This is a genomic window from Bacillus sp. NP247, assembly GCF_018966865.1.
In the GTDB taxonomy this organism is placed as follows: Bacteria; Bacillota; Bacilli; order Bacillales; family Bacillaceae_G; genus Bacillus_A.
The window spans coordinates 114,814-172,161 of sequence record NZ_CP076653.1 but is presented as its reverse complement, the minus strand read 5'-3'; the positions used below and the strand labels follow the sequence as shown (position 1 = coordinate 172,161).

Sequence of the window (57,348 nt, the reverse complement as noted above, 5' to 3'; positions counted from 1 at the left end):
TAATAAAATCGGCTTCGTTGTTGCCGGTTTATTGCTAGGTATCTTAATGGCATCAATGGATAATACCATTGTCGTAACAGCGATGGGAACGATTGTTGGTGACTTAGGAGGTCTTGAAAACTTTGTATGGGTCGTTTCTGCCTATATGGTCGCAGAAATGGCAGGCATGCCGATTTTCGGTAAACTATCAGATATGTATGGTAGAAAGAGATTCTTTATTTTCGGTTTAATCGTCTTTATGATTGGTTCGGCTCTTTGTGGAACTGCTGAAAATATTACACAGTTAGGTATTTATCGTGCCATTCAAGGTATTGGCGGCGGGGCACTAGTGCCGATCGCATTTACTATCGTTTTTGATATTTTCCCTCCAGAAAAACGCGGGAAAATGGGTGGATTATTCGGAGCAGTATTTGGTTTATCAAGTATTTTCGGGCCATTACTTGGCGCATATATTACGGATTATATTAGCTGGCACTGGGTGTTTTATATTAACTTACCACTTGGAATTTTAGCACTTATTTTTATTACATTATTTTATAAAGAGTCACGAGTTCATAGAGAACAAAAGATTGATTGGTTTGGTGCAATTACTTTAGTTGGTGCAGTAGTTTGTTTAATGTTCGCCTTAGAATTAGGCGGACAAAAGTATGATTGGGATTCTAGCTTTATTTTAAGTTTATTTGCTGGATTCGCTATTTTAGTAATTGCTTTTATTGTTATTGAACGAAAAGTAGCAGAACCAATCATTTCATTTGAGATGTTTAAGCAACGTCTGTTTGGAATGAGTACAATTATTGCCTTATGTTATGGGGCGGCATTTATGTCAGCAACTGTGTATATTCCGTTATTTATTCAAGGTGTATACGGTGGTACGGCAACAAACTCAGGATTATTGTTATTACCAATGATGTTAGGATCAGTAGTTACAGCGCAGTTAGGTGGATTTTTAACATCGAAACTTAGCTACCGTAACATTATGATTATTTCTGCTGTTATTATGCTAATTGGATTATTCTTATTAAGCACGTTAACACCAGAAACAAGTCGTATATTATTAACAATTTATATGGTTATTATCGGTTTTGGAGTTGGTTTCTCATTCTCTGTACTAAGTATGGCTGCTATTCATAACTTCGGTATGGAGCAACGCGGGTCTGCGACTTCAACGAGTAACTTCATTCGTTCGTTAGGAATGACGCTTGGTATTACAATCTTCGGAATGATTCAACGAACTGGTTTCCAGGATCAATTAGAAGAGGCATTTAAAGGTATGAGCGGGGGAATGAATACAAACGCTTTAGGAGATTCAAGAGCCATTCTATCAGAATCGGCAAGATCTCAAATTCCACCGCAAATATTAGATAAAATTATTGAAGCTCTTTCAAGTTCAATCGTTCAGACATTTATGTGGGCGTTAGTCCCAGCAGGTTTAGCCTTCGTATTCATTTTCTTTATGGGAAATGAGCGCATGGTATATAAGAAAGAACAAAACAAGGTGAAAAGTGAAACATCAAAAGCGTAAAGAAAAAGCTCCTTTCAATTTTGAAAGGAGCTTTTGTCGTATGTACGGTGTTAGATTAGCCTTCGATAATTTCGTATTCTTCGTCTGCTAATAATAAAACTTGTGTTTTCTTACCTTTGTTTTGAACTTCGATTACATCGTATGTACCTAAGTCTCTTAGTTTGTTTTGAGAAGCATTAACCATAACTTCCATAGAATCAATTAAGATATCTTCTTCAATGTATGATTCAGGCAATGCCATATCTTCAGTTTCTAATACACATGCGTATAGATTTTGTAAGTTGTCAGCAGTTGGGTTTTGTTCCTCAACATCAATGATGTTTTTTACTGCGTCCATATTTTCTTCTTTTGCTTGATATACTTTAATTTTAGCCATTGTTTTAATCTCCTTTATAACGTAATCGTAGAGGCTACACCTTATTATAACGTTTTTTTCATGAAAGATGAAATTGTTATATGTATTTATAGTAAAAAATATGTGTTATTACTTATTATTGGTGTAATTCCCTTATTAATCTAATGAGTAGTGCACTAGGCTGGAAATCAGACTGGTTTGATGATCCACTAGAAGAACAGCAACATCACTTTTTGAAAGACGGGAATAGAAAACAGTCATTTTATAATCCCCCTTAAAAAGCTTATTTATAAATCAATCTTACAGTGATGCGACTTGATTGCGTATATGGTTAAAATTTTATCAACAAATAGGTTTTATTTGGATGATAAGATGTACGTTTCAAAATTGAAAAAGTGAATCTTTCATTTTTGATTAGATGTTATAATAAATTTATAATTGTTCGAAATTTAAGTTTAATGGACGGATATATATAACAGAAACATATGTTACCTCATGAAAATGTAGAATTATATTGATTTTGTAGAAAGCAGGAATGTAAATGATATATGAAGCGAATATACATACAAGAAAAAAATTAGTTTCCATGTTCGAAGATTTTAATAATGTTATTTTACTTTCTTATTTACAAGGACATATGGGTACTGCTTGGGTAAACGATCTTGAAAATCCGACAGTAGCACAAATTTCGGTAGGAATTTTTACATTTTACGCTGGAGACTCAAGTGCGATAGAAACGGAAGAGTTATTACGTAACATTCCTGACAGAATTTTAGTAATTGTAAATAGTGATGAATGGAAACAGCGTTTAGAAATATTCCATGAAAGAAAAATAGATAAATTCTTAAGATATAAATTTAAACGTAATCCAGAAGTGTTTGATCGTACAAAATTACAAGCATATATATCGCTACTTCCAAAAGGATATGAATTAAGAAAAATAGATGAGCACATTGTGAATAACCCAACATTACACAAGGTTTCTGAAGATTTTACAAGTCAATTCCGATCAATAGATGATTATGTAGATCGAGGCATAGGTTATAGTATTTTGTATCATGGAGAAGTCGTATGCGGCGCATCATCCTATAGTATTTATGATGATGGTATCGAAATCGAAGTTGCTACTGATTCAGAACATAGAAGAAAAGGTTTGGCGACTGTAGTTAGTGCAGCGTTAATATTGGATTGTTTAGAAAAGGGGAAATACCCAAACTGGGATGCAGCGAATACGAAATCTGCCAAACTAGCAGAAAAGTTAGGATATGTTTTTGATCAGGCATATGACACTTATTTTGTGAATAATAGGTAAATGAACGGAGAGTTGTACGAATTGTACAACGTAAAGGAATTAAAGTGAAAAATGATGACTAGAATGTTTCTATAGAATTGTTGCGAAAGCAGATGCGTTCGATGCAATCACTTCTTCGAGAGCATATCGTGCGGCTCTATCTCTTGAAGAAGCTTATAAACGTATCATTGAAGGTTCTGGATCTCAGTTTTCCTCTTTACTAGTAGAACTTTTCAAAAAGGTATTTCCCTTATGGAAAGAAATGATCCAATCATCTCTTAGTTAAAATTTTATGTTTCGAAAAACCATATAAAAGTAAATGCTTAATAGTAGCTTCAGAACAGAAGAAGTCATTTTGGAGTCGCTTGTTGGGTAAATAAATTAAAATTTCATAATAAAAAAGTTCACTCCTTCTATAAATGTAGATAAGGAGTGAACTTTTTTATTACGCATTATGATAATTAGAATTGTAAGAAACTTGATTTTAGTATATTTTTATGAGTTGGTGTATATATCTTGTTTTTTATGTTGCATTTATTCTTTTTGGATTTCAAATGAAATTTCTTTGGCTGCTTTTAAAGCTATTTTTTTAGCTTCTGTTTTAAAATAGGATGCTGCTAAAACGTAGCCACATCGATGTCCCATTGATGTAGGTGGTTTTAAGACAGTTCCTTTTTTAGGTTTTATATAAACTTTCTCCACGCCAGGATATTTAGAACTACGGTTCTTTCCTGTAACTCGAATTAGTTTTCCTTTAAATTTAACTGTTAGGTAATGAGTGTATACATATTTATGGTGTTTTTTATTTAGTGAAGGTTTATTTCCTAACATTAACTGAATAGTCTCTTGCACTAAGTTGATTCCATGTCCAATTTCAATTATATCATTCATTGCTCCACCTGATATTCTGGGGTTTATCTCAATTAATTTCCAATCATTATTTATTCTCCGGAGTTCTAGATGACAAGCTCCATTTTTCATATTAAAAGCCTGAATAACAGAATTAACTGCATTGAAAAGACTAGTATATAGACTTTTGTCTACCTGTCCTAGTAAAGAATAACCAGTAACAATAAAACGTTCAAAGAGTGTAATTTCTTGTTCAATTACTGCTATAATATGGACTTTTCCATTTTGAACTAAAATTTCGACTAAGTACTGAGGTCCATCTACATATTCTTCAAGTAGAATTTCTTCATTAGGTAGTTTTTCTAAAAGGCTTTGTATAGATAAAATTAATTGATTTTTATTTTTTACTAATAATACATCTTTTGATCCTGATGATTTAGGGGATTTCACAATAAGAGGGAAATTTATCTTTTTATTTTTTTTTAGAAAAGATGATAATGGTTCTGTTGGTTTGTAAATTAAATAGTTGAGTGAGATTGGTAAATCTTTAAGGACATTACGAGTTAATATTTTATTTTCCATACGATAGATAGCTTCAGTGGATACAATATTTGAGCAGAATTTTTCTGATAAACGTGCAGCCAGATAAACAAAGGGGTCAATAAAACTAAAGATTCCTTTTATGTTCTTTCCTGATTTATTTAATTTTTCAATTGTAGTAATTATATTATCATAATCATTTATATCAGTGAAAATCATCTGATGTACATCAGGGAATGTACTGCGTTCTTCAATAAATTTTGTTTTTTTCGTTAATAAAACAGTAAAGAAATTAAGTTTTTCAGCTGCTTTGATCGCTTCCCTACTGGATCCAGATTTATTTGTTTCAATAAAAACAATAGTATCCATCTTATGCCACCCTACCTTAATTATTTTATAAACCCTTAGATTTATTATTTCTATAGGTAGAATATTAAAATGAGGTTAAGCTTGTTCTAGACTTTTCAAAAAATGGTTGAATGAAGGAGAACATGAATATATATATAATGAAGTTGATATTTGTTTTGAAAAAGATCTTTAAAAAGAGGGGAAGAGGAACCGATATGACTATAATTGGTATGCTTCATCATCGGAAAGATCCGAATGTCGTAAAGAAAGCATATACTTATGCTGCTGTAGCCAAAGCTGAAGGTATAAACTTTTTTTATTTTACTTTAGGGAAAGTAAATATAGAGACTGAGAAGATTTTAGGTAAAACTTATGAAAATGGTGAATGGGTTGAACAAGAATTTTCTTTTCCTGATGTTATTTATAATGCAAGTGTTCATGTTAGTGATAAAAATCAGCAAATTTTTGATTATCTATATGATAAAGTTCCATTCACAAGTCATTCAATCGGAGATAAATTAAGTGTATATAACAGAATAAAAAAAGCAGAAAAATTTAAGCAATATCTTATTCCTTTTTATGAATTAAATGATGTTAATAAGTTTTTTGACATGATTGATCGTTATGGAAAAGTTATTATTAAACCAATTTCTGGACATCAAGGTAAGGGTATCGTTTTCATTGAAAAACATGGGATGAATTACAGTATGAATGAGTCAGAACAAATTTCATTAATAAATAAAAAACAATTGCTAAGTTTTTTATCTGATAAGATTCAAGAGAAAGGTTACATAGTTCAACAGTTTATTTCATGTCAAATGAAATCTGGTCATGTTTATGATTTTCGATTGCATGTTCAAAGAAATGGAGAAGGAAAGTGGGTTATTACTTCAATATTCCCGAGAATAGGTCCATTAGGAAGTGTTGTATCAAATATGGCTAGCGGTGGTTATAGTACTTATTTAGATATTTTTTTAAAAACGGAGTTTGATAACGATTGGTATAATATTCAAAGGTATTTAGAACGATTTGCGGTAAGTTTTTCTAACCATTTTAATTCTTTATATAAGGATGTATTATTTGATGAGTTAGGAATTGATGTTGGGATTGATGAAAACCAAAAATTGTGGTTGTTTGAGGTGAATTGGAGACCAGGTGTACCTAATATATTTAATCTTGAATTAGATGTAGCTAGAAATTTAGTTCACTATGCTAGATACTTAGCTGATAAACATAAATAAGAAAAGGAAAATAGAAAAATATATAAATAGAAAATTGTGAATTTAAAGTAAGCGTAAAGTAACTCCAAAATATACATTAAAAGTTGATTTTGGAGTTATTTTTTGTTTACTTCACTTTTTTCGGGACTCTGCATCTAGATGGAAAATCCGTTGACCACGGCAAGACTTTATCAATTGATAGATGATTATATAAATCGAGGTATTGGTTATAGTATTTTCTATAAAGGAGACGTTGTATGCGGTGCATCATCATATAGTATTTATGATGATGGGATTGAAATTGAAGTTGCTACTGATCCGAATCATAGAAGAAAAGGATTGGTGACTGCAGTAAGTACGGCTTTAATATTGGATTGTTTAGAAAAGACGAAATATCCAAACTGGGATGCAGCGAATAGCACTTCTGCTAAAATATTGGATATGTTTTTGGTAAGGTGTATGATACTTATTTTGTGAATAATAGGTAAATGAACGAGTTTGTACGAATTGAATTTTACAACATAAAAAGGCTAGGAAATCCTATTAACTTAACATTAATTAGTCCCTTTTTAAAATTAAAAATATAAAATATCCAAAGATAATTTTACCTAAACTAAAGGCATTAAGAGAGATGTTAATTAATAGTATTAGAGGGGAGAACAACGACAAGATTGTTTTCAATAGAAGTATTGATAAATTCTATTGGAAAAGGTGAGAGGAAAAAAACGATATGAATTAAAGATGAAGTGATTCCACAACAATTTGGGTATAAAAGCCGACTTTATTAAGTCGGTTTTTATTTTTTAATAATAAGGCGCTACCAATATTAAATTGCAGTTGCATAGATATTATGAAATGAAGAAATCAATAAAGTTAAATTTATCTGTTTTAATAAATTTGAGAATAGATTTTTTGAAAGTTTCTTTGAAAATATGGTTATCTTTTTTACTATGGAACTTAATTAACATATCATTTTATTCTCCCACGATGAGAGTTAATAAATTTTATTTTTTATCGGTAAATACTCATAAAAACTCAGTATATTAAGTTGTGTATATTTGACTATTAAAGGGAAATCACTCTTTTTTTTGTAAATGATAAAAGTGACTATGATACAAACCCACGCATTAATAGAAGACAAACATATACAGTATAGAGAGTTAAAAAGCTCTAAATTTTTCATATAAAGGAGATTATAAAATATGAGTGAACAATGCCCAATTAATGTACCATGTCAGGTAGCGGGACAAACCCAAACACCATTAAGTGATGCTGCAGCAACACCAATTACTACTCCAGGAGCACCAATCGTAAAAATACCAGTTGTATTAGCGGAAAGAACAATTCAAATTGTTGTAGAAGCCGATGTTCCATTAGATCCTCCAGCAACTGAGATTAAACGTGTCTTAAAAAATGTATTTTTAACACAAGGTAAGTTAGTTCCTGTAGCATTTACTCCGGTAGTTGGTACACCTTACAACCGAGTTACAAGAGGAAAATTATTTGTACAAGGGTATATTCGTAAAAATATTGAATATGCAAATGATGAGTGTAATGGAGTTCTATATGACCGCATTGCAAATGTTCCATTTTCTGGTTTTGCAGATTTAACAGAAGCTGATTTTCTATCACTAGCTTTAATAGCTGCTTCTTCAGACACTACATCTCATTTTATTAATCCTAACAACGGCGATTTACCACGTTTAGATAAATACTTCTTCCAAAATTCAGTTTTTTATAACGAACAACCATATGTCGAATTAGTAAGTGCTCAATTTTTCGAATTAGACTTTTCACCTTGTCCAACAGAATTAAACGAGCCATTTGGAACTCTTCGTGAAAAAATTGTACTAGACCTTACTTTAAAAGTTTTACAAGTACAACAAGTACAAGTATAAAACTAAAAAGGCATTGTCTTTATTAAAAGACAATGTCTTTTTTATTATTATAAAACATATATAATGATGAAATGGTCGCGTACAAAAAGCATATTTTTAGGAATTACATCAGATGGGGGGATGGTGATGAATAAGCCATGGGTTGGTAAAGAAATATGGAACAAAGTTTACAAATGGAAAATGCTGAATGTTCAAGATGATTCACGTGAAATAAGAGAAAAAAAGAAAAGTAAAGAAACAGAGTCAAAAAAAGAAGATAAAGTAATTGGAATAGAGAAAGAAAATGAAAAAACTGAATCAAAAAAAGAAGATAAAGCAATTAAATCAGAGAAAGAAAGTGAAGAAACTGAATCAAAAAAAGAAGATAAAGCAATTAAATCAGAGAAAGAAAGTGAAGAAACTGAATCAAAAAAAGAAGATAAAGCAATTAAATTAGAGAAAGAAAGTAAAGAAACAGAGTCAAAAAAAGAAGATAAAGCAATTAAATTAGAGAAAGAAAGTAAAGAAACAGAGTCAAAAAAAGAAGATAAAGTAATTGGATTGGAGAAAGAAAGTAAAGAAACAGAGTCAAAAAAAGAAGATAAAGTAATTGGATTAGTGAAAGAAGAAATAGCAATTGAATCAAAGAAAGAAAGTAAAGAGACTGAACCAGCAAAAGAAAATAGAGTGATTGGATTAGAGAAAGAAGAAGTAGCAAATGAATCAGAGAAAAAAAGTGTAGAAACTGAATCAAAGAGAGAAAGTATAGGTTTAGGATCAAAAATAGAGACTTCAGTGCATTCAATGGTAGTGAAAACGCCATTTTCTATTATTTCAGAAGTGTCTAGCTTTAAAGTATTTCCAAAAATAAATGTGAAAAATCAAGATGCATTTGTATTTCGAAATGAAAAAGATGCGGAGGGGCGTGAATTAGATTCTAAGTTATTAACTACAGTGCAACAGCATCATTCGGAGGCTTATTGTAAATTAGTTTCTTTAAATCTTCATGAAAAGAGAGTGCTTGTTGAATTATATAATCAAAAAGTCAAAGGGAATATTGAAGAGAATCGGGTAGAGACATCTACATGGATACCTATCCACAGTATAATATTAGAGAGTGAAAATGGGGGAGAAGTAAATAATTATGTAACAGCCAGACTACCAATAGAAATAGGAAGATATAAAGGTGAAATTAGTTTACGAGAAAAAGTGGTGTTTACAGAAAAAGTCATAGGAATAAAAGAGGTGGGACAGGAGATTGTTTTGACAAAAACCGAATTTTTAGTACCAAAAGTAAAAAAGAATGGACAAAATAAATTTACAGTTGAAAAAGGGAGCTTATTGGTAGAAGGATATATATATCAATGTATTGAATACATATCAGAACAAAGTACATTTCATGATAATGTATATCAGTTAGTACAAAATATTGTATTAGAATTAATCATTCAAGTGATACAAGAACAGGAAGTACAAGTGCGAATTACATAAAAATGATTATATTCCCTTGATTAGCTGATTATTTTTATTCGTAGCATATCGATGCTTATTCTTTTGTAAATCATTCAGTGCTATAGAATATCCTCCATACGGTTTATCCTCAATGAATTCATTTTCATATTTATGAAGGATGATATTGTTGCTAGCTAGGATAGTTACTTAATTGTATGAATTTCTTCAAGGGTATGTTTAAAAAAAGTGCTAACAAGTTTGTCAACGAACTTGCTAACACTTATTTAGAACGGACATAAGATTGGCGTATATGTTGCTTGAATAAATAAGTTAATTAAATAACATAGTTAATTCCTTGTTTTAACCTAAGCTGTAATATAGAATGTATTCACTCCTTTATTACAAAACTCACAACTTAAATAGTAAAACATGTTTATCGTAATTTTCCAAACACCAATTATATTTTTTTAGAATAATTGGGTGGACAACTTCTTTCGTAGTATTAACTTCAGTAAAGCCATATTTTTTATAAAAACTTTCTAGTTCTTCAAAAGGAAGACAAAACACATTTTGTATTTGTAATTTTTTCGCAGTTTGTACTAAAAATGAGACAAGTTCTCCAGCTAATTGTAGACCTCTAAATTTAGGGAGAATAAAAATCCCACCCATTTCAATAGTATCTTCATCTATTTGGACTAATCGTCCAACACCTGCATACTCGTTGTGATATGTAACGATCGCAACTGTGTCTCGTGTTAAATCACTTGGTACAAATCCTATCGATTCATAGTGATTATTAATCCATTCTAAATCATTAGATATAGCTAGTTGAATACTCATATGTATCCTCCCTCAGAAAAAATGTAATATTCTCATTATACACAGTGTAATAAGTCGTAAAAAGAGGCTAAAATGAAATCATTTTTATTTGCAGTTCAAGTTTTGAATAATAGTGCATACAATATAAAGTCTTTTCCTTTCTTCATTTTAGTTTTACGTATATAATTTAAAAGTAATATTTTTTATTTTATTTCTTATATATTTATAACAGAATAGAGGTTTAAAAATGGGTGTTAAAATCATTACGGATAGTGCGGCGGATTTACCGGTAGAATTGCTGCAGGCATATGATATTGATTTAATTCCACTCCGTGTATATGATGAAGCAGAAACAGAGTATTTAGATGGAGTTACATTAAATTCAGTTACATTATTGCAAAAAATGAGAGAAGGCGCTACTTATAGAACATCATTGCCTTCACTTGAAACATTCCAAGAAAAGTTTGTTTCCTATGCAAAAGAAGGAAATCCTTGTATATATTTAGCTTTTTCATCTGAACTGTCTGGTACATATCAATCATCAGTTGTTATTAAAGAAGAAGTGAAAGAAACATATGCTGATTTGGATTTAGAAATTATCGATACAAAATGTGCTTCGCTTGGTCAAGGTCTTGTTGTATTAGAAGCTGCTAAAATGGCAAAAGAAGGCGCAGCAAAAGAAGATATTTTAAAACGTGTTGATTTTCTAATGAACCATATGGAACATATTTTCACTGTAGCTGACTTGCAGTACCTTGTTAGAGGCGGGCGCTTAAGTAAAGTAGCAGGTTTTATCGGTGGTTTACTAAACATTAAGCCGATCTTAAACGTAGAAGAAGGAAAACTTGTACCACTTGAAAAGGTAAGAGGGAAAAAGAAAGTACTTGGCCGAATTGTAGATATTATGGAAGAGCGCGGAAAAGATCTTAAAGGTCAAACAATCGGTATGACTCACGGTGACGATTTAGAAACAGCTGAAGCATTAAAAGCATTAATTACAGAAAGATTTGGCTGTGAAGTATTTATTGTAAATACAATTGGTGCAGCAATCGGTGCACATACAGGTCCTGGCGTTATAACGTTATTTTTCTTAAATGAAGTAGAGTAAAGGATTGATCTTTTGATCAATCCTTTTTTATTTTTAATCTGTGATAATTGGTCGATATGGTATTGGTGAAGTGTTACTTATATCAGTCATCGTGTACACAGATAATAAAGTTGTTTAATTTACAATAAAGTCGTTTAAAACACAATAAAGTTGTTTAAAAAACGCCAGTCATGTTATTCAACAATCGAGCTATATAACGGAACAATTTCTTGTCAAAATTAAAAATATTTGAAATAATTGTTATTAAGTTAAAGGAGGCGATTGCAGAAAAAGGTGGTACGACTTTCTCTTACTTAAGAATTGTGGAATAGTTAAAAAATCCGATTAATTATATTCCGAAAGGGTGTGTGTAATATATTATCAACTAATGTTTTTACTTATAAATCTAAGGATGGAAAAACAGTAATAATTAGAGAAGCTAAAGAACAGGATGCAGAAAGAATGCTAAATGCTGCTTCAAAAGCTTTAATAAACGCTCCATACATGCTAAGTACGGTTGAGGGTGTAAAAAAGATGAGTGTTGATGCTATTCAAAAAACGTTAAAAGCTTATCATGAAAATCCAAATTATGTACAGTTTATTGCTGAAGTTGATGGTAAGTTAGTCGGTGCAATAGATTTTAAGAACGGAAACAAAGAAAAAATTAGTCATCAAGGAGCTTTTGCAATGACCATACTACCTGAATATCGAAATTATGGTATTGGAAGAGCTCTTCTAGAAACGTTAATCAATTGGGCTAAAAATAACAGTAAGATTGAAAAAGTTTGTCTTGAGGTAATGGAAGATAATCTAGGTGCAATCCAGTTATATAAGAATCTAGGCTTTTTTGAAGAGGGTAGAAAAGCAAAGGGTGTAAAATTGGATGACGGCTATCAAAATCTAATATTAATGGCTTTATTCGTTTAAAATTGAACATTATTCAAAAATAGGCGCTATTGTTGAATAATGTTCAATTTTAAACGACTTTATTGTTATATTTTTAAGCACAGTGAAGTATCTTATATCGAAAATTATACAACTATATTTTAACCCCGTCCTAAATTTAGAACGGGGTTATGCTTGTTTTAGGTTTAAAAGTAAATAACTTTATTGTCTTTTTTACACATCGTATCATTCATGTGTTTATGCTATTTGTGTTTGAGTGGTGAAAGAAACGAATATAAATCTAGTGCTGTTTATCAAAAAACGAAATATTTAAAGATATTAAAAAATTGCGGTTTCATATATAATTGGGTAGGGAGAAATATCTGTAACTATTTGTAAAAATAGGAGGCGGCTATAAAAATGCATGAAATTGCCAAGTGGGATTTAGATCGATTGTATTCGAATGAGGATATTCTAGTACCAATATTGGAGTTGAAAGAACAATATTTTGTAACAAGAGATATAGAGATTCTTTCAAAATTTATACAAGCTATTGAAAAAGCAGAATACTATTTGTATTGTCGATCGGCTGAAGAAAATGTTTCATCTGACAATACTATATTGACTGTGAAGGTAAAGGAACTGAAAAGTGAAGTACAGCAAGTAATACAACAAAGTGAGGTGGCGATTTCCGATAATATTAATACTAGGTTCATAAAAGATGAACTTAATGCGTGGGAAAATATGTACATACAATTAAGAAATAAGATAGAAATAGAGCACAATAATAAACAACTATCATTTGGTCAAGCAAATCATATTGCAATGAATAGTGATAATGAAAAGGAAAGATTAGAAGTCTTCGAGTTACTAACAAACGCATTAAATAAGGAAAAAGAAATCTTTGCTACTGTATTAAATCAAATAGGGAGATTACGTAATACAAAAAGTAACGAAATAGAAGATAGTGAGATTTTATCACAATCTCTTCAAGCGAATGGAATCTCTGAAACTGTTTTATTACAAATGTGGAATGCGACAGAAGAAAATCTAGGTAAATTAGTAAGCGCTGTAAACGTGTATAAGAACGGGAAAGCTTCCATTACATGGCATGAACTTATGACAGTAAAGGAAAATAATGAGGCTATTATTCCTTTTTCAGTAGCAGTACAAAACATATATGATGCATTAAAAGATATTGATGAAGAATTAGCAGAATTTGCACGTAATGCGATAGAAAGTGGATGGGTAGATACGGAACCGAGAGAGAATAAACCACCAGGTGGTTTTTGTGCTCCATTTTTCAGTGAGAAAGAATCGCGAATCTCCATGCGTTATGATGGGAGTATAGATAGTGTAAGAGTACTTGCTCATGAGCTAGGACATGCTTGGCATTTTTATAATATGAGTTTTGAACAATCTACTTCTTTTTTAGATGATTATTTGCCAATGAGTACAGCTGAATCAGCGTCTATTTTCTTTGAAACAGTACTCATAAACTATTTAATTGAAACAACAAAGTGTATAGAAATGAAAAAGTCATTACTTAGCTGGAAAATAAGAAATACTTTTAATTATGTTATGGCCATTCGAGCATCATTTCAGTTTGAGAAGAATTTTTATGAAAAATGTAAAGAAGGTCCTATAAGTGCTGACGAAATTGAGAGGTTATCTATATTGGCACAAGAAGAAGCATATGGACATGCTCTATGTGAATATCAGCCGTTCGTGTGGATGAAATATACTCAATTTTATATTGCGGATGTTCCTTTTTACAATTATCCGTACACATTTGGATATTTAGCAAGTTTTAGTTTATTAGAAATAGCGAAGCAAAACTCAAGTACATTCCATTTAAAGTATAAAGAATTTCTACGAGAAACCGGAAAAGCTCCAGTAGAAGAACTCAAGAAAAAACATTTTCAAATAGATATAACAAGCTATGAATTTTGGGATAAAGCTTTTATACAAATTTCTAAAGATATTGATGAATATTTGCAGCTTATGTAAGGGGAGAGTATAGTGGATCACCAACTTATAAAGGGAATACCTTTTTCAACTTTAGAATATGAAAAAGCTATAAGCTTATTAAAAGGTTGGCTACATGAAAAACAAGAGAAAGCAAGATTTGTAGTAACTGCAAATCCTGAAATTGTTATGTCAGCTAAGGAAAACACGGCTACATCAAAGCAGTTTAAAAAAATGTTATTATCTGCGGATTTAATAACAGCCGATGGGATTGGCGTCATAATTGGATCGAGAATATTAAAAGGAACGTTGAAAGAGCGTGTTACTGGGGCAGATTTAACTCGCGATTTAATAAAATGTTGTAATGAAAATGGATATCGTGTCTTTCTTTTTGGAGCTGCACCAGAAAGTAATGAAAAAGCATTAGAAAAATTAAAAGAGCAAAATCCATCTGCGTATTTTAAAGGACAGCATGGATTTGTAAACGGTGAAGAAATAGAAGAAGTAAAAGCTCAAATCAAGCAATTCAATCCGCATTTATTGTTAGTAGGGTTAGGTTCACCTAAACAAGAAGAATTCATCTATGATAACTTACAAACATTAAACGTGCCACTATCTATTGGTATAGGCGGCATGATTGATATAATATCAGGTACTGTAAAAAGAGCACCGAAAATAATGAGAGATACTGGAACGGAATGGTTGTATAGATTAATGTCGCAGCCAAAAAGAATAAAGAGACAACTTGTATTGCCGAAGTTTTTACTTTCGGTTATGGCGGAGAGGATTAAAGGGATTACAAATTAACAAAGGGGACTACATACATGAACAGAATCGGTATTATCGGAGCAATGCAAATTGAAATAGACTTACTTTTAGAAAAACTACATATAAAAGAGGAACATACAATTGCGGGAATGCCTTTTTATAAAGGAAACTACATGGATACAGAAATTATTATTACGCGATGTGGTGTAGGAAAAGTAAATGCTGCCGCATGTACACAAATATTAATTAATAAGTTTGATGTAGACACTATCATTAATACAGGAGTTGCGGGTGGATTGCATCCTGATGTGAAAGTTGGCGATTTAGTTATTTCTACAAATGTTACTCATCATGATGTTAGTAAAAATCAAATGAAGAATTTATTTCCGTTTCAAGAATCTTTTATTGCAAGTAAAGAGTTAAGAGAGTTAGCGCGAGAAGCTTGTAATAGTAGTAGTTTAAATGTTCCTGTACATGAAGGAAGAATCGTCAGCGGAGAATGCTTCGTCGAGGATTCAAAATTAAAGGAGCAATTAGTCACTGAATATGCACCACATTGTACTGAAATGGAAGGCGCGGCAATTGGGCATGTCGCTCATATAAATGACATACCATTTCTCGTTATAAGAAGTATTTCTGATAGTGCAGATGATGAGGCGCAAGTTTCATATGATGATTTCGCGAAAACTGCGGCGAATTATTGTTCAGAAATTATTGTTGAGATGCTTAAACATATTTCGAGTAAAACTGTATTGTAGTTAATACGTAAAGAATGGGAGAGTATAAAATGTTGCAAGCACTAATTTTTGATATGGATGGAACTTTATTTCAAACAGATAAAATCTTAGAATTATCACTAGATGATACATTTGATCATTTACGCTCACTACAATTATGGGATGCGGAAACACCTATTGATAAATACCGTGAAATTATGGGTGTTCCTTTACCTAAAGTTTGGGAAGCGCTATTACCTGATCATTCAAATGAAGTAAGAAAACAAACAGATGCTTATTTTTTAGAGCGATTAATTGAAAACATAAAGAGTGGGAAAGGTGCTTTATATCCGAATGTAAAAGAAGTTTTTAGTTTTATAAAAGAAAATAATTGTTCCATTTACATTGCTAGTAACGGCTTAACGGAATATTTACAAGCAATCGTATCTTATTATAATTTAGACCAATGGGTTACGGAAACATTCAGTATTGAACAAATACACTCGCTAAATAAAGGTGACTTAGTAAAAAATATTTTGAAAAAATATGATTTAAAAGGGGCAGCGGTAGTTGGAGATCGTTTATCTGATATTAACGCTGCAAAAGATAATGGTCTAATTGCGATTGGATGTAATTTTGATTTTGCACAAGAAGATGAACTTGCTCATGCAGATATAGTAATAGATGATTTAATGGAATTAAAGGGAATATTGCCTGCTGTGCAGAGATAATAAAGGTGTTTAATTTATAATAAAGTCATTTAAAAAATAATATAATTGTTTAAAAATCCTTCTTCTACTAACGGAGTAGATTAACTCAATAAGGAATCAAAATAAGAACTTGTAGCTTCTGAAGAAATGGAAAAAAAGAAAGATTTTAAATTCAAAATAGCCTCTGTTATATAGAGGTAGAGAGATTATAATTCATTTGTGATGAATTAGTAATAGTTTGATTTGTTTTAAAACTGAGTAGAGGATTATAAAGTGTGTGCAGTTTTTTGCCAATTCCTATATGTCTTATTCCACGGAGGGAATATGCTTAAAGATAATTTTAAAATTAGTAATATTCCCACGGTTTTATGGGGCAATAAGAGTGAAAAAATTTTTATTGCAGTACATGGAAATATGTCAAATAAGGAAGATGTAGTTATTCAAATATTAGCTGAAGAAGCCAATCAAAAAGGTTATCAAGTATTAAGCTTTGATTTACCTGAGCATGGAGAAAGAAAAAATGATAATACTCCTTGCAAAGTACAGTTTTGTGTTAGTGAATTATCTATAATTATGAATTACGCAAAACAACATTGGAAAGAAGTAAGCGTGTTTGCATGTAGTATGGGAGCTTATTTTAGCCTTTTAGCCTTTCAAAATGATGTGATAGAAAAGGCATTATTTTTATCACCAGTAGTTAATATGGAACGAATTATCGAAAATATGATGAAATGGTTTAATGTAACACCAGAGCTGTTGCAAAAAGAAATGACTATAGAGACACCTATTGGTCAAAAGTTATATTGGGATTATTTATGCTATGTAAAAGAACATCCTATTAATACATGGAATACAGATACATATATTATGTACGGAGCCAAGGATGAACTGTGCGAATTTGAAACTATTAACTATTTTACAAAAAAACATCGTTGTGAATTAGAGGTCATGGGGACAGGTGAACATTACTTTCATACTGAAAAACAGTTAAAGATATTTGGACAGTGGTTACACAAACATATCGATTAACAAATTACAATTTTTCTTGAACCTGTTAGAGAAGAATGGTGAATATATAAACTGATATTATACTTGAGAGACATTATAAATGTATTCACTTAAACAAACAAGTGCTTTAGTTCAATAAGAATTAAACAACTTTATTAATGATCTTTGAGTACAAATACCCTTAAATGTATAGAAATTAAACAATTATATTATCGATTTACATCTGAAGCGAAGAATACGCATACTACGAATTGAATAAAGTAACAATCATAAAAATGCTCAGAATAAATGATTCTTGAGCATTTTTATGTATTTTCATATTAAGGAGGAATTTACTTGAAAGATATACATATTCAACAAATTGAAGATTTAATGATATACGAACACGATTATCTTGTTCGAGAAAGCAAAGACGAAGGATTTAATTTCCTAATAAAACTAATAAGTGAATATGAAAATAAAATAAACACATTTAATAAAACTGGTGAATGTTTATATGGTATTTTTCAAGGGGAAAGGCTAATTGGGATTGGAGGTATAAATGAAAATCTGTATACAGAAGACAATAAGATTGGTAGGTTAAGGAGATTTTATATTGCAAAAGATTACAGGCGGAAAGGATTAGGGAGCTTACTGTTAGGGAGAATCTTAAGCGATGCAAAAACCTATTTTACTATTGTTGTCTTACATACAGATACAGAACAGGGGGATCACTTTTATACTTCGAGTGGATTTGTGAAAGGGACAATGTATGTAGGAACGAGCCATTATCTAAACTTAGATAAAAGGATGCAGGGAATTATTATTTATCCTCTGATAAGAACATTTGTTCCGATACGTGTAGATTAATGCTATAATTTATCTAAATCTACTATTAGAATGGGGATTAGATGATGGGAGATAATAAAATTATTAATGATTTCAATTTGGATAAACACATTGAAAGGTATGAAAGAAGAATTGTGGACAGCGCCAATATCAAAGGGGAAATGGACTATTGGTGAGATTGTATCTCATATTATGAATTTGGATGACTATCTTTTACGTGAGACATTATCATCAGTGAGAGATGGACAGGGAATGGAGTTCCCTGACTTTGATACATATAATAAATTAGCCTCTAATTATGCAAAATCAGGTATATCTAAGATAAAACTTCTTGAAGAAGCACAAGCTAAAAGAGATTTACTTGTTCAAGAGCTTAACCGACTGTCTATTGAAAAGCTAAAGGAACATTTAACTGCCAATGGAGTATCATATTGTCCTCATACTGGAATGCCGTACTCTCTAATATATATTATTAAAGAATTCGTAGATCACGATAACCATCACAAAAGGCAGATTATTAATTTTTTAAATGAAAATCATATAAAAAAATCAACTTGTTAACTGATTAAGAAAGATCCCACGAATGATAATTGTGGGATCTTTCTTAAATTAATTATAATTTAACATTCATTTGTTTCAATAATCCCTTCGGATCACCTTTTACATAATAAAAATGAGGATTATTCTCATCATCGTAAAGCATAATGTAAGGTTTTTCATTAAGTGGGAGAAGGATGAGTACTTCATCGATTGTTGTATGTAACCATTGATTTGTAATAGGAACGGGTTTCGATAAAGGGATTTTTATCATATGACCATCTTTCGGAACGACATTTAAGTTTTTAAATGGGCCAGTAATTGATTTTGCATATTGAACTGCTTCTTTTTGAATAGCCACATCTAAAGATTGCTTTTGGACTACCATTTCTTTTTTGCAATCAAATACTTCAATTTGTTTATTTGTATTTGCGAACGCATTTGTTGATAATAAAAAGAAGAGAAGAGTAATGACTCCTATTTTTTTGAACATGAAACAACACCTCACACTTACTATACCCTCAAACATTGTAAATATTTTTATGTCACATTGATGTAACAAAGAAGTTGTATGATAAAATTGATATTTGTTTATAGGTAATGGAGGAAATGTAATGAAAGTATTAATCGCAGATGATGAACAAGATATGTTGAAAATTTTAAAAGCTTATTTTGAAAAAGAAGGCTTCGAAGTTTTATTAGCAAAAGATGGAGAGGAAGCACTTCAAATATTTTATGATGAGAAAATTGACTTAGCTATTTTAGACTGGATGATGCCGAAAAGTAGTGGTATTACCGTCTGTCAGGAAATAAAAAAGAATTCGAGCGTGAAAGTATTAATGCTTACTGCGAAAAGTGAAAGTGAAGATGAATTAGCGGCTCTTCAAAGCGGGGCAGATGAGTACGTAAAAAAACCATTTCATCCAGGCGTGCTAATTACGCGAGCGAAAAAGCTTGTACAACATGATGATGTGATTCAAGTTCAAGATTTGAAAATAGATTTTACCAAAAATAAAGTATATAAAAATGAAAAAGAATTAGACATTACAAAGACGGAATTACAATTAATAAAATGCTTTTTAAATCATAAAGGTACGATTTTAACGAGGAAAAAGTTGTTAGATATCGTCTGGGGATTTGATTATTTTGGAGATGAGCGAACGGTTGATACACATGTAAGAAGATTACGTAAAAAAATAGGAGAAAATATTATAAAGACACATCGTGGTTTAGGGTATAGTTTGGAGGAAGAGTGTGAATAAGCTTGGTAAGAAGTTATTTTTCAGCATTTCCTTAACGGTCATTCTTATTTTTACGATTTCTTTATTATTGATTAACTATTTTTTACCAAAATATAATGTTCACAAAACACGTGAAAGTTTAGATGGGATTACAGCACAGATACAGTCAATACCGCGTAAAGAACTGGATGATGCTATAAATCGTATTGAAAATGAAGGTAATGTTACGATTGCTTATACATCAATAAATAGTTCAGAAGATGCAATTAATGAAGATTTACGCATGCAACTTACAAAAAAGAGAGTTGCACTTAATAAACTTTGGATTACAAAAGAAGAAATTACGAAAGTGAAGAACCTCGGACAATCGAATAAAATATATGATCAAGAAAAGATAAAATCTAGTTTTTTTGCGAAATACATTGCGAAAGATGATATGTTGATTTTAGTAGGAGTTTCTATCGCACATTCTAATGAAGTGATTAAAACGCTTAACACACTTTACTTATACATTTTAGGATTCTCAATAGTTCTTATTATTGTTCTTGTTTGGATTCTTTCAAAAACAATTACTACTCCGCTGAAAGAATTGAGTGATGTCGCAGAAGATATTTCACGTCTGAGATTTAAACGGACGAAAGTTAAAACGAATGATGAAATAGGTGATTTAGCAAATAGTATAAACATTATGAGTGATAAATTACATGAAGCACATCAAGATTTAACAGATCGAAATGACCACTTAAAACGATTTATGGGTGATGTAACTCATGAATTAAAAACACCAATTGCATTAGTAAAAGCATATTCTATGGGAATTAAAGATGGTTTAGATGATGGTACATATTTGGATACAATCATTAAACAAACAGATCAAATTTCAAATTTAATTGAAGAGTTATTGCGATTTTCTAAACTAGAAAGAGATATTTTACAGAAAGAAGAATTCCCTATTGAACCATTAGTTCAAAGTATTATAGATAAGCATAAAATCGAATTGGAATCGAAAGAAATCGATTTGCAGATAGATTATAGTGTTGGCGATGCGATTGTTTATGCTGATTTAAATAAAATGAGAATGGTCTTTCAAAATTTAATTTCTAATGCGATAAAATATACAACGAATCGAAATATAAAAATCGTATTAGAAGAGAAAAAGGATCTTCTATATTTTCAAATTAAAAATGGTATTGCTGCTGAGGGAATTAAAGAGATAGATAAAATTTGGGAGCCTTTTTACGTATTGGAGTCTTCACGTAGTAAAGAAAAATCAGGTACTGGATTAGGGTTAGCGATTGTAAAAAGTATATTAGAAAGACATGGTTTTGAATACGGAGTTTGGGTAGAAGATGGAGAAATACAATTTTATATGTATATAGAAAGGAACTAATTGTTATTAGTTCCTTTCTATTATCTTGAAAGATTCTAATGTTTTACAAAATTCTCAACTTTCTATAAAATATAAACTGAATTTTCTGTATTTTTGTTGTATAGTAAGAGAAGGAATATATGGGGAGGGAAGGGCATGAGGAAAAAGAAATTAGCAATAACACTTTCAGCTATATTATCTTTAACAATTACTTCAGGAGTTTCTAGTATGACTGCACATGCAGAAAATAAGGAAGGAAGCTCTGTAAAAAGGAGTGATGTTAAGTTAAATGGTCAAGTTTCAGAAGCTTTAACTCCAAACACAAAAATTCAATTGGAAAATGGGATGACGAAACCAATCTATTCTCTTGATGAGGCAATTATTGAAAATTTATTTGTAGAGACAGAAGTCGATAGTGATAGAGATGGTAAGAAAGATCGAGTATCAATTAAGGTTATGCGTCCAAAGACAGAATCAAATGTAAAAGTTCCTGTTATATATGAAATGAGTCCATATCGATCTGGATTAAAAGACGTTCCTGTTTATAATGTTGATGAAGAATTGTATGCGTATGAAGGAAAACCGTATGCAGCGGTTAATCTTGGTTCATACGGCAATTATTATGTTCCAAGAGGATATGCAGTTATTTTAGGTGAAAGTATCGGAACTGGAAAATCAGATGGATGCCCAACAACCGGAGATGAACAAGAAATACTAGGGACTAAGTCTGTTATTGATTGGGTGAATGGTCGTGCAAAAGCATATACAGAGGATGGCAAGGAAGTAAATGCAAATTGGTCTACAGGAAATGTAGGAATGACAGGAGCTTCTTATAATGGGACATTGCCAAATGCTGTCGCAACGACTGGAGTGGAAGGGTTAAAAACAATTATACCAATTGCAGCAATTAGTAGTTGGTACGATTATTATCGTGCAAATGGAGCAGTTATTGCGCCAGGAGGTTATCAAGGAGAAGATACAGATAATATGGCTGAAGCAGTACTGACAAGAAAGAACCCTGAAGTTTGTGGTCCGATTATTAAAGAACTTACTGCTGGACAAGATCGTAAAACAGGCGATTATAACGACTTTTGGGATAAGCGTAACTATGTAAAAGATGCTAAAAATGTGAAGGCTAGTGTGTTTGTTGTTCACGGGCTAAATGATTGGAATGTAAAAACGAAGCAGTTTGCACAGTGGTGGGAAGCTCTTGGTGAAAATAATGTTCCTCGTAAAATGTGGTTACACCAAGGGGGACATGGCGGGACAACAAGTAATAACTGGCAGCAAACGCAAAATAAATGGTTCGATTATTGGTTATATGGAATTGAAAATGGAATTATGGATGAACCGATGGTTGATGTGCAACGTGAAAATAAAACGTGGCAAAAAATAAAAAATTGGCCAGATCCAGCGGCTGTACCATCAAAAATTCGTATGTATTTAAGTAATAAAGCAGTCAATCTACCATTAAGTATGGGGTCAGTAAACAATGTTTTCTCATTTGTAGATGATGCAAAAATAAAATCGAATCAATTAGTAGAAAACCCAGAGCTAGAAGTAGCAAATCGATTAGTATATACAATGCCTGTACTGCAAAATGATATGCGAATAAGCGGTACGCCGAAGATTTCATTTAAAGGGAATATTGATCGGTCTGTATCAAATTTAACAGCATTACTCGTTGATTACGGTGGAGCAAAGCCTGAAATCGTAACGAGAGGTTGGATGGATCCACAAAACTTGAATAGTATAAATGATTCAACGGCGATTCAACCTGGTAAAGATTACACATTCACATGGGACATGCAGCCGGATGATTACGTATTTAAAGCAGGACATCAAATAGGAGTCGTTTTAATTGCAAGTGACTACGATTATACAATTAGACCGAAAGCAGGAACAAAGCTAACTGTGAAATTGAGTGAAGTGACATTGCCGATTGTAAAGTAAAGGTTTATTAATGAGATGGAAGAGCTTACTACTGTAAGCTCTTTTATATTTAGTGGATCTGTTTACTAATATTTCATAAATAAATGTTTCAGTTATTTTGCATTGTTTTTAGAGGGGAATTTGAATACTAAAGAAGTATCCGTAATGATTAAAGGGAAGTTTCGTAAAATACTTAAATATTGTTACACTTTCATTGTCCAAGCACTCTCCTAATAATCACATATACTATTTATATTAAAGACAGTCACTATTATAAAGAGGACTGTTATTTTAATATAAATGACACTTTAGGGAAGTGGGGGAATAAATTTGGAAAACGAAGAACAAGGAAGAATTGAAAATCAAGTGTATTCTAATCGGGTTGTAAGATCAGAATTTGATAAGCATTGGGAAACTTGTATTTCCAAAAGTGGTTATGTAATCTATGTAGCGACAAGTGACCATGCTGAAGTAATAGTACTACTTTCAGATGGTTCAAGTAAATTGTTAATCTTCGAAAAAGGCGGTAAAGTAGTAGTAGGTGGCGGTGGAACGAGTCATTACAGCAAACCACATATTGCAAGAAACATCTAGTGTAATAAATGTTAATCGAAAAGATGCTGGTAGCCTTATAACTTTTAATGTATATATGGAAATGAACATCCTAAAGTAAGTTTTTGTTTTAGATTCTGGCGTTTTTGTAACAAAAATAAGATGAAGAAGACCTTTAACGTATAAAGGTCTTTTTTGTTTTATTCACAAATAAAATTAATGGAGGTGAGCTAATAATGAAAAATATTGGAGCAACCTATGTTCTTTCGGGAGTTCTCCTATTCGGCCTTACATATATAACTTCCGCAATTTTCGCGGGTTCATTAGAAATTTGGGATAGAGCAAGCGGAAAATTTTTTACTGCATTTTATGAAATTCATGGCACAACTTTATCGATAATTTCAATTTGTTTTATAATAGTGGGGATATACTGTATACATAAAAAAGTGTAGTGAAAAACAGTCAGCCTTTCATGTACTATACATGAAAGGCTGACTGTTTTTATGTATTGAAGGAGTCTTTTTAGAAGAATTGCAGTTTTCCGATGGATAGTTAAAAATGTAACTACTTATGTATAATTAAAATCATTTCGTCAAATGAATGTCACATAAAAGTTTTATAGTAGATGTAGAAAGTGACACATACACAAAGCAGGGGATGGAATGATGAGAAAAGCGCTACAATATATATTCATATTACTTACGTTAGTTACTTTAAGTTATGTAATTTATACCAACTATGAAAAGCAGAAAGAAATTAAAAATAATAAACAAGTAATTAGTGAAGTTGCAAAGAGGTATGGTATTCCAGATTGGATACCATTATCTATTGCTGATCATGAAACGAAGTTTAATCGAAAAGCAATAGGGGATAACGGAACATCTTTCGGTTTATTCCAATTACATCGTGGTGGTTTAGCACCAGCGCAATTATCGGAAGAGAGCTTAATGGAATCACAAATAAATGCAACAATAGCGATTTCTAATATGGTTAAATCGTATGAACGCGGTGTGAGAAAAGGATTGGTTGATTGGGATTTACTTAAATACGTTGCCAATACATCAGGATGGCCAGGAAACTTAGGGGGAGAATGGACGGATAATAATACAAAATATAATAAAGGGCTAGAACAATCATATCAATTATATAAATAAGAGAGATACATATAAAAGGCATTTCCAATTTGGGGAAATGTCTTTTATATGTTATAGTATAATAGTGTTTAAAAGGTATTCTATATCGATATATCTTTAATTTTGTTATGTAGTATTTTTATATTAAATAATCGCTAAAATCATTTTTTTATATAAGGAGTAATAATTAGGAACATGAAAAATATAGATTTTATACTAGAAAGCGACGAAACATTAAAACCGTCAGAACGATTAGTACTATTATTATTAGAGAAGCATAGAATGTTATACACGAATGATCTATTAGCTCTTTCAAATTTATCATATAAAACATTAACGGATTCACTAACAGCACTCGTTTTAAAGTCTTATGTACTGAAAGATACAGGTAAGGGAAGAAGACAGAATTGTTATAGATTAGTATGATAAGAGTACTGTTTTGAGTCTTGCTACACACTTTTTTTGCAAACGTAAGGCGTAATTTTATTTTTGTTTTCAAATGATAAAAAGACTGCTATGTAAGTAAATAGTGGCTTTCGATATGTAAAGAATTCCTGATTGCTGAATTCATATTTTTCATTCATTTTTATTAATCTTAATTAATTTTAATAAAAATGAATGAAAAATCAAAGGAATTATAAAAATGAAATTTAAAAACAATCCATTCGTTAGAGGGATTGTTTTTTTATTGGTATAATAAAAAATGAAATAATATTGTTATGTAAACTGTTTGTTAGTAAAGGAATAGGCCATCATTAATAGAATTTATAAAGGGAGAAATACAAAACATCTTTATAAATGGAGGTTCACTATGGAACAAATCATATCAGTAACACAAGCGGTTATAAGCGGAGAAAAAGAAAAAATAGTAGAGATAATAAACGAGGATCGAAGTATTGTAAATTCATATAGCGAAGATGGATGGACACCGCTTCATTTAGCAGCTTATTTTGGGCAGAAAGAAATAGCAAGTTTCCTTTTAGAACATGGAGCAAATATACATATTAGAGCGAAAAACGAAAATGAAAATACACCACTTCAAGCGGCAATTGCGAACAAACAAAGCGAGCTTGTAGCATTCTTAATTGAAAAGGGATCAGATGTGAATGCAGTTCAAAGTGGTGGTTGGACAGGACTTCATGAAGCTGCTTTATTAGGAAATGAAGAAATAATTATATTATTACTTGAAAACCGGGCTAATAAAACGATTAAGAAAAATGATGGGAAAACAGCGTACGATATTGCATTAGAGAAAGGGCATGAGCACCTTTTACATCATTTACAGGGGGAAGTAAGTTTATGATTAATCGCTGGAATGTAGGGATTTTTCTATTTAATGAAGTGGAAGTGTTAGATTTCGCGGGCCCATTTGAAGTTTTTTCCGTTACTACAACGAATGGTGAACAACCATTTATTGTACATACCGTTAGCCAAGACGGGGAAATGATTATAGCGCGGAACGGATTAAAGGTACAACCGGATTATAGCATTGAAAACTTACCTCCAGTTGATATTTTAATTATTCCTGGTGGATTAGGTGTTAGAGAAAACGAAGTGGAAAATGAAATTATAATAAATTGGATTCGTCAGCAAATGAAAGAAGTGAAGTTAATGGCTTCTGTTTGTACTGGAGCGCTTTTGTTAGCGAAAGCAGGTTTACTTGAGGAAAAACAAGCGACAACACATTGGGCTAGTATTGAAAACTTTAGAAATGTTTTTCCGAATATTGAAGTATTAGAAAATATAAAGTTTGTAGATGAGGGGCATATTATTACGTCTGGTGGAATTTCAGCCGGAATTAACATGTCATTTCATATTGTGAAAAACTTGTTAGGTGCTCGGGTTGCTGAAGAAACAGCGAAGAGAATGGAATATGATATTGATTTAAAATATTGAAAGTAAAACAAGACCAGCAGTTGAAATATCCAACTGCTGGTCTTGTTTTATATTGACTGAATATAAGCTAATTCCTCATCCGTAAGTATCGGACGGGTAGTTGCATCTGCATTTTCTTTCGCTTGTTTTTCTGTTTTTGCGCCAGGAATTGCGACCGATACTGCTGGATGAGAGAGGACGTAGCGAAGTGCAAGTTGTCCTAATGTCTGATTTTCATTTGAGAGTAACCTTAATTTTTCTACTTTTTGTAAATCTTCTTGAAACCACTTTTCTTTTGGCCATTCTTTGCGTAAATCTCCGTCAGGAAAAGTTGTTTTATTTGTAAATTTTCCGGTTAATATCCCCATTTTTAAAGGGCCGCGTATAACAGCTCCTAAATTGTTCTCTTGTAGGTAGGGCAGTATGTCGTTTTCTGGTTTTCGGTTTAATATGTTGTAATCAAGTTGCACAACATCAATTTCAGCGTTTTTATTGAAGTGTTTTATATATTGTATGTCGTGAGTTGAAACTCCAACAGCTCTTACTTTTCCTTCCCGTTTTAATATTTCAAATGCACGTAAAAATGCTTCTGTTTCTTCTTGTTTATCCCACCAAATGTGACAGAAATAAACATCAATATAATCTGTTTCTAGGCGCAGTAAGCTAGTTTCAAATACTGCGATCACTTTTTCGGCAGTATTATAAACAGGCTCTCCACTTGGATCATAGTGATGCCCAATTAAACCGCCTTTCGTTGATAAAATGATATTATTACGGTGCTCTCTTATCGCTTGAGTTACTAACCTTTCACTATGTCCTAATCCGTATACATCAGCAGTATCAATAAAGTTTACGCCGTATTCAATAGCTTTCTGCATAGCGGTTATAGATTGTTTGTCGTTAACAGGACCCCATTCATCGCCGCCAATCGCCCACGCTCCAAAGCCAATTTCAGAAACAGTAATGCCAGTGTTACCTAATGTACGGTAGTGCATCGTTTTTCCTCCTTGTATGCATGTTATAACATCGGTATGCAAAACTGGAATTTATGTGTGTAAAAATGTTTTCTACAATTGGGGAAAAAGAATAACATAAACTACTATTTTATAGCAGCATAAATAAAAATTCTCATTTTAAATACAGAGATGTCGTCGAACGCTATCTCTAATTGGTTAATTTGTGAGATTTTTTTGTGAAGGAGCTTATTTTATAAGAATAGAATTTAAGTTAATAAGAGATCGTGCCTATGGTAGTGAAAAAATATGGGTTAGGGGGATTTGAAAATGAGGAAACTCAAAAGAGTAAATGTTCCTAATATACCAGAGCAACTATCACAGCCTAACGACAATCGAACTATAAATAAGAAGAAGTTAAGGCGTTTTATTTTCATGTTCATTTTTATTGCTGCGACTACTTTGTACGTTCAATATATTTTGACGAAACAACAAGAAGTAATTAATGGCAAAAAAAATACAATAACGAACCAAACGAAACAATTAGTTTCTTTAAAGAAAGATCAAGGTTCTTTAAAGACTAACATCGAGAATTTAACGGATAATGAAGAAGAAATTTTAAAGTTTGCGAGAAAAGAGTATCAATTTTCTAAGTCAAACGAAACAATATTCGTATTGCCAAAGTGAAGTGGTGGAACAGTTAGCAATAGCTAACTGTTTTTTGATGTATGAGTGAAAAGGTGTTTGTAGTGTGAATGTCATGGTACAAGGAGCAATGACATATTGTAAAAATGAGAAGTTTGAGCCATTTTTAATTGTTTTAAGAGACTTTCATAATTATGGAATATATGTCAAAATAAATATTGTTAAAATTCTGTCAATTGTTTATAATACAAGGTAAGCGGATACATTTCTTAATCAACGCTGAGTTAACAGCTCATACGTCTATTAAGAAAACCGTTATCCTCGTATAAGAAAGGAAGATAGCTGTGTACGCTTCAAATACAATTTACATCGTAGGAGATGCGAAAGCACCTCAAAATAATCCCATTACCGAAAAGTTTAAAAGCTATTTTGTAGCATTTGTACTTGAGAAGGATACAGGGGAAATTGTAGATGCAGATTGCTCAGCGACAATTGCATTAACATCTCAATTTGTTAAATATTTGTTTCTACATAAAAATATTAATGATCCAGCATTAGTAACAGAAATAAAAAATCGATATTTCGGTTCGTCTCAAAAGGCGCTACTTGTAGCGCTAAAGGATGCACAGAAAAAATATAATCAGATTGCTGCTTTGTCTACCCATTCATAGACAAAATCCAGCCGTAAGAATCTTCTTATGGCTGGATTTTTTTGTTTCGCATTAACGGACAGAATAAAACCTCCCGTGGATTAAAGTATCGCTCTATAAACAACGAAAGGATGAACAAAATGAAAATTACCGATGTGAAGGTAAACCGCCGACATGTAAAGCTTCATACACCGTTTAAAACAGCACTTCGTACTGTAACAGAAATCGAAAGTATAGATGTGTTTATTCATACAGATGAAGGAATTGTTGGAAAAGGAGCTGCTGCAGCAACGCCGGTTATTACAGGTGATTTTGCCAACGGGATGGAGGAAGCAATATTAGGACCAATTCGTTCTGTATTAGTTGAAAAAGATGTACTGCAATTTCAAACGTTATTGTTACACATTCAAATGAGTTGCATAGGAAATACAAGTGCGAAAGCGGCGGTAGATATGGCTTTATACGATGTATATTGTCAATTTCACAACATACCGTTATACGCATTACTAGGTGGAAAGAAAGAGATTTATACTGATATTACAGTAAGTGTGGATGAACCTTTATTAATGGCAAAAGAAGCGAAAAAGCATATTGAAAAAGGATTTCAAACATTAAAAATTAAGGTGGGTAAAGAGGCGCATTTAGATTTGGAACGCATAGAGGCAATTCGAAATGTGGTTCCAAAGAATACGACGTTACGTTTAGATGCAAATCAAGGATGGAAACCAAAAGAAGCGGTTTCTATTATTAGAGAAATGGAGAATAGAAATTTAAATATAGAATTTGTAGAACAACCAGTTCATGCGAAAGATTGGGATGGATTAAAATACGTGAAAGACAATGTACAAACGCCTATTATGGCAGATGAAAGTATGTTTTCGGCAAGCGACGCATTAAAGATTGTCCAAGGAGGATATGCAGACCTACTTAATATTAAATTAATGAAATGCGGTGGTATTCGAGAAGCCTGGAAAATTGCAGATATTGCGGAAGCAGCAGGTGTGAAATGTATGGTTGGAAGTATGATGGAATCTTCACTTTCAGTTAGCGCTGTTGCACATTTAGCTGCGGCTCATCCGAACATTCACTACTTTGATCTTGATGCACCGTTATGGTTAGTAGAAGAGCCAGAAGGAATGACTTACACGGGTCCGAAGGTAAACCTGCATTCTGTAGTGAATATAAAAACTTAGAAGTAGTACCTAGTAAACTATCTTTCAAGGGGGATATATATGAAAAAAGTAGGAACTGCATTTTTAACAACTTTATTTATATTTTCATCATTTACATCGGCAAATGCAGAAGAGAAGAAAGATAGCAAAGCATTTATAGATGTATCTGCCGCAACGTTATGGACTGCACCTGATTCATTACGGCCAATTGATGCACCGAGTGCAACAAATCCAGTTGATTTATGGAAATGGACGAAATCAATGACGCTCGATGAAAAACTATGGTTAACAAATGCAAATAAATTAGAAACGCAAGCACTACTTGGTCAAGAAGTAACGGTTGTTGATAAGAAAGGTGACTGGGTAAAAGTGTTAGTACACGGACAACCGACACCACGAAATGAAGAAGGTTACCCGGGATGGATGCCGGAAAAACAATTAACGTATAATCAGGAGTTTGCAGATAAAATAAACGAACCGTTCGTATTAGTAACGAAACCGACAGCAATTTTATATATAAATCCTTCTGAAAAACAAAAAGCACTTGAAATTAGCTATAATACGCGATTGCCGCTACTAAGTGAGGATACAATTTCATACCGCGTATTGTTGCCAAATGGACAGAAAGCATGGCTACGAAAAAATGATGGAACGGTTTACCGTTCTCAAAATGATATTCCAACACCGACAGCTGATGATTTAATCAACACAGGGAAAATGTTTTTAGGTTTACCATATATATGGGCTGGTACAAGTGGTTTTGGATTTGATTGCTCTGGATTCACACATACAATTTATAAATCGCACGGTATTACAATACCGCGAGATTCTGGACCGCAATCAAGAGCGGGGGTTGCTGTTGATAAAGAAAACTTACAAAAAGGAGACTTAATCTTCTTTGCACATGATCAAGGGAAAGGTAGTGTCCATCACGTTGCAATGTATATTGGTGATGGTAATATGATTCACTCACCAAGAGCTGAAAGATCAGTTGAAATAATCCCGTTAAATACACCAGGATATATAGAAGAATACGCTGGTGCTCGTCGTTACTTACCGTAAAAAATAGAGGGGGTTTGGAAATGAAAAAGGTAGTTCGCTATTCATTAGTTAGTACTCTATTAGTTTCTTCATTTTTAGTTGGATGTGCAAAAGAAAAAACAACTACAAAGCCGAAAGATGAGAAGAAAGTATTGCAGCTACTAGAAACGGGTGAAATTCCATCATTAAATTCAGGGAAAGTAACAGATGCGGTATCGTTTAACGTTTTGAATAACGTAATGGAAGGGCTATTCCGATTATCGAAAAATGATGAAGTAATTGAAGCCGGAGCGCAAAAATATGAGGTTAGTAAGGATGGAAAGACTTATACATTCCATTTACGTGATGCGAAATGGTCTAACGGAGATCCAGTAACGGCTCACGATTACGTATTTGCTTGGAAGCAGCTTATTAATCCAGATACAGCTTCTCAATATGCATACATTGCGTATGATGTGAAAAATGCGGAGAAAATAAATAAGAAACAATTAGGACTAGATGAATTAGGAGTAAAAGCAAAGGATGATAAAACATTTGTCGTAGAGCTAGAACATCCTGTACCTTACTTTACGAAACTATTAATATTGCCATCCTTCTATCCAATTAATGAAAAATATGCGAAGGAGCAAGGTGATAAATACGGATTAGAAGCAAATAAAGCGGTATATAATGGACCGTTTACATTATCAGAATGGAAACATGAAGCTAGCTTTACAATGAAGAAAAATGATAAGTATTGGGATAAAAAAGAAGTGAAATTAGATGAAGTAAACTATCAAATTGTTAAAGAAATTTCAACTGCGGTAAATTTATATGAAACAGATAAAGTTGATAGAGCGGTCATTTCTACAGAATTCGTAGATAAATATAAAACGAATAAGGAACTGAAACAATATACAGATCCAGTCATGTATTTCTTCCGTTTCAATGAAAATGTACCGATTCTTAAAAATAAAAATGCGCGTCTGGCGTTAAGTACAGTGTTTGATAAGAAGGGTCTTGCGACTTCATTTTTAAATGATGGTTCTGTTGCTGCGAACTACTATGTACCAAAAGGGTTTTTAAAAGGTCCAGATAAGAAAGACTTTAGAAGTACAGCGGGCGAGTTTAATAAGACAGACGTAAAGCTGGCGAAGGAATATTGGGAAAAGGCAAAGCAAGAGACGGGTACGAACGAAGTAACGCTTGAGTTATTAAATTATGACTTAGAAAACTTTAAAAAGGTAGGCGAATATATTAAAGAACAGCTTGAGAAAAACTTACCTGGATTAAAGGTAAATGTGAAATTACAACCACATACGCAAAAACTAGCGTTAGAGAAGAAAAAAGAATATGAAATGTCGTTATCACGCTGGTTACCCGATTATCCAGATCCGATGACTTATTTAGAAGTATTCCTTTCGGGAAGTACCGTAAATAATACAGGATATGCAAATCCAGAATATGATGCGTTAATTAAGAAAATTAAAACTGAATTAGGTAATGATGAAAAAGCCCGTTGGAAGGCATTGCAAGATGCGGAAAAAATGCTCCTTGATGACGCAGTAATCGCACCAGTATTCCAGCGCGGATTATCTTATTTACAAAAACCATACGTAAAAGATTTATATGTACATCAATTTGGCCCAGCAACAAGCTTGAAATGGTCGGACGTACAAAAGTAAAGAAAGAGAAAAAACAGACTTCACGTATGTGATAGTCTGTTTTTTCTTAGTTAAAGCCGATGATAGTTCATGGTATAATTTACTAGTCTATAAACAGTATTAGGAGGGGCACTATGTCTGTATTTGTAAAGGGGAAAGTAATACATACGAAAAGATTGGTGATGAGAAAACCGAATATAGAAGATGTTGATCAATTGTATAACATATTGAAAAAAGAAGCGGTTGGCCAATGGCTTGCTAAATCAAGAGGTATGTCAATAGATGAAACTAAAGATTATATGAGTCAACTTATATTGCATTGGGAACAGTATGATTTTGGTGTATGGCTGTTATTCAAAAATGAAACAGGCCAGTTATTAGGACATTGTGGTTTAAGAAAGGTAAATGAAACAGGGGAAACAGAAATTATGTATCTCCTTGATCCAGAGTATTGGAGGAATGGATATGCGTCAGAAGCAGCAGAGGCTTCCATTCAATATGCAACAGAGACGATGAATTTAAAAAGAATAATTGCTAGGGTTAAAGTAGCTAATGAGAATTCGAAAAAACTTTTACGAAAGCTAGGCTTTACATATACTCAAGATGTTGATCATAGTGGGCGTTTATTATCATATTTTGAACTCAATACATCATCTGATGAATTATAGACATTTTATGTGTTTTTTCACTGCTTAAAAATAAAATTATTACTAAAATTCCAGTGTGAAATTTATGTGGAATCTTGTATAATTAACATGTTTCTTTGGAAACACTTTCTTGCTCTATAAGTATTTAACTTAATAGTGCAAAGAAAGGGAATACATACATGTAAATAATAGATAAATAGAATAGAACATGTATAGAGAAAAAGGAGAGAAAAGATGACGTGTCAAAAACAAGGGTTACAATTTAATAGTAATGGAAAGAGGAATATTTGATGAAGATGAAGCATGCTTTCGGACCAATTATTTTAGCCTGTATACTTTTTTTCATTGTATTGCTCATTCCATCTAAAAGTTTAGTATCACTAATTAGTGATAAAAAGATAGAAGATGCGGCAGCATCCTTACAAAAAGAAAAACTACAAAGTGTTTTCTTACAGCAGAAAATGTTAGAGAATTCGCAGTATTTGCCGATGTACGGTTCATCTGAATTTTTACGAATGGATGCATACCATCCATCTAACTATTTCAAAGTAAATCCAGCAGGTTTTACACCATTTTTAATTGGAACTGGCGGTACGCAAAGTTTAGCTCATATTTTAAATATGACCTCAACAATGGATGAATTAGAAGGTAAAAAAGTAGTGTTTGTTCTTTCGCCACAATGGTTTACAAAAACGGGTGTATCACAAGGGGATTTTACTAATAATTTCTCCAAACAACAAGCATATCATTTTATTTTTAATGATGAAATTAAACCTGAAATGAAGAAGCAGATCGCGAAACGACTATTAGATTATGAAGTTGTTCAAAAAGATGATATATTAAAAAATTCATTAGAAGGTATTGTTTATAATGATACGAAACATAACATAAAAGCAGGTCTAGTCAAACCACTTGCTTATATGCATCGAAACATTTTAGATCATAGAGATTTATTTAACTCGCTATTTAAAATCGAACCGATGAAAGAGAAAACAAATATGGGATTACGTTCACTTTCTTGGGAAGATGCACGTAAACATGCGGAACAAGAAGGTAAAGTAGGATCCACAACAAATACATTCGGAATTGAAAATCCATATTACTATAAACATAATTTAAAGAAAAAATTAAAAGGTTTAAAAAACTTTAGAGCAAATGAATCATATGATGATTCACCAGAATATGATGACTTACAAATTGTTTTAGATCTTTTCAAAGAAAAAAATGTAAAACCACTCTTTATTTCTGTGCCTGTAAACGGACCGTGGTATGATTACGCTGGTTTCCCAAAAGAACGCCGTGATGTGTATTATAATAAGGTTCGCGATCAAGTCGAAAAAGCAGGATACCCAGTAGTCGATTTTTCTAGCCATGAATATGATAAATATTTCTTAAAAGATACAATTCATTTAGGCTGGAAAGGCTGGATCTATTTTGATGAAGCAGTGCAAAAGTTTTACTCTGAAAAATAATGTATAAACAATGGAAATAGGAATGGCGATAAAGCCGTTCCTATTTTTTAATATATAGGATTTTGGCGCGGGCAATTAGGAAAGGCATGTATATCTTGAATTTGTCTAAAGTTATAATGTTTCATTGCGAACTGAGCTTGGTAGAGATATTCATAAACAAATAATTGATTATTTTGTACGCCGCATAAAACGCCGGATGTCCCTTGCCCATTAATGAGAGAAACACCAACAGGGCGTCCAATTAAGTAGGGGACTTTTTGCTGCCAGTGCATAGGGGAATCACGCCTTTTGAGTTACTATACGAATTATATGACTGAATTGTTGCTTATCCACGTAAAACTTAAACTGGAGGGGTTTTTATGTAATGTCTAGAAGTTATATATGAATCAATTATTAGTGTGAAAGAGGAAGGAATGAATTATGGAGAAAGAAAGTATTCTAGAAGAAAAGTTAAGACTAATAGAATGGTGCCAAACATTGAATTGTGTAACTAATGATGTATGGTTTGAACCTTTTAGAAAAGGTTCATGGGGAATTGCGGATGTGATTTCACATTTAATCGTTTGGGATGAGTTTTTAATGAAGTATAGAATTCCATACTTTATAAGTGGACAATCTGTACCCAATGTTCCAACAAGTGTTGAGGAAATGAATGAGGGTGCAATAAAATATGCGAGATCCGGTATTTCAAAAGAAGAACTATTAGATCAATTCAGCTTTACTCGTAAACAGTTAGTTGATCAAATCAATCAAATTTTTGCCCGGAATTTTAAAGATGATTACCAAGTCGGCACAAAAAGAGTGAGATTAAACGATTATTTTTCATCACTCATTCAACATGATTTAAAACATAAAGAAGAAATTATACAATTTATAAAAGATAATCAAGTTAATAATAAAAACCGCTATAATTTCGATTGAATTAATAGCGGCTTTTATTTAGAAATTTAAGCGAGTTTTTTACGTTTTTTTGACCATTTTTTTATCATGAAATATAAAATAATAAGAACAACTCCGCCAATAGCGAAAGATTTCACATACGGTCCAGCAATTTCATTAATATTCTCCCAGTTTTCACCTAGTTTTTCACCTAGATAAATGAAAATGATAGACCAAGGGATTATCGCAAGTGCTGTTAATGTAGTGAAACGTGAAATTGGCATTTTAGTAATCCCAGCTGGAATTGAAATTGCATGACGAACGACAGGGATAAAACGTGCAGTGAAAATTACGCCAGTTCCGTATCGATTAAACCAATCTTCAGCAGCATCCATTTGTTTTTTATGTATGAAAATATACTTACCGTAACGTTCTAATACAGGGCGACCACCATATCGACCAATCCAGTAAACAAAGATTTGGGCAATAACGCCGCCAATGGTACCAAATACAACTGCACCAATAAATGAGATACTACCATTGAATACTAAGAATCCTGCATAAGCAAGGACAATTTCACTTGGAATAATCTCGATCATTAGTCCAAGCATAATGCCCCAATAACCTAATCCTTCAAAAAACGTTAAAACCGAGTGAATAAAACTACTTAACATTGTTGCACCTTCTAATTTATGAATTTTGAATATAAGCCCCTTTATTTAACAACATAAAAGGTTCACTATATGTAGATTATACCTTATTTACATAGGGGATTGCTATTTCAATTCTTTTATGTCTCGTATAAGTATTATAGTAAAGGATATAAGCCCAGTTTTCATGAAGAGATAATGAAAAGATCATTAAAAATTTCTCATATATTAATGAAAATAGACTGAAAATTTAGTATAATATTATAGGTTTTAATTTACAAAAATAGGAGGAGAATGTATGCGTGTTACAGATTCAATTTATGGCCCAATCTCTATTCATGATAGAGATATCCTTCAATTGATAGATACAAAAGCATTTCAAAGGTTGGCCTATATTAAACAACAAGGACATACATATTTTTTACATGAGAACGCAATACATACGAGGGAAGAACATTCGATAGGTGTATATGTACTAGTAAATAAAGTGATAGAACATCTTACTGAGATTGGTGATATACATTTATCGAAATATGAACGAAAGCTAGTATCTACTGTAGCTCTTCTACACGATGCTGGACATGGTCCGTATTCACATTGTTTTCAGAAAATATCAGGTGAAAATCATGGTGAGTGGACGGTACGAATCATTCAAGAGGATGAAGAAATACGCACGATTTTAAATCAGACTCCTGGATTATTATATGATGTAACGAAAGCTTTAACAGAAGAGGGTGCTTTTCCAATTATAGATGAGTTATTATTTCATTCGTTAGGAATGGATCAATTAGATTTTTGGAATAGAGATTTATATTATTCCTCGCTTGAATTCGAGGGCCTACGGATAGAAGAATTGATTGCTAATATGCGTTTTATTAACGGTAAACTTGTTATCGCAGAACAAGGAATCCCTTACATCGAACAACTAATGAAAATGAAAGAAGAGCTTTACAATAATGGCTTTGGCCATCCGTTTGTAATAGGGAAAGACTTATTATTGCAATCCATTTTTCAAAAGATAAAGGAAAAAAATCTTTCGTTCTATACTCCTGAGCTACACAATTTCTTTCATAAAAGAGAGAAGATAGAAATAGAGGACTTTCTTCCGTTACAAGATGAAATGATTTTAAATGAAATAAAGTGCTTTGCAAAATCAGATGACGTAGAAATAGCAGCATTAATCCATCTTTATTTCTCAGCAACTAAAAGTTTGTCATTTGAAAAAGGAATAGAGGGTGATTATAAAAAGGAAAATAGCACCGCAGTGGTAATAACTGAGAAAAAGGCTTACAGTTCATACGTAGGTGGTATTTATGTTTATAGTGAGGGGAAGCTAGAGAACATTTTAGAAAAATCAAATTTTATTCAAGAGATAGTAAAATTGCCTAAAAAAGAATACGCGTATTTTTTTTAATTAGGTGTAGTAATTTGAAATGTAGATGAGGTGAAAATATGGATTGGCATGAACGTTTATTACAAATAGATGATTTACCAATTATATTAGAATGGTATAACGACGAAGAATTACATAATATAGCAGATGTGAAATCATTTAAGCGATATACAATTGAAGAGCTTCGGCAGTATTGGACTGAAAAATTGTCGCGGTCTTATGCGAGTTATCATGTAATAGTAGTAGAAGATGAAGTAATAGGGAGAGTCGGATTAAAAAAGAAGAAATATGAAGATGCGTACATGATGGAATACTCTATCCTCATTGGTGTTTCGAATTTATTTTCAAAAGGGCTTGGAGCGGAGATTACAAAGTATTTTATTAGTAAATCATTTTTAGATCCTGATATAGAAGCCGTTGTATTACAAGTTAGGGAAGATAATAAGAGGGCCATTCGTTGTTATGAGAAAGCTGGATTTAAAAAAGAAAAATCGTATATAGAGAATCAAGTTAAGGTGTATGATATGCACAGAGTTAAGAAAGAAGAAACAATATAGAAAAATACACGCAGTTAATTCGGAATATAATGTTAATTCAGGGGGATGAAATACATGAAACATAAAATTGCTTTACTGGCAGATGTGCATGGTAATGCGACTGCTTTAACAGCAGTTATTGAAGATACTATGAAAGAAAGTGTTACTGATTTTTGGTTTTTAGGAGATTTAATTATGCCTGGGCCTGGATCGAATGATCTATTTGAGATGTTAGATAGTATTAATGTTGATACTTATGTTCAAGGAAACTGGGAAGACAGCTTCCTTGATGTGCTTAATAAAAACATTGATATTAATAACGCAACTGATATTTATGTTTCTAGATTAGTTAAGTATCAATGTGAAAATTTAGATGAAAACTATATTAATCGTATTAAAAATTTACCACTACATATAACCAAACGCGTTAATGATTTATCAATCAGTATTAGTCATAATCTACAAAATAAAAATTACGGAGGAGATTTATGGCCCACTAATAATCAGGGAAATTTTGATCAGTTATTTGATCATGATTATGATATTGCGATTTACGCTCATACCCATCATCAATTGTTACGTTATAGTAGTAATGATCAATTAATTATTAATCCAGGAACTATTGGACAACCTTTTTATAAATGGGACAATTTGAATTCTGACCTACGTGCTCAATATGCAATTCTTGAAATTGATGAGGCAGGGATTGCCGAGGTGAGATTTAAAAAAGTTACTTATGATGTAGAAAAGGAATTTAAAAACGCTATTAGTAAAAAGCTTCCTTATATTGATTTATATCGCGAACTGCTCGAGACAGGAAAAACTCATACTCATGATATTGAATTATTGCAAGAGATTAATGATAAATACGATTATAAAGATGAGGTAATTAATTTTATAGAGAAAATCTGATATGGATTTAATAGTATGAAATAAAAATTGTTGAATTCATGATAGGTTACTAATGATGTTTACATAATCAAGAGCTATTGCAAAATGAAACTTAGATGTAAAACGATTTTTATATTTTATGTTGATGTAAAATAAGCATCCCCCTGTTCTACATATATGACAGGGGGATGCTTATTTTTTTACGGTTTCACATCTAAATTTTGTAAAAATAATGTTGCTGTCACGTATCGTTTCGCTAGCATTTGTACATATGCGGTATGTACAGAGAGTGTAGCGATAATAATAGCGTTACGAATTGCTTCGCGTTGTTCGTTATTAATTTGATCGAACTTACTTGCGATGTTATCAGCCTTTTCTTTCACGATATTTTCAATCGTATGAATAGTGTCTGTTGCATTTAGTTGTATGCAATTCCCTTGATTTAGTTCTTCAAATAAAGAGGAATAAGCTACATATAAATGAACAGGGTTAATTAAATCATCACTTCGGTCGGCCGGGTCATTTACGATGAGTCGTAATAGTTTGCGAATAGATTCAAAATCAAGCGCTGTTTTTAAATCTTCGACAATGAATAGTAAGGCTGCTTGTTCGATTGAATATTTCTTCCCTTTTTGAGGGGAGCCAATCATTTCTTTTATATCTCGTTTCACCCAGTTTTGCATAGCAGTTACAGAGAAACTCGTGTTTTCAATCTGATTGCCAAGCGCAACTATTTCATTTAAAGAAAAACCGACATCCGTATCGTCAATCTTAATCAATTTTTCAAAAATAGGTGAAAGTGCGGTTGTAATAAAAGCAGTAACGCTTTGTCCGCTCTCAATATCTTTTTTATGTGACTTTGCCCAAGCTTCTTGTAAAATACCAAGAGGTTTTTTCGTATTCCATCCTCTTAATGATAGAAGGAGCGTTGCCATTTCGTTTCGTGTGAGATGAAATGTTTCCATCTTTTCACCTCCAAAATTATAAAAAGTTCTTATGAACTTATAATATGTTCTGTTTGATTTAAAGTCAATTCCGTTTTTCTTAATTTTTCCTTTGTTATGGAATTATTATCGTAAGTAAATAATACTTGCATATTTCGACAAAAGTTCATATAATAAGTTCATAAGAACCTTTAAAGTGGTTTTAAAACAAATCTATCATTCTGAATTTACTAGAAAGGTAGATTTCACATATATCTATATAAAAGGAGAATGGATATAATATGTTGAAAAAACTTGTAGCAGTAATGACAGCATTCATGGTTATTTTTGGGGCTAGTAGCTTTATGTTCGTAGATCATGCGGCAGCGAAAAGTTACAAATCTGGTAAAAAATCATATACACCAAGTTCTGGTCAAAAATCAAAAGTTGATTTAAACAAAAAAGATTCTAATGTGAATTCACAAAAAACAACACCAGACTCAAAAACAAAAGCAACAAACACAGCGCCAAAAAGTAATAAAGGAAGCTTTATGAAAGGTTTATTACTAGGTGGTCTTGGTGGTTTATTAATGGGTAGCTTATTTGCAAATATGGGAGCTCTTGGTTCTGTATTAGCATTTATGGTAAATATGTTAGTAATGGCTGGTATCGTAATGTTAGCAGTTCGTGCATTTAAATACTTCAAAGACCAACGTAAGAAAAAGGCGGATGAAGTAGCATGGAAACAATAAAAATTTCTGAACAAGAGCTTATAAATGCACTTTGTATATATATCGCTGAAAAAAGACAAGTTGGTCCAGAAGAAGTTTCAGTTGAACTAATGTATGATGATGACTACGGTTTCTCTGCAGAAGTAGAGGTAAATGGTCGCCAGCAAATTTTAATTCAAGCAAACTTAATCGAAGCACTACGCTTACTACTTGATCGAGAATACAACGTCAATTCATTTGCTGCAAGATTGCAACTTGAATTAGATGATAAAGAAGGTATTTACGCATTAGCGAAATTTAATAACGATGAACAATAAAACTGTTAGAGCCTTATGCTCTAACAGTTTTTTATTTTGATTCATATTGTTAGTATGTTTCTTCTTTTAGAATAAAATCCAGTATTTCATGTGTCTTCAATTTAGTATTTGCATCATTTTATCTACCTAATTCAAAGTTGGCTATCCAAATAAAAAAATTTTGACATAAAACGACTTTTATTTATCTATTCGACGAATTGCGACAAATAAATCACAGCTATATTTGATATGATATTTCAGAAATCTTATATTTTATTATTCAAAGCGAGGTAGAAGAATGATGGTTTGAATTTAGTTGAATTTGCTCATAAGTCTTCTGGTAAAAAAAGTATTTATATTAAGAATATTAGAAAATTTCGAAAAAGGAGAACGGAACATGGAAATACAAACTTACAAGTATCCTAGACAAAAGATTAATGGGATGTGGCTAATAATTGCTGGAGCAGCAATGTTTTTACTTTTAATAAAACATAACGGCTATCCAAATGTTTGGCCTTTTATTATTGTTTATACATTAGGAATGATATGGCAATTGAACCCTAAAACTAGGAAGAAATTTGCAGTTGGTTCTGGAACATCAGAACAAAAAAAGTGGGCTAATTTTTCAATGATGCTTTTGGCTATTTTAGTTTTTCTCATTTTTCATTTTGTCGGCGATGATTATAGAAATTACTGGCTATTAATTCTTTTAGCTGTAGGTATTCATTTCTTAATGTTTATTCCCGTACATGGAAAAATGATGTTTTTGCTGTCCGTTATTTTAATATTTAATTCATTCGTAGGATTAATTATTACCAACGTAAATCTAGATGTATTTTTTGTAATAGATGGTTTAGTGAAAATTTTAGTTGGTGTAATTTTTATTAGGTTAAGTCCTATGGATTTTTAAAATACAGTTGATAAATATATTAGAAAAGAAGGCGTAGTATGATATTTTTTATGTTAGCTATTAGTGTAGGATTAATATTTTTTGTTCATTATATAACGAAACAGATGTTTAAATACGAAGTAAATCACTCAAGTTCAAAAAAACGCTTTTTAATAAATCTTTTGCAATTTGTTAGATTTGCACCATTAATTGTATTACTTGTAATATACATACTGGTTTTAATAACTTTGCATACGAAAACAGGTATTCGACTATCTCATGCATGGTATACTGCGCAATTTTGGGCTTATTATACGTTTTTGTATTGTATTTATATGATAACTAGGAAAAAACTGCTTCTGTTTTCCATGGTTATAGCCTTAATAATGGCCATTTATTACACTCCGTTGCTCCACTTTGAAAACCAATTTATAGGATTGTATGTAATTGTCGCTGATGTTTGCGGAATTTTAATGTTTATAAATTTATGGATGTCGATATCGAAAGTTTTAGTCGGAATGAAAAATAGGTAATACTTTTGGTTCCTGTAATTGACGGAACAGAAATACTAGATGTAGTACAAAAATTATAAAAAAGGCGGTGGAAATGAATCCACCGCTTTTTTATATGCTAGTTTTTCACGCTTTCATTTGTTGATTTTCTTCAAATGATTGAAAATCACGCCAAATCTCATTCATCTTCCGTCTACCAATATCAACCATCGGATTAAATTGAATCGCAGCATGATGACGAACGGTGTGGACATTTTGAGTCGCTTGTTGTAAGTGTTTTTCAACCGAATTAGATGTTTTATTAGCTTGTTTTACGATTGAATATCCAGCAACTGTTCCTTGCGCCATCGCGATTTTTCCGCTTTCAATGCCCGTAATATTTCCAGCAACAAATAAACCTGGAAGAGAGGTTTCCATTTCTTCTGAATGAAGCGGGACATGCCCGCCAAGTTCAGGAATGTAATGGAAAGGGCATCCCGCTACAGCGGCAAGTTCAGCAAGAGGGTATAAACCTCCGGCAATGCAAACAAAATCTGCCTCATATATCTTTTCTGATCCGTTAATAATATTCCCTTTAGAGTCAATGTTAGCAACACGTACACCCTCTACTTGATCTGTACCGATAATTTCAAGTGCAGCTTTACGAAGATGAAGCGGCGTCCCGTTTATTTTCATGCCGCTATTTGGATAAAATGTTAATCCTGCTTTTCGAATCCAATCATATTTCATAAAACGGCTACCTATACGTAAAATAGCAGATGGGGCGAGATGAGCCGCATTTAAGAGTGAGTTTAAAACTTCTTCTGGTTCACCGGCCTTATGGCTTAACTCGCTTTTTTCAGGGAGTACAATATGATCCACTGTGATTCCAGCTAATTGAAGTTCATTTAAAATGGCGAATGACAAAATATTAGCACCGATAATGATTCCTTTTTTACCAACTTGAACCCGGTGAACATTTGTCATAACTTGAGCCGCTCCAATTGACATAACTCCTGGAAGTGTCCAGCCAGGTAGGGGAATAGAATACTCCGCAGCCCCAGTAGCAATAAGTACAAACGGTGCTTCTAGCGTACCGATATTTGTATGTACAAACCAACAACTTTCATCTTTATCTAAATTATAGACGGAAACACCGCACCGGATATCGACTGAAAGCGATTTTGCTTCTTCGTGAAGGCGTTTTGATTCTTCTATTCCGTTCCACCATTCGCCAGTAGGCTCTTGATGTAACTGTCCTAACAGTCTCCCGCCAGGTTTCATAAATTCATCAATAACAAGTACGTTAAGTCCAAAACGTGCACAAGAGATGGAAGCTGATAATCCTGCTGGCCCTGCACCAATTATAATTACATCGATCATCGCTTTTTCACCATCTCTCTCACGATATTTGGATGCTGTTTTCCGCTTTCAACAATCATATCGTTTTCTACAACTGTTAAGCATGCTCGTACATTCGTTTGATTGTTTACAGTCACTCGGCATTCAGAACAATGCCCGATATTACAATAAATACCTCGCGGCGTCCCGCTATCTTCATGGACCCTTAACGTTCTTATTCCATTTGCAAGCAGAGCAGCTGCTATTGTTTCATGTTCATACGCTTCGTATTCTTGACTGTTAAATTGAAAAGTGATGCGCTGACTAGTATATAAACTACCTAAAATAGGGTGATTTGTAATTCTACTCATTGATTTTCACCTACCGCTCCAAAAGTAACTGCGCGCACTGGTGGTTGATATTTCAATGGAATTTCATTTTGAGACAGGTTAGGATTCGCACTTTCTACCATTCGTTCTATCGTCATTCTACATGTTCTTCCGCCGCAAAATCCCATACCAGCACGCGTTCTTAGTTTTAACTCGCGAGCTGAGCAATTATATTCAGCGATTGTCGATTGAAGTTGTCCGTATGTAACTTCTTCACAACGACAAACAATTAAGTTCTCTTTATTCGTCATATGTATTCCTCCTCTAGTTCGGTTTGCACAAATTATGATGCAAAAACTATGCCAATATAGAGGAGGGGAGGGAGTTATCCCGCTATTTGCTGGGCAGTAAGACCTCACCTCAAAATTCAGTGAAAGCAAAGAAGTTAGGTGGGGGTCGGGCTGCCCGTAAAAGCCCGATTGGTGAGGGCTAATAATCAAGTGGGGATGAACAAAACCCCCACTGATTAAAGTTTCACTTTATTGTAACCCAAGCCTTTTTAAACGGTTATATAAAGTAGCCCTCGTTACGCCAAGTTGTTTCGCACATTCTAATTTATTATCATTTAAAATGCGTAAAGCTCTTTCAATGACCTTTTTCTCATGCTCATCCATCTCTTCTTGTAAAGGGAGAATGGTGTTGTTGCTGAGTAAAAGGGAATGAGACGTTTCGTTCTCTGAAGTATCATTTGTATGAAATGGTAAATAGTCTTGTTTTATAACACCATCCGTCGCAAATACGACGAGTCTTTCAACTACGTTACGGAGCTCGCGAATATTCCCTGGCCAATTGTAATGAAGTAGCTCATGCATAATGCTTGAAGGTAAGTCGCGAATTGGTCTGTTATAGGTAATTGAAAAATCGTTTAAGAAGGAGTAGGTTAATTCGATAATATCCTCTCGTCTTTCGCGCAGTGGCGGAATGTGCAAGCTAACTACATTTAAGCGATAGTATAAATCTTCTCGAAATGTTCCTTTTCTCATTTCTTCTTGTAAATCACGATTTGTAGCAGCGATAATGCGGAAATCAATATGTATTTCTTTTTCTCCACCAACTCGGTAATACTTTCGTTCTTGCAGTACACGTAAAAGTTTCACCTGCATATCGAGCGGCATTTCTCCTATTTCATCGAGAAATAAAGTACCACCTTGTGCAAGCTCGATTTTACCTTTCTTACCTTTACTGTTTGCACCAGAAAAGGCTCCACGTTCGTACCCGAATAACTCACTTTCAAATAATGCTTCTGGGATTGCGCCGCAGTTGATAGAAATGAAAGGGGCATTTACTGTCTCGCTTGCTTCATGAATTGCTTTCGCAAACACTTCTTTTCCAACACCGCTTTCGCCGAGAATTAAAACAGTTGATTTCACTGAACAAACCTTTCTAGCTAATTGAATCGTCCTTTGTATAATAGGGCTTTTTCCATTCATCGCAAGGAAAGGATCGGATGTATCTTTATATTTTGCTACTTCTTGTTCCAAGCGATGTACTTCATGCGACATATTAAATAATTTCTCATTCAATACAACTTGATTTGTAACATCCGTTTCAGAAACGACTGCTCCTATAATTTCATCGTTACAATAAACAGGATTTGAATTAATTAATACGAATAAATCCGGACGAGGCTGATGGAACTGAGCTATTATGCTTTTTCCGCCATGTAATGATTGTAAAATTTCTAAATCTTTATAATCAAAAAAACGAGTGATTGGTTGTCCAATAATTTCGTTATATTTGACTGAAAAGATTTTTTCAGCGCCATCTGTCCACGTACGAACGCATTCTTTCTCATCAATAACTGTCACAGAAGAATCAGTCGTTTGAATGACAGTTTTATAAAAAGCTAGCAAATCATTGTAAGACTTATTAAGAAACGGAATCATTTGTTGAGCAGTTACACAGCATATAGGCTTTAGATTTTCGTTCACAATTACGACCGCTGAATAGCTAGAAAAGGCTTCGATTAAAGCAGTGAAAGAGTCATTTTCATATATAACTGCGCAACTCCATTCTTCGGTAGATGAATGAATGTAATAAAATTTTTCACCTACCTGTTTCATTCGCTTAAACATACTTGTACGATCGATTGACAAAATTTTTATAAACTCTTTTATTGTTGGAAATGAAAATGCCATATTGTCCTCCTGTTATGTATAAAAATTTAGACAGTGATAAAAAAATAATACACCTATTTACGATAAATTTAAAATATTTTTACAAATAAAAATAATTTTATATAAATACTTCTGTATGTAGAGTTGGCACACCAATTGCATAAATAGAAAGTGAGAGATTTAGGAGAAAGGAGGATGCTATATGAGGCACTGTGACGTTTTAATAATAGGTGGCGGTATAATTGGCTGTTCGATTGCTTATTACACTTCGAAATACGGAAGAGATGTAACAATCATTGAAAAAGGGGAATTCGTTAGTGGGACGTCTTCACGGTGTGACGGGAACATTTTAGCTATTGATAAAGACCCGGGGTTTGATAGTCAAATGTCGTTAGTAAGTCAAAAATTAGTAACTGATTTAAGTGAAGAGTTGGAGCACTCATTTGAATATAGGGCACCTGGAAGCATTCTCGTTTGTGAATCAGACGAAGAGATGGAGGCAGCGCAGCAATGGGTGAATCGTCAAAAAGAAGTGGGCTTACCGTTTCGAATGCTTGATAGGCAAGATATAAGAGAGGAATCACCATTTTTTGCGGATGATTTATTAGGCGGTTTAGAATGCGCAACTGATTCGACTGTAAATCCATATCTTCTTGCTTTTTCCCTACTTGCAGAATCGAAGAAATTTGGTACGAAAGTTTTTAATCATACAGAAGTAAAAGAAATGAAAAGAGATATAGATGGTTCCTTTATTGTAGAAACAACAAATGGGACGTTTACTGCGAAGCAAGTAGTGAACGCAGCCGGTGTGTGGGCTCCTAAAATTGGACAGATGTTAGATGTGAATATCCCAATTGAACCGAGAAAGGGACATATTATTGTAGCTTCAAGGCAACAACACGTAGGTTGCCGTAAAGTAATGGAATTTGGTTATTTAATTTCTAAGTTTGGTGGAAAACGAAAAGTGGATGCTTTAACTGAGAAGTACGGGGTAGCTCTTGTATTTGAGCCAACAGAAAGCCAAAATTTTTTAATTGGTAGTAGTAGAGAGTTTGTAGGGTTTCATACGAGGATAAATAACGAGGTTATTAAATGTATTGCAAACAGAGCAATTCGTTTTTATCCGAAAATGGCAGATATGATGGTGATTCGTTCATATGCTGGTTTACGCCCGTGGACAGAAGATCATTTGCCGATCATTTCACGAGTGGAACATATTCCGAATTATTTTATTGCAGCAGGACATGAAGGTGATGGAATTAGTCTGGCAGCAGTTACTGGGAAAGTGATTGAAGAGTTATTAAATGAAAAAGAAACAATCATTCCTATTGAACCACTTCGTTTGAGTCGTTTTACAGAAAGGGTGTTAAACGGATGAGGTCACAAAGAGTCTTTACGACGATTGATACACATACGGGCGGGAATCCAACGAGGACATTAATTAGCGGACTTCCTAAGTTAATTGGAGAGACGATGGCAGAGAAGATGTTACATATGAAAAAGGAGTATGACTGGATTCGGAAATTATTAATGAATGAGCCACGTGGTCATGATGTAATGTCAGGAGCGCTATTAACAGATCCGTGTCATCCTGAAGCTGATATAGGTGTTATATACATAGAGACAGGCGGATATTTACCGATGTGTGGCCACGATACAATCGGTGTATGTACAGCTTTAATTGAATCAGGTTTAATTCCAGTAGTTGAACCGATTACTTCTTTAAAGCTAGATACACCAGCTGGCTTAGTTGAAGTGGAAATTACTGTTCAAAATGGAAAGGCGAAAGAAGTTTCATTCTGTAACATACCAGCTTTTTTACTGAAAAATATTTCTGTACACGTCGAAGAAATTGGAACTGTAGAGGCTGATATTGCGTATGGGGGAAATTTTTATGCCATTATTGATGCGAAGTCAGTAGGCTTAGAGTTGGTACCAGAAAACGCATCTACAATCATTGATAAGGCTATTCATATTAGAAATACAATTAATGAGAAGTTTGAAGTTATTCATCCAGAGTATTCGTTTATAAGAGGATTAACACATGTTGAATTTTATACAGATCCTACTCATGAAAGTGCGCATGTGAAAAATACAGTTGTTGTTCCGCCAGGAGGAATTGATCGATCTCCATGTGGTACAGGAACATCAGCGAAGTTAGCTGTATTATACGCTCATAAAAAAATTGATATCGATGAAGAATTTGTTCATGAGAGTATTGTAGGTTCTTTATTTAAAGGGTGTGTTATGAATACAACATATGTAGAAAATATTGAAGCTGTAGTAACGAAAATTACGGGATCAGCTTGGCTTATGGGCATGCATAGATTTTTTTATAATGAAAAGGATCCACTTAAAGAAGGCTTTTTGCTAATTCCGCCGATGGAACATGAAACGGAGGATGTAAAATGAACATTCAAAAAATGTATACAGCAGTAGACGTACATGTAAATGGCGAGGCATTTCGTGTAATGAAAGACGTACCATGCAAATACTACTACAGTTTGGAGCAATTAAACGAACAATTTTCAGGTGAATTAGCAGAGGAAATGAAGCTTTTATTAAATGAACCACGTGGTTTTATTGGTTTAAATGGATGCGTTGTCGTTCCTTCTATTCATAATGAAGTGGATGCAGCGGTATTGTTTTTTAATCATGAAGGATCCATTCCTCTTCATTACGGAGGCATTGTCGCAGTAATAACGATGTTACTAGAAAGCGGGTATTTAAAAAAGAGAGAGTCCAATCAATACAAAATCGAAACGCTATCTGGCATATTTTCAGTCGATGCATATGTAGAGGATGATGAAGTTATATCTGTCTCGTTTGAAAGCAAACTATGCTATATGATTGAGGAAAATTTAAAGGTTGGTAATATAAGTTACTCTCTCATACAAGCAGATAAAGTATATGCAGTTGTAGAAAAGGGTGCATATTCGCCAGAAATTTATATTGAAAACATTTCTGAATTAAAAAAATGGGGAGAAGCTACACTTCAAGCTATACAAAAACAGTCACTTATAAAAAGACTTATTTTAGTAGATTCTACGCAAAAAGAAAAGAACCATATAAAGTCGATTACATTTCATGAAGATAACTTTATAGTACGTTCGCCAGGTTTTGTTTCTACTATTGTGTCCTATGTTCATGCTTTATTTAAAAATGATTATATAACGGATAAACCTTTTAAAAACGAAAGTATATTTAATAGTTTTATAACAGTAGAAAAAGTGAAGAAAGAAGAACAAGGATACATTTTCCGATTTGAAAGTAGAGGGTTTATTACAGGAATGCAGACGTTTCTATTAGACCCTACAGATCCGTTTCAAACAGGTTTCTTATTAAAATAAAATATTAAAGGGAGAGATAAAGATGCAAAAAATTAAAGGGGCATTTCCAGTATTAATAACACCGATGGATGAATTTCAAGAGATTGATTGGAAAGGTGTAAAACAAAACGTCAACTACTTTATTGAGCAAAAAGTAGCTGGAATTATTATTAATGGAAGTACAGGAGAATTTGTTAGTTTATCAAAAGAAGAACGATTTAACATGGTAGAAACTGTATTGAAAGAAGTTGATGGCCGTATTCCAGTCATTGTTGGAACTGCAGCAGAAACGACGAAAGAAACGATTGAATATACAAAACATGCAGAGGCGCACGGAGCGGATTGTGCATTAATTATAAACTCTTACTATTGTAAACCGAAGGAAGAGGAAATCTATTTTCATTTTAAGGAAATCTCAAACGCTGTAAATATACCAATTATGTTATACAATAATCCGTTTACATCTGGTGTTGATATGAGTACAGACCTCATGTTACGTATTGGAAAAGAATGTGAAAATGTTACACATATTAAAGAATCTAGCGGAGATATTCGAAAAGCAAGAGATTTAGTAAGACAAGGCGAAGGTGCTTTTCAAGTTTTCTGCGGATCTGAAGATTTAGTTATGGAATCTTATTTAGTTGGTGCGACGGGATGGGTTTCAGTAGCAGGAAATATCGTACCGGGACTTGTTACGAAAATGTATGAGCATTTCCAAAATGGTGAATTAGAAAAAGCTTGGGAAATAAACGATGCGATTTTACCTCTTTGTGAGTTTCTTGAAGGATCAGGAAAATATGTACAAATCGTTAAACGCTCAATGGAATTACATGGGCAAGTCGGAGGACCTTCACGTTATCCGAGATTAGGGTTAACTGAAGAAGAAGATCAAAAACTTCAAACGATTTTATCCCGCATAAACGGGCAGTATGACTCCCGCCTCGAAATGCGGTAGATGCAAGGAAGTTAGGTGGGAGTCGGACTGCCCGTAAAAGTCCGATTGGTTCAACTAATAATCCGCGGGGAAAAAACCCCCACTGATTAAAGTTTCACTTTATCAGAAATTGCAGCTCATGCAGCTGTTTAAATAAGGAGGAGAGCATATATGTTAACGACAAACATTGAACTGAAACCAAAAGTGAAAGCGTTTTTAAATGAAGAAGTTAAAATGTTTATTAATGGTGAATTTGTTCCTTCAATAAGTGGAAAGACGTTCGAAACGTACAATCCAGCAACAGAAGATGTTCTGGCTGTCGTATGTGAAGCACAAGAAGAAGATATCGATGTTGCGGTAAAAGCGGCAAGACTTGCTTTTGAAACCGGTCCTTGGGCGGAAATGACTACTGCTGAAAGAGCGCATCTTATTTATAAATTAGCAGATTTAATTGAAGAGCATAGAGAAGAATTAGCACAGCTAGAAGCTTTAGATAATGGAAAACCGTATCAAGTAGCACTTGATGATGATATTTCAGCGACTGTAGAAAATTATCGCTATTACGCGGGATGGGCTACAAAAATTATTGGGCAAACAATTCCGATTTCAAAAGATTACTTAAACTACACACGCCATGAACCGGTTGGCGTTGTAGGCCAAATTATTCCGTGGAATTTTCCACTTGTAATGTCTTCTTGGAAAATGGGAGCGGCACTTGCAACAGGTTGTACGATTGTATTAAAACCAGCAGAGCAAACACCTTTATCTTTACTATATACAGCGAAGCTTTTTAAGGAGGCTGGTTTTCCAAATGGTGTTGTAAACTTTGTGCCAGGTTTCGGCCAAGAAGCAGGAGCGGCAATTGTAAACCATCATGATATTGATAAAGTAGCTTTCACAGGTTCAACAGTTACGGGGAAATATATTATGCGACAATCTGCAGAAACAATTAAACATGTAACGTTAGAACTTGGTGGTAAGTCACCAAATATCATTTTAGAAGACGCTGATTTGGAAGAAGCGATTAATGGTGCATTCCAAGGTATTATGTATAATCACGGTCAAAATTGTAGTGCAGGATCTCGGGTCTTCGTTCATCGAAAGCATTATGAAACAGTCGTAAATGAACTTGTAAAAATGGCAAATGAAGTGAAGCTTGGAGCGGGTATGGAGAAGGATACTGAAATGGGTCCACTCGTATCTAAAAAACAACAAGAGCGTGTGCTAAATTACATTGAACAAGGAAGAGCTGAAGGTGCTACTGTTGCAGCCGGCGGTGAACGCGCATTTGAAAAAGGTTATTTTGTACAGCCAACAGTATTCACAAATGTTACAGACGATATGACAATTGTTAAGGAAGAAATTTTTGGACCAGTTGTCGTTGTACTTCCATTTGATTCAACAGAAGAAGTAATTGAAAGAGCAAACCGCTCTTCATATGGACTTGCTGCGGGTGTATGGACACAAAATATTAAAACAGGGCATCAAGTTGCCAATAAATTAAAGGCAGGAACAGTGTGGATTAATGATTATAACCTAGAAAATGCTGCTGCGCCATTTGGTGGATATAAGCAATCAGGTATCGGACGTGAATTAGGTTCATATGCACTTGATAATTATACAGAAGTGAAAAGTGTTTGGGTAAATATTAAGTGAAAAGCTAGTCTGTGGAAGTCTGGCAGACGATTAATAGTGAGAAGATAAAAGAATGATGAAATAGTAAGAGAAGCGGACAACTGGAATGTGTGATAAAGGTTGTCCGTTTTCTTATATATAAAATTACTTTTTCAAAAGAATGATAAGGGGGATTTGGATGGAGAAGTTAGTAGAATGGTTAGTAGGGCAAGTGTGGAGTATTGGTTTAGTTGTTTTCGCATTAGGGGCAGGAGTGTATTTCACCATTGCGACTCGTTTTTTACAGATTCGTTATTTTAAAGAGATGATTAAGCTACTTTTTGAAGGGAAAAGTTCAGAGACTGGAATATCATCCTTCCAAGCATTTTGTTTGGCTCTATCAGGAAGGGTTGGAATAGGGAATATCGCGGGGGTCGCGACAGCTATCGCTTTCGGTGGACCTGGAGCTGTATTTTGGATGTGGATGATGGCTCTATTAGGAGCAGCTAGCGCATTTGTTGAATCAACATTAGCACAAGTATATAAAAGTAAAGTAGGAAATGAATATCGCGGTGGTACACCATATTTCATTGAGAAAGGTTTGAAAATGAAATGGTTTGCAGTCATTGTAGCGGTAGTTGTAACACTTTCATACGGCGTTTTATTACCAGGTATTCAATCGAGTAGTATCGCTGTTGGATTTGAAAATTCTAACGGTATTAGTAAATATGTAACGGGTATATTTTTAGTTGTGTTACTAGCGGCGATTATTTTTGGTGGAGTAAAAAGAATTGCTGGTGTGTCACAAATGTTAGTACCTTTTATGGCAATTGGCTATGTAATTGTTACATGCATCATTTTAATTGCAAATATAACAGAAATTCCAAGTATGTTCGCTTTAATTTTCTCAAGTGCATTTGGTGTAAATGAAATGTTTGGCGGTATCGTCGGTGCAGCTATTGCTTGGGGTGTAAAGCGAGCAGTATTTTCAAACGTTGCTGGTGTAGGAGAAGCAACATATAGTTCTGCAGCTGCTGAAGTATCGCATCCTGCAAAACAAGGGTTAGTTCAAGCGTTTTCTGTATATATCGATACAATTGTAGTATGTACAGCGACAGCTCTCATGATTTTAATAACAGGTATGTATAATGTTATACCTGAAGGGAAAAGCGCTATTGTACAAAATATAGGGAATGTGGAAGCTGGTCCAATTTATACACAACAAGCAGTTGAAACTGTTATGACTGGATTTGGTCCAATATTTATTTCAATCGCAATCTTCTTCTTCGCATTTACAACTTTACTAGCTTACTACTATATCGCTGAAACGACGCTTACTTATTTAGATCGTGGGCTCAAATATAGCTGGTTAAAACCATTATTAAAAATTGGATTTTTAATAATGGTATACATCGGTAGTGTAGAATCAGCTTCGTTTTTATGGAACCTTGGAGATTTAGGAATTGGTAGTATGGCATGGTTAAACCTTATAGCAATCCTATTGTTAAGCAAAACTGCATTAAAAGTGTTAAAAGACTATGAAACGCAGAAAAAAGAAGGGAAAGATCCGGTTTTTGATCCTAAAAAAGTAGGAATTGAAGGTTTAACGATTTGGGAAGAGCGGAGTAAAGAGGTTGAAAGGAAAAGTTCTAAAGAAAAAGTATCGGCGGATGATAGTGTTAAATTTTAAACATGCAAATTCTAGAATGAAAAAACTGAAAATTCACTCTTTAATTGAGGTTATCTATGGTTTTTTTTGACCTTAAACAAAAGGTTGTATTGATCTTAGTAAAGGGGTATTAGAAGTTTGTTATGTCTCAGTTGTAATTTCTGGAGAACTAAAATGTGCTGAGAGCGGATTCTAATGCAAGTGTGTATGGTGGAATTGAAAAGTCAAAGTCATTAAACGTGAGAAAGCTCTCCTTAAAATAAGCTTGTAAGGAGAGCTTTTTATTTTAGCCTAATTTTTTTGAAAGAGTTTTAATTGTTTCATATAATCGAGAGCTTTTGTTTTATTCCTCTGTTTAAAAACATATTGTGCCTCATTTACATCTCTATAATAACTATTAACTACTTTTTCAGAAAGTGTACCGTCAGAGATGGCTTTTTTAACCGCGCAGTGTGGCTCATTTGTATGCGAACAGTTAGAAAATTTACATTTCCTAGAGATAAGAACTATATCTTCATATCCAATATTTAAGTTACCTTCATGATTTATTAAGTCAAATCCTATTTTACTAATAAGTAATCCCTCCACTTTTAAATGAGTTTTTTAGAAGCATACTTACAAATTGTATCGTTTTTAAGTTATGTTTATTTTAATATTCTGTATTCTTATAAATTGATTTCTCTACATCAGGGAGAAGAGTGTATATGCTCTTCCCAATTAAAGATTCTAATTCATTCTTAATTGTATAGAATCCTTTCCAATGTAAAGAGGTATGAGAGGTTGTGCCATGACGTAAACCAACAGAAACCAATCTTCTTTCAAGCGTAGTAAAACCATCCGCATCAGCGAGAGCGTCGCAAAGAGTAATTACTTTATTGTATAAGTCATAGTCACTATTCTCATTCAATATTTCAATTAACCGGCTTTCCATATAATCGGGAACAAGGCTCCACTCTGCTGCGATATCTATATGCTCATTTTTGCAAGGAAATGAATGCGTCACACATATAACGGCGTTTCCTGTATACCCTAAATCATTCATATACATGTAACCATCATAGGAATGAATAACAGATTTAGTAAAACCTTTATATCTTCCTATATCATGCAGGAGAGCGGCATTGTATGCTATGTCAACATCTAAGTCATACCCATTTTTTATAAGTTCTACAATTATTTTTTCAGTTGCATCGGCAACATTAATTGAATGTTCGAACCAAGGACCTGGGTTTTGTTCATATGCCCAATCCAGTAATTCTTTTGCGTATTTCCTTTCTAATATATATTTCATATAGTGATCCTTTCTCTAAAAAAATCGTATCTTAATTAATTTCATCTTAATATTTAATTATTCCTGCTATAAAAATTGTTAAAATAAAAACAAAAGGGGGAAAAGTAATGCGAAATTTAGTAATTGAAGAAATGAAGCAACTAGAAAATGATATTGAAGAGCTTTCTAAACTTTTGAAAAATGTAGTAGATGATGGGGCGTCAATTGGTTTTTTATCTCCACTGGAACAAAAAGAAGCAACAAATTATTGGCAAACTGTATTAGCACCAGAAGTGATATTGTATGTTGCTAAAATAAACAATGAAATGGCAGGAAGTGTTCAATTACATTTAGTTACAAAGCCTAACGGGACCCATAGAGCTGAGATTTGCAAGTTAATGACTCACCCGAATTTTAGACGAAATGGTATTGGGCGTTTACTTATGCAAAAAGCAGAAGAACGGGCAAAGCAAGAAAATAGGTCTCTTTTAGTTTTAGATACTAGAGAAGGAGACCCTTCTAATAGATTGTATAAGTCATTAGATTATCAAGAATCCGGCAGAATACCGGGGTATGCAATTTCTCCGAATGGTGAGTTAGATGCAACGGTTATTTATTATAAAATGATGTAGTTTTTTATTTAAAAAGAGAGATATATTCAAACGACAAATTTGTTGTTACGTCTGAGTGTTGATTTGTAAAAAAGATTGATCCCCCCTGTATAATAGGGTTTTTCTTTTCATTCTTTAACTTCATATTGAATGTTCAATTTGAGGGCCAGTTTGTATAAGGTTTTAACAGGCTTTTATGAGGTATTATTTAAATAGGAATTTTGAAGTCTTTTGGTGAATATTTAATGTTAATCTAAAAGATGGAGGTTGCTGTGATGTTGAAACTGTTTCAATATAACTGGCAAGTTCGTGATGATTGGTTTACATGGTGCGAAGACATATCGGCTGAAGAACTAGTAAAGAAACGGGTCGGTGGGTTCGGCAGTATACTACATACCTTATTTCATATTGTAGATGTGGAATATATGTGGATCTTAGGGTTGCGCGGTGAATCAGTCCCTGAGGAGCCATTGTTTGAAGAGTATGCCAGCTTACAAAAAGTGAGAAATCTTTCAGCTCAATACCACGAGAAAGTGAAGCCATTTGTGACCTCTTGGACAAATGAAATGGACTCTCGGAAACTTTCAAAAGCTGACTTCAACGAAGAGCCGATTAGCTCAAGAGACGCACCAATTAGGCGCCGGGTCATCGAATGTACACACGGAGAGTTAATACGTCATGTCATTGTCCACGAAATCCACCATATCGGCCAGTTATCTATATGGGCGCGTGAGGTAGGAAAGGAGCCAGTTTCCGCAAACCTGAGAGGGAGAGGGCTATTTGGTAACTAGACTACCTTTGCCAATTTCGTAATTGTACGCTTTAATGGCACAAGTATCAAGAAATGATCAATCTTTTTCAAAATCCACTTTTTCTATTTATTATTTTATCTAGGTGTATAGAGTTAATTTAATCAAACTTTTTTCAAAGCTACACTGTGATATATAATTGTAAGTAATCACTAACCACTTTAACGCCGTTTGTATTTTCAGACGGTGTTATAAGTATGTAACAATAAAACGACAAAATAAATAATAGATTTGATAACTGGTAATTAAAATGTGAAGAAGAATTGATATTTTTGTAGCTAAACGAATTTGAGAAAGTTTCTAGAGGGTTCTTTTAGTAATACTCCTCCACTTATAATGGATGTAGAGAAGATGACTAGGCAACTATAGTTATTTTCGTTTCATTTTTGGGAAGGGGATGAAAGAATGAAAAAGACAAGTTTACAAAAGATGAAAAAGGTTATGTTAAGTGGTGGGATATTACTTACGGGATTATTAACAT

The 57,348-nt window shown here is 33.2% G+C and carries 60 protein-coding genes and 4 pseudogenes (2 of these 64 cut by a window edge); 49 read left to right on the top strand and 15 right to left on the bottom strand.

All coding sequences use genetic code 11. The annotated features are described in order from the left end of the window. Positions 1-1,522: the 3' portion of an MDR family MFS transporter gene (locus KPL75_RS00935; protein ID WP_219919038.1), read on the top strand. The gene continues 14 nt to the left of window position 1, outside the view; 1,522 of the gene's 1,536 nt are visible here — the last part of the coding sequence; the start codon falls outside the window, past its left edge; its stop codon occupies positions 1,520-1,522. Positions 1,523-1,577: 55 nt separating this feature from the next. On the opposite strand, the gene KPL75_RS00930 is transcribed toward KPL75_RS00935, so the two are convergent. Both KPL75_RS00930 and KPL75_RS27310 read right to left on the bottom strand, forming a co-directional pair. After that, positions 1,578-1,898 carry a hypothetical protein gene (locus tag KPL75_RS00930; RefSeq protein ID WP_219919037.1) on the bottom strand — a complete coding sequence of 107 codons (321 nt, stop codon included), beginning with the start codon at positions 1,896-1,898 and terminating at the stop codon, positions 1,578-1,580. 138 nt (positions 1,899-2,036) lie between these two features. Then, positions 2,037-2,138, bottom strand: a pseudogene (locus KPL75_RS27310) (hydrolase); the annotation flags it as partial. A gap of 280 nt (positions 2,139-2,418) precedes the next feature. Between KPL75_RS27310 and KPL75_RS00925 the strand changes: the two are divergent. Both KPL75_RS00925 and KPL75_RS27305 read left to right on the top strand, forming a co-directional pair. Next, complete coding sequence (locus KPL75_RS00925) at positions 2,419-3,189, top strand: GNAT family N-acetyltransferase (RefSeq protein WP_219919035.1); 771 nt, start codon at positions 2,419-2,421, stop codon at positions 3,187-3,189. A gap of 73 nt (positions 3,190-3,262) precedes the next feature. Next, positions 3,263-3,454: pseudogene (locus KPL75_RS27305) on the top strand (HD-GYP domain-containing protein); the annotation flags it as partial. Between the two features lie 248 nt (positions 3,455-3,702). On the opposite strand, the gene KPL75_RS00920 reads toward KPL75_RS27305, so the two are convergent. After that, a complete protein-coding gene (locus KPL75_RS00920) occupies positions 3,703-4,926 on the bottom strand; it encodes an ATP-grasp domain-containing protein (RefSeq protein WP_002065857.1) in 1,224 nt (407 codons plus the stop codon). A 122-nt stretch (positions 4,927-5,048) separates the two neighbouring features. Between KPL75_RS00920 and KPL75_RS00915 the strand changes: the two genes are divergently transcribed. From KPL75_RS00915 to KPL75_RS00900, 4 genes and pseudogenes are all read left to right on the top strand, one after another. Next, a complete protein-coding gene (locus tag KPL75_RS00915; RefSeq protein WP_113937623.1) occupies positions 5,049-6,146 on the top strand; it encodes a YheC/YheD family endospore coat-associated protein in 1,098 nt (365 codons plus the stop codon). A 168-nt stretch (positions 6,147-6,314) separates the two neighbouring features. After that, a pseudogene (locus KPL75_RS00910) lies at positions 6,315-6,613 on the top strand (GNAT family N-acetyltransferase); the annotation flags it as partial. A gap of 714 nt (positions 6,614-7,327) precedes the next feature. Further along, entirely contained in the window at positions 7,328-8,023 is a 696-nt protein-coding gene (locus KPL75_RS00905; protein WP_002065863.1) for a CsxC family protein, read from the top strand. 126 nt (positions 8,024-8,149) lie between these two features. Further along, a complete protein-coding gene (locus KPL75_RS00900) occupies positions 8,150-9,493 on the top strand; it encodes a BC_2427 family protein (protein WP_375141016.1) in 1,344 nt (447 codons plus the stop codon). 369 nt (positions 9,494-9,862) lie between these two features. Here the strand turns inward: KPL75_RS00900 and KPL75_RS00895 are convergent, their stop codons facing one another. Beyond that, positions 9,863-10,294 (bottom strand): GNAT family N-acetyltransferase, encoded by a 432-nt coding sequence (locus KPL75_RS00895; protein WP_219919031.1) that lies wholly within the window; start codon positions 10,292-10,294, stop codon positions 9,863-9,865. Between the two features lie 226 nt (positions 10,295-10,520). Here KPL75_RS00895 and KPL75_RS00890 point away from each other — a divergent pair, with 226 nt between their 5' ends. The 9 genes and pseudogenes from KPL75_RS00890 (at position 10,521) to KPL75_RS00850 (ending at position 18,804) form a co-directional block, all read left to right on the top strand. Continuing rightward, positions 10,521-11,381 carry a DegV family protein gene (locus KPL75_RS00890; RefSeq protein WP_219919029.1) on the top strand — a complete coding sequence of 287 codons (861 nt, stop codon included), beginning with the start codon at positions 10,521-10,523 and terminating at the stop codon, positions 11,379-11,381. Between the two features lie 345 nt (positions 11,382-11,726). Beyond that, the gene (locus KPL75_RS00885; RefSeq protein ID WP_015000610.1) at positions 11,727-12,287 is read left to right on the top strand and encodes a GNAT family N-acetyltransferase; all 561 of its coding nucleotides are present in this window, start codon (positions 11,727-11,729) and stop codon (positions 12,285-12,287) included. 378 nt (positions 12,288-12,665) lie between these two features. Next, a complete protein-coding gene (locus tag KPL75_RS00880) occupies positions 12,666-14,255 on the top strand; it encodes a M3 family metallopeptidase (protein WP_219919028.1) in 1,590 nt (529 codons plus the stop codon). 12 nt (positions 14,256-14,267) lie between these two features. Beyond that, positions 14,268-15,020 carry a WecB/TagA/CpsF family glycosyltransferase gene (locus KPL75_RS00875; RefSeq protein ID WP_219919027.1) on the top strand — a complete coding sequence of 251 codons (753 nt, stop codon included), beginning with the start codon at positions 14,268-14,270 and terminating at the stop codon, positions 15,018-15,020. 17 nt (positions 15,021-15,037) lie between these two features. Beyond that, positions 15,038-15,739, top strand: a complete 702-nt coding sequence (locus tag KPL75_RS00870) for a 5'-methylthioadenosine/adenosylhomocysteine nucleosidase (RefSeq protein WP_002147272.1) — start codon at positions 15,038-15,040, stop codon at positions 15,737-15,739. A 29-nt stretch (positions 15,740-15,768) separates the two neighbouring features. Next, the gene (locus KPL75_RS00865; RefSeq protein ID WP_219919025.1) at positions 15,769-16,428 is read left to right on the top strand and encodes an HAD family hydrolase; all 660 of its coding nucleotides are present in this window, start codon (positions 15,769-15,771) and stop codon (positions 16,426-16,428) included. Between the two features lie 303 nt (positions 16,429-16,731). After that, positions 16,732-17,436 (top strand): alpha/beta hydrolase, encoded by a 705-nt coding sequence (locus KPL75_RS00860; RefSeq protein ID WP_219919022.1) that lies wholly within the window; start codon positions 16,732-16,734, stop codon positions 17,434-17,436. Positions 17,437-17,751: 315 nt separating this feature from the next. After that, positions 17,752-18,264: a GNAT family N-acetyltransferase gene (locus tag KPL75_RS00855; protein ID WP_219919020.1), complete on the top strand. Its 513-nt coding sequence runs from the start codon at positions 17,752-17,754 to the stop codon at positions 18,262-18,264. Between the two features lie 44 nt (positions 18,265-18,308). Then, positions 18,309-18,804, top strand: a pseudogene (locus tag KPL75_RS00850) (DinB family protein). Positions 18,805-18,856: 52 nt separating this feature from the next. On the opposite strand, the gene KPL75_RS00845 reads toward KPL75_RS00850, so the two are convergent. Continuing rightward, a complete protein-coding gene (locus tag KPL75_RS00845; RefSeq protein WP_219919019.1) occupies positions 18,857-19,273 on the bottom strand; it encodes a hypothetical protein in 417 nt (138 codons plus the stop codon). 121 nt (positions 19,274-19,394) lie between these two features. On the opposite strand from KPL75_RS00845, the gene KPL75_RS00840 reads away from it, so the two are divergent. The 9 genes from KPL75_RS00840 (at position 19,395) to KPL75_RS00805 (ending at position 26,903) form a co-directional block, all read left to right on the top strand. Then, positions 19,395-20,042: a response regulator transcription factor gene (locus KPL75_RS00840; protein WP_219919018.1), complete on the top strand. Its 648-nt coding sequence runs from the start codon at positions 19,395-19,397 to the stop codon at positions 20,040-20,042. Next, positions 20,035-21,411: a sensor histidine kinase gene (locus tag KPL75_RS00835; RefSeq protein WP_219919017.1), complete on the top strand. Its 1,377-nt coding sequence runs from the start codon at positions 20,035-20,037 to the stop codon at positions 21,409-21,411. The genes KPL75_RS00840 and KPL75_RS00835 overlap by 8 nt, the downstream gene beginning before the upstream one ends. Before the next feature lie 135 nt (positions 21,412-21,546). Further along, positions 21,547-23,343, top strand: coding sequence for a Xaa-Pro dipeptidyl-peptidase (locus tag KPL75_RS00830; protein WP_219919015.1), 1,797 nt, complete (start codon positions 21,547-21,549; stop codon positions 23,341-23,343). Between the two features lie 309 nt (positions 23,344-23,652). Beyond that, positions 23,653-23,916, top strand: a complete 264-nt coding sequence (locus tag KPL75_RS00825) for a hypothetical protein (protein WP_002147285.1) — start codon at positions 23,653-23,655, stop codon at positions 23,914-23,916. Between the two features lie 194 nt (positions 23,917-24,110). Next, positions 24,111-24,326 carry a hypothetical protein gene (locus KPL75_RS27635; RefSeq protein WP_309137443.1) on the top strand — a complete coding sequence of 72 codons (216 nt, stop codon included), beginning with the start codon at positions 24,111-24,113 and terminating at the stop codon, positions 24,324-24,326. Between the two features lie 210 nt (positions 24,327-24,536). After that, a complete protein-coding gene (locus KPL75_RS00820; RefSeq protein WP_219919014.1) occupies positions 24,537-25,028 on the top strand; it encodes an invasion protein in 492 nt (163 codons plus the stop codon). 174 nt (positions 25,029-25,202) lie between these two features. Then, complete coding sequence (locus KPL75_RS00815; protein WP_000789035.1) at positions 25,203-25,433, top strand: hypothetical protein; 231 nt, start codon at positions 25,203-25,205, stop codon at positions 25,431-25,433. Positions 25,434-25,818: 385 nt separating this feature from the next. Then, on the top strand, positions 25,819-26,310 hold the full coding sequence (locus KPL75_RS00810) for an ankyrin repeat domain-containing protein (protein WP_219919012.1): 492 nt from the start codon (positions 25,819-25,821) through the stop codon (positions 26,308-26,310). Then, positions 26,307-26,903 (top strand): DJ-1/PfpI family protein, encoded by a 597-nt coding sequence (locus KPL75_RS00805; protein WP_219919011.1) that lies wholly within the window; start codon positions 26,307-26,309, stop codon positions 26,901-26,903. The genes KPL75_RS00810 and KPL75_RS00805 overlap by 4 nt, the downstream gene beginning before the upstream one ends. Before the next feature lie 47 nt (positions 26,904-26,950). On the opposite strand, the gene KPL75_RS00800 is transcribed toward KPL75_RS00805, so the two are convergent. Beyond that, complete coding sequence (locus KPL75_RS00800) at positions 26,951-27,877, bottom strand: aldo/keto reductase (RefSeq protein ID WP_219919009.1); 927 nt, start codon at positions 27,875-27,877, stop codon at positions 26,951-26,953. 288 nt (positions 27,878-28,165) lie between these two features. On the opposite strand from KPL75_RS00800, the gene KPL75_RS00795 reads away from it, so the two are divergent. The 7 genes from KPL75_RS00795 to dltD all read left to right on the top strand — a co-directional run bounded on the left by KPL75_RS00795 (position 28,166) and on the right by dltD (position 35,105). After that, the gene (locus KPL75_RS00795; protein ID WP_219919007.1) at positions 28,166-28,522 is read left to right on the top strand and encodes an FtsB family cell division protein; all 357 of its coding nucleotides are present in this window, start codon (positions 28,166-28,168) and stop codon (positions 28,520-28,522) included. Positions 28,523-28,824: 302 nt separating this feature from the next. Continuing rightward, a complete protein-coding gene (locus KPL75_RS00790) occupies positions 28,825-29,151 on the top strand; it encodes a DUF3870 domain-containing protein (protein WP_219919005.1) in 327 nt (108 codons plus the stop codon). A 110-nt stretch (positions 29,152-29,261) separates the two neighbouring features. After that, a complete protein-coding gene (locus tag KPL75_RS00785; protein WP_219919004.1) occupies positions 29,262-30,323 on the top strand; it encodes a dipeptide epimerase in 1,062 nt (353 codons plus the stop codon). 39 nt (positions 30,324-30,362) lie between these two features. Continuing rightward, positions 30,363-31,364, top strand: a complete 1,002-nt coding sequence (locus tag KPL75_RS00780) for a C40 family peptidase (RefSeq protein WP_219919003.1) — start codon at positions 30,363-30,365, stop codon at positions 31,362-31,364. Between the two features lie 20 nt (positions 31,365-31,384). After that, positions 31,385-33,007, top strand: a complete 1,623-nt coding sequence (locus KPL75_RS00775) for a peptide ABC transporter substrate-binding protein (RefSeq protein WP_219919002.1) — start codon at positions 31,385-31,387, stop codon at positions 33,005-33,007. 113 nt (positions 33,008-33,120) lie between these two features. Next, positions 33,121-33,654: a GNAT family N-acetyltransferase gene (locus KPL75_RS00770; RefSeq protein ID WP_219919001.1), complete on the top strand. Its 534-nt coding sequence runs from the start codon at positions 33,121-33,123 to the stop codon at positions 33,652-33,654. Positions 33,655-33,923: 269 nt separating this feature from the next. Further along, complete coding sequence (gene dltD, locus KPL75_RS00765) at positions 33,924-35,105, top strand: D-alanyl-lipoteichoic acid biosynthesis protein DltD (protein ID WP_219919000.1); 1,182 nt, start codon at positions 33,924-33,926, stop codon at positions 35,103-35,105. A 47-nt stretch (positions 35,106-35,152) separates the two neighbouring features. On the opposite strand, the gene KPL75_RS00760 is transcribed toward dltD, so the two are convergent. After that, positions 35,153-35,377, bottom strand: a complete 225-nt coding sequence (locus tag KPL75_RS00760) for a hypothetical protein (protein WP_219918999.1) — start codon at positions 35,375-35,377, stop codon at positions 35,153-35,155. Positions 35,378-35,525: 148 nt separating this feature from the next. Here KPL75_RS00760 and KPL75_RS00755 point away from each other — a divergent pair, with 148 nt between their 5' ends. Continuing rightward, entirely contained in the window at positions 35,526-36,026 is a 501-nt protein-coding gene (locus tag KPL75_RS00755; RefSeq protein WP_219918998.1) for a DinB family protein, read from the top strand. A 26-nt stretch (positions 36,027-36,052) separates the two neighbouring features. On the opposite strand, the gene KPL75_RS00750 is transcribed toward KPL75_RS00755, so the two are convergent. Next, positions 36,053-36,658 (bottom strand): undecaprenyl phosphate transporter UptA, encoded by a 606-nt coding sequence (locus KPL75_RS00750; protein WP_219918997.1) that lies wholly within the window; start codon positions 36,656-36,658, stop codon positions 36,053-36,055. 274 nt (positions 36,659-36,932) lie between these two features. Here KPL75_RS00750 and KPL75_RS00745 point away from each other — a divergent pair, with 274 nt between their 5' ends. The 3 genes from KPL75_RS00745 to KPL75_RS00735 are packed head-to-tail and all read left to right on the top strand — an operon-like array spanning position 36,933 to position 39,475. Then, on the top strand, positions 36,933-38,048 hold the full coding sequence (locus tag KPL75_RS00745) for an HD domain-containing protein (RefSeq protein WP_219918996.1): 1,116 nt from the start codon (positions 36,933-36,935) through the stop codon (positions 38,046-38,048). Between the two features lie 38 nt (positions 38,049-38,086). Next, entirely contained in the window at positions 38,087-38,584 is a 498-nt protein-coding gene (locus tag KPL75_RS00740; RefSeq protein WP_219918995.1) for a GNAT family N-acetyltransferase, read from the top strand. A gap of 54 nt (positions 38,585-38,638) precedes the next feature. After that, positions 38,639-39,475 (top strand): metallophosphoesterase family protein, encoded by an 837-nt coding sequence (locus tag KPL75_RS00735; RefSeq protein ID WP_219918994.1) that lies wholly within the window; start codon positions 38,639-38,641, stop codon positions 39,473-39,475. Between the two features lie 179 nt (positions 39,476-39,654). On the opposite strand, the gene KPL75_RS00730 is transcribed toward KPL75_RS00735, so the two are convergent. Beyond that, positions 39,655-40,419, bottom strand: coding sequence for a DUF1836 domain-containing protein (locus tag KPL75_RS00730; protein ID WP_002147318.1), 765 nt, complete (start codon positions 40,417-40,419; stop codon positions 39,655-39,657). Between the two features lie 260 nt (positions 40,420-40,679). Here KPL75_RS00730 and KPL75_RS00725 point away from each other — a divergent pair, with 260 nt between their 5' ends. The 4 genes from KPL75_RS00725 (at position 40,680) to KPL75_RS27300 (ending at position 42,826) form a co-directional block, all read left to right on the top strand. Next, a complete protein-coding gene (locus tag KPL75_RS00725; protein ID WP_000914483.1) occupies positions 40,680-41,129 on the top strand; it encodes a hypothetical protein in 450 nt (149 codons plus the stop codon). Then, a complete protein-coding gene (locus KPL75_RS00720; RefSeq protein WP_219918993.1) occupies positions 41,117-41,425 on the top strand; it encodes a YxcD family protein in 309 nt (102 codons plus the stop codon). Before KPL75_RS00725 ends, KPL75_RS00720 begins: the two co-directional genes overlap by 13 nt. A 376-nt stretch (positions 41,426-41,801) precedes the next feature. Beyond that, positions 41,802-42,314 (top strand): DUF6609 family protein, encoded by a 513-nt coding sequence (locus KPL75_RS00715; RefSeq protein WP_219918992.1) that lies wholly within the window; start codon positions 41,802-41,804, stop codon positions 42,312-42,314. A 38-nt stretch (positions 42,315-42,352) separates the two neighbouring features. Next, positions 42,353-42,826 (top strand): hypothetical protein, encoded by a 474-nt coding sequence (locus KPL75_RS27300; protein ID WP_258237001.1) that lies wholly within the window; start codon positions 42,353-42,355, stop codon positions 42,824-42,826. Positions 42,827-42,931: 105 nt separating this feature from the next. On the opposite strand, the gene KPL75_RS00710 is transcribed toward KPL75_RS27300, so the two are convergent. The 4 genes from KPL75_RS00710 to KPL75_RS00695 form a co-directional block, all read right to left on the bottom strand. Continuing rightward, positions 42,932-44,167 carry an NAD(P)/FAD-dependent oxidoreductase gene (locus KPL75_RS00710; RefSeq protein WP_219918991.1) on the bottom strand — a complete coding sequence of 412 codons (1,236 nt, stop codon included), beginning with the start codon at positions 44,165-44,167 and terminating at the stop codon, positions 42,932-42,934. Beyond that, on the bottom strand, positions 44,164-44,496 hold the full coding sequence (locus KPL75_RS00705; protein WP_219918990.1) for a (2Fe-2S)-binding protein: 333 nt from the start codon (positions 44,494-44,496) through the stop codon (positions 44,164-44,166). The genes KPL75_RS00710 and KPL75_RS00705 overlap by 4 nt, the downstream gene beginning before the upstream one ends. Continuing rightward, on the bottom strand, positions 44,493-44,765 hold the full coding sequence (locus KPL75_RS00700) for a (2Fe-2S)-binding protein (RefSeq protein WP_219918989.1): 273 nt from the start codon (positions 44,763-44,765) through the stop codon (positions 44,493-44,495). Before KPL75_RS00700 ends, KPL75_RS00705 begins: the two co-directional genes overlap by 4 nt. A gap of 228 nt (positions 44,766-44,993) precedes the next feature. Then, positions 44,994-46,652, bottom strand: a complete 1,659-nt coding sequence (locus tag KPL75_RS00695; RefSeq protein ID WP_219918988.1) for a sigma-54 interaction domain-containing protein — start codon at positions 46,650-46,652, stop codon at positions 44,994-44,996. Between the two features lie 181 nt (positions 46,653-46,833). On the opposite strand from KPL75_RS00695, the gene KPL75_RS00690 reads away from it, so the two are divergent. The 6 genes from KPL75_RS00690 (at position 46,834) to KPL75_RS00665 (ending at position 54,198) form a co-directional block, all read left to right on the top strand. After that, the gene (locus KPL75_RS00690) at positions 46,834-48,009 is read left to right on the top strand and encodes an NAD(P)/FAD-dependent oxidoreductase (protein ID WP_219918987.1); all 1,176 of its coding nucleotides are present in this window, start codon (positions 46,834-46,836) and stop codon (positions 48,007-48,009) included. Then, positions 48,006-49,043, top strand: a complete 1,038-nt coding sequence (locus KPL75_RS00685; RefSeq protein ID WP_219918986.1) for a proline racemase family protein — start codon at positions 48,006-48,008, stop codon at positions 49,041-49,043. Before KPL75_RS00690 ends, KPL75_RS00685 begins: the two co-directional genes overlap by 4 nt. Next, a complete protein-coding gene (locus KPL75_RS00680; protein ID WP_219918985.1) occupies positions 49,040-49,981 on the top strand; it encodes a proline racemase family protein in 942 nt (313 codons plus the stop codon). The genes KPL75_RS00685 and KPL75_RS00680 overlap by 4 nt, the downstream gene beginning before the upstream one ends. A 22-nt stretch (positions 49,982-50,003) precedes the next feature. Further along, entirely contained in the window at positions 50,004-50,915 is a 912-nt protein-coding gene (gene dapA, locus KPL75_RS00675; RefSeq protein ID WP_219918984.1) for a 4-hydroxy-tetrahydrodipicolinate synthase, read from the top strand. Between the two features lie 150 nt (positions 50,916-51,065). Then, complete coding sequence (locus tag KPL75_RS00670; RefSeq protein ID WP_219918983.1) at positions 51,066-52,550, top strand: aldehyde dehydrogenase family protein; 1,485 nt, start codon at positions 51,066-51,068, stop codon at positions 52,548-52,550. 157 nt (positions 52,551-52,707) lie between these two features. Next, positions 52,708-54,198, top strand: coding sequence for an alanine/glycine:cation symporter family protein (locus KPL75_RS00665; protein ID WP_219918982.1), 1,491 nt, complete (start codon positions 52,708-52,710; stop codon positions 54,196-54,198). 270 nt (positions 54,199-54,468) lie between these two features. Here the strand turns inward: KPL75_RS00665 and KPL75_RS00660 are convergent, their stop codons facing one another. Together KPL75_RS00660 and KPL75_RS00655 are read right to left on the bottom strand one after the other, a co-directional pair. Next, a complete protein-coding gene (locus KPL75_RS00660) occupies positions 54,469-54,765 on the bottom strand; it encodes a ribosome small subunit-dependent GTPase A (RefSeq protein ID WP_219918981.1) in 297 nt (98 codons plus the stop codon). Between the two features lie 61 nt (positions 54,766-54,826). Beyond that, the gene (locus tag KPL75_RS00655; RefSeq protein ID WP_219918980.1) at positions 54,827-55,468 is read right to left on the bottom strand and encodes an HD domain-containing protein; all 642 of its coding nucleotides are present in this window, start codon (positions 55,466-55,468) and stop codon (positions 54,827-54,829) included. A 107-nt stretch (positions 55,469-55,575) separates the two neighbouring features. On the opposite strand from KPL75_RS00655, the gene KPL75_RS00650 reads away from it, so the two are divergent. The 3 genes from KPL75_RS00650 to KPL75_RS00640 all read left to right on the top strand — a co-directional run. Beyond that, positions 55,576-56,079, top strand: coding sequence for a GNAT family N-acetyltransferase (locus tag KPL75_RS00650; protein ID WP_219918979.1), 504 nt, complete (start codon positions 55,576-55,578; stop codon positions 56,077-56,079). A 254-nt stretch (positions 56,080-56,333) separates the two neighbouring features. Then, positions 56,334-56,849, top strand: a complete 516-nt coding sequence (locus KPL75_RS00645) for a DinB family protein (protein WP_219918978.1) — start codon at positions 56,334-56,336, stop codon at positions 56,847-56,849. A gap of 423 nt (positions 56,850-57,272) precedes the next feature. After that, positions 57,273-57,348, top strand: the start of a protein-coding gene (locus KPL75_RS00640; protein WP_219918977.1) for a lytic polysaccharide monooxygenase. Its footprint extends 590 nt past the window's final position; only the first 76 of its 666 coding nucleotides appear in the window; it begins with the start codon at positions 57,273-57,275; its stop codon lies beyond the right edge, outside the window.

Excerpts from the sequence above, each read along its gene's own strand:
- KPL75_RS00930 (WP_219919037.1), bottom strand. The coding sequence starts at position 1,898 with ATGGCTAAAATTAAAGTATATCAAGCAAAAGAAGAAAATATGGACGCA.
- KPL75_RS00925 (WP_219919035.1), top strand. The coding sequence starts at position 2,419 with ATGATATATGAAGCGAATATACATACAAGAAAAAAATTAGTTTCCATG.
- KPL75_RS00920 (WP_002065857.1), bottom strand. The coding sequence starts at position 4,926 with ATGGATACTATTGTTTTTATTGAAACAAATAAATCTGGATCCAGTAGG.
- KPL75_RS00915 (WP_113937623.1), top strand. The coding sequence starts at position 5,049 with ATGAATATATATATAATGAAGTTGATATTTGTTTTGAAAAAGATCTTT.
- KPL75_RS00905 (WP_002065863.1), top strand. The coding sequence starts at position 7,328 with ATGAGTGAACAATGCCCAATTAATGTACCATGTCAGGTAGCGGGACAA.
- KPL75_RS00900 (WP_375141016.1), top strand. The coding sequence starts at position 8,150 with ATGAATAAGCCATGGGTTGGTAAAGAAATATGGAACAAAGTTTACAAA.
- KPL75_RS00895 (WP_219919031.1), bottom strand. The coding sequence starts at position 10,294 with ATGAGTATTCAACTAGCTATATCTAATGATTTAGAATGGATTAATAAT.
- KPL75_RS00890 (WP_219919029.1), top strand. The coding sequence starts at position 10,521 with ATGGGTGTTAAAATCATTACGGATAGTGCGGCGGATTTACCGGTAGAA.
- KPL75_RS00880 (WP_219919028.1), top strand. The coding sequence starts at position 12,666 with ATGCATGAAATTGCCAAGTGGGATTTAGATCGATTGTATTCGAATGAG.
- KPL75_RS00870 (WP_002147272.1), top strand. The coding sequence starts at position 15,038 with ATGAACAGAATCGGTATTATCGGAGCAATGCAAATTGAAATAGACTTA.
- KPL75_RS00865 (WP_219919025.1), top strand. The coding sequence starts at position 15,769 with ATGTTGCAAGCACTAATTTTTGATATGGATGGAACTTTATTTCAAACA.
- KPL75_RS00860 (WP_219919022.1), top strand. The coding sequence starts at position 16,732 with ATGCTTAAAGATAATTTTAAAATTAGTAATATTCCCACGGTTTTATGG.
- KPL75_RS00845 (WP_219919019.1), bottom strand. The coding sequence starts at position 19,273 with ATGTTCAAAAAAATAGGAGTCATTACTCTTCTCTTCTTTTTATTATCA.
- KPL75_RS00840 (WP_219919018.1), top strand. The coding sequence starts at position 19,395 with ATGAAAGTATTAATCGCAGATGATGAACAAGATATGTTGAAAATTTTA.
- KPL75_RS00830 (WP_219919015.1), top strand. The coding sequence starts at position 21,547 with ATGAGGAAAAAGAAATTAGCAATAACACTTTCAGCTATATTATCTTTA.
- KPL75_RS27635 (WP_309137443.1), top strand. The coding sequence starts at position 24,111 with ATGAAAAATATTGGAGCAACCTATGTTCTTTCGGGAGTTCTCCTATTC.
- KPL75_RS00820 (WP_219919014.1), top strand. The coding sequence starts at position 24,537 with ATGATGAGAAAAGCGCTACAATATATATTCATATTACTTACGTTAGTT.
- KPL75_RS00815 (WP_000789035.1), top strand. The coding sequence starts at position 25,203 with ATGAAAAATATAGATTTTATACTAGAAAGCGACGAAACATTAAAACCG.
- KPL75_RS00810 (WP_219919012.1), top strand. The coding sequence starts at position 25,819 with ATGGAACAAATCATATCAGTAACACAAGCGGTTATAAGCGGAGAAAAA.
- KPL75_RS00805 (WP_219919011.1), top strand. The coding sequence starts at position 26,307 with ATGATTAATCGCTGGAATGTAGGGATTTTTCTATTTAATGAAGTGGAA.
- KPL75_RS00800 (WP_219919009.1), bottom strand. The coding sequence starts at position 27,877 with ATGCACTACCGTACATTAGGTAACACTGGCATTACTGTTTCTGAAATT.
- KPL75_RS00795 (WP_219919007.1), top strand. The coding sequence starts at position 28,166 with ATGAGGAAACTCAAAAGAGTAAATGTTCCTAATATACCAGAGCAACTA.
- KPL75_RS00785 (WP_219919004.1), top strand. The coding sequence starts at position 29,262 with ATGAACAAAATGAAAATTACCGATGTGAAGGTAAACCGCCGACATGTA.
- KPL75_RS00780 (WP_219919003.1), top strand. The coding sequence starts at position 30,363 with ATGAAAAAAGTAGGAACTGCATTTTTAACAACTTTATTTATATTTTCA.
- KPL75_RS00775 (WP_219919002.1), top strand. The coding sequence starts at position 31,385 with ATGAAAAAGGTAGTTCGCTATTCATTAGTTAGTACTCTATTAGTTTCT.
- KPL75_RS00770 (WP_219919001.1), top strand. The coding sequence starts at position 33,121 with ATGTCTGTATTTGTAAAGGGGAAAGTAATACATACGAAAAGATTGGTG.
- dltD (WP_219919000.1), top strand. The coding sequence starts at position 33,924 with ATGAAGATGAAGCATGCTTTCGGACCAATTATTTTAGCCTGTATACTT.
- KPL75_RS00760 (WP_219918999.1), bottom strand. The coding sequence starts at position 35,377 with ATGCACTGGCAGCAAAAAGTCCCCTACTTAATTGGACGCCCTGTTGGT.
- KPL75_RS00755 (WP_219918998.1), top strand. The coding sequence starts at position 35,526 with ATGGAGAAAGAAAGTATTCTAGAAGAAAAGTTAAGACTAATAGAATGG.
- KPL75_RS00750 (WP_219918997.1), bottom strand. The coding sequence starts at position 36,658 with ATGTTAAGTAGTTTTATTCACTCGGTTTTAACGTTTTTTGAAGGATTA.
- KPL75_RS00745 (WP_219918996.1), top strand. The coding sequence starts at position 36,933 with ATGCGTGTTACAGATTCAATTTATGGCCCAATCTCTATTCATGATAGA.
- KPL75_RS00740 (WP_219918995.1), top strand. The coding sequence starts at position 38,087 with ATGGATTGGCATGAACGTTTATTACAAATAGATGATTTACCAATTATA.
- KPL75_RS00735 (WP_219918994.1), top strand. The coding sequence starts at position 38,639 with ATGAAACATAAAATTGCTTTACTGGCAGATGTGCATGGTAATGCGACT.
- KPL75_RS00730 (WP_002147318.1), bottom strand. The coding sequence starts at position 40,419 with ATGGAAACATTTCATCTCACACGAAACGAAATGGCAACGCTCCTTCTA.
- KPL75_RS00725 (WP_000914483.1), top strand. The coding sequence starts at position 40,680 with ATGTTGAAAAAACTTGTAGCAGTAATGACAGCATTCATGGTTATTTTT.
- KPL75_RS00720 (WP_219918993.1), top strand. The coding sequence starts at position 41,117 with ATGGAAACAATAAAAATTTCTGAACAAGAGCTTATAAATGCACTTTGT.
- KPL75_RS00715 (WP_219918992.1), top strand. The coding sequence starts at position 41,802 with ATGGAAATACAAACTTACAAGTATCCTAGACAAAAGATTAATGGGATG.
- KPL75_RS27300 (WP_258237001.1), top strand. The coding sequence starts at position 42,353 with ATGATATTTTTTATGTTAGCTATTAGTGTAGGATTAATATTTTTTGTT.
- KPL75_RS00710 (WP_219918991.1), bottom strand. The coding sequence starts at position 44,167 with ATGATCGATGTAATTATAATTGGTGCAGGGCCAGCAGGATTATCAGCT.
- KPL75_RS00705 (WP_219918990.1), bottom strand. The coding sequence starts at position 44,496 with ATGAGTAGAATTACAAATCACCCTATTTTAGGTAGTTTATATACTAGT.
- KPL75_RS00700 (WP_219918989.1), bottom strand. The coding sequence starts at position 44,765 with ATGACGAATAAAGAGAACTTAATTGTTTGTCGTTGTGAAGAAGTTACA.
- KPL75_RS00695 (WP_219918988.1), bottom strand. The coding sequence starts at position 46,652 with ATGGCATTTTCATTTCCAACAATAAAAGAGTTTATAAAAATTTTGTCA.
- KPL75_RS00690 (WP_219918987.1), top strand. The coding sequence starts at position 46,834 with ATGAGGCACTGTGACGTTTTAATAATAGGTGGCGGTATAATTGGCTGT.
- KPL75_RS00685 (WP_219918986.1), top strand. The coding sequence starts at position 48,006 with ATGAGGTCACAAAGAGTCTTTACGACGATTGATACACATACGGGCGGG.
- KPL75_RS00680 (WP_219918985.1), top strand. The coding sequence starts at position 49,040 with ATGAACATTCAAAAAATGTATACAGCAGTAGACGTACATGTAAATGGC.
- dapA (WP_219918984.1), top strand. The coding sequence starts at position 50,004 with ATGCAAAAAATTAAAGGGGCATTTCCAGTATTAATAACACCGATGGAT.
- KPL75_RS00670 (WP_219918983.1), top strand. The coding sequence starts at position 51,066 with ATGTTAACGACAAACATTGAACTGAAACCAAAAGTGAAAGCGTTTTTA.
- KPL75_RS00665 (WP_219918982.1), top strand. The coding sequence starts at position 52,708 with ATGGAGAAGTTAGTAGAATGGTTAGTAGGGCAAGTGTGGAGTATTGGT.
- KPL75_RS00655 (WP_219918980.1), bottom strand. The coding sequence starts at position 55,468 with ATGAAATATATATTAGAAAGGAAATACGCAAAAGAATTACTGGATTGG.
- KPL75_RS00650 (WP_219918979.1), top strand. The coding sequence starts at position 55,576 with ATGCGAAATTTAGTAATTGAAGAAATGAAGCAACTAGAAAATGATATT.
- KPL75_RS00645 (WP_219918978.1), top strand. The coding sequence starts at position 56,334 with ATGTTGAAACTGTTTCAATATAACTGGCAAGTTCGTGATGATTGGTTT.